A 57,671-nucleotide genomic window follows, 5' to 3' on the forward strand; every position below is an offset into this window, starting at 1 on the left:
GCGTAACACCAACAACCGAGAAGTACTTACCGCTCGAGTGACTATAAGCCGGGCTTAACTCTGACGTTTCCCATAGCCTAACTTCGGAAAGAGGGATCCGAGTTGCCGTTGCAGAAGACCATTTTCTGGCTTCCAGCCGCCAACTCTGCAATTCTAAAAACTCGTCAGCCCCGGAAGCCCGGGCAAAGTGTTGATGAGCTCGTGAATTCATTAACTAGGATCGAGCGAGAACGTGACGTTTGGAACAAATTTTAGCCATGACCCACCCTGAGCACGGAAAGCGGATTCTCGAGAAATGATCTCTTCCTCATGATTCCAAGCGAAGAGCAGGTAAATGTCGGGATAATCTTCAATACTTTGAGGAAACGGCTCAATTGGTATGCCTGTTCCGGGGGTTAATTTCCCTTGTTTCTCGGGAGTCGTGTCGTAAATGACCGGGAGGAGGTTGCAGTCGATTCCGCAGTAGTTTAAAACTGTTGAGCTTTTTGCAGTTGCTGCGTATCCGGCAACAGTCTTACCAGTAGAAGCTAATACACGAAGAACTTTCAGCAATTCGGAGCGGCGAACCTCAACGGCTTCCGCAAATTTCTTCAAATGATCTACGGAATGAAGGCCAGTCTTGCGTTCATTTTCTATAAAGTCCACAACCGATTGTGACTGTGTTCTGTGTAGACGCCCAACCGTAAACCGAAGTTGTCCCCCATGGGTTCCCAGGTGTTCTACGTCGATCAGTTTCATGCCAAACTTTCTGGCAATCAAATCCATACTTGTTGCGCTGAAGTAGTAGATATGCTCGTCATAGATCTGATCAAAGGCACAATTAGTAACGATATCGCCCAGGTATGGGTCCTCGAAAATAAAGCGGCCATCTTCAGCAAGAAGAAGGTCAACTCCTTTGAAGACTGATGCTAGATCAGAAATGTGGCAAAGGGTGTTCGCTGCATATATTACAGTTGCCGGTTTAGCCGATTCCAATATTTCGGCAGCGGTCTCAGCGTTGAACCAACCAGTCTTGGCATTTACTCCACGAGCCACGGCTTCCGCAACGAGATTGGAAGCAGGATCAATGCCGAGCTGCATAAAACCCAACTTGGCAAATGTTTCCAGAAAGGTGCCATCATTACAGCCAAACTCAACAATAAATGGCACTGTGTCAGCGTGCCTTTCTAAGTCGAGAATTTCAAGAGCCGTTTTACGGAAATGCTGCTGCATCCGTTGGGAGGAAGAAGTTCGAAATGGGTAGTCCGAAGTAAACATCAATTCGGGGGGGACTTCGTCAATAAGTTGCACTAGTTGACAAGACTCACATATGCCGACTTTCAACTCAAACATTAACTCAGGCGAATGCTCATCAGGTCGGCGATATGAATCTGCCCGGGGATGCCTACCCAGATCAATAAATTGATGGAGACGCTGACCGCAAATTCTACAATCTGGTTGTCGATTGGAGCAGTTTTTATTTCGTGAGCTGTGCATAATTGTTATTATTGTCTGCTTTGTTTAAATTTTTGAATTTGCTTTGCAACCTGGGTTTCACAGGTTGAGGCTCAACCAGGCTACAAAGCGATTAGTGGAGATCACTCCGTCAGAGGCAACAGCTTGACTATTTTCGTCTCAGTAAGTGTTTTAATGGCAACGATTTCGCCTTGTGCATTTGCCATCGGTACAAGCCCTTTTTGGCTATAAACAGACCCAACTGGAGGAACTTGGTTTACGGCTGCTTGCATGTGAGCTGCATCTGGGTTGTGCAGAACTCCCATAGGAGTTTCAACAGCCAAATGGATGAATTGCTGGCTACGGACAGACTCCGGCCCGAACTCTACTCCAAGAGGAATTTCCAGGCGGCCAATAGAAGGCTCAAGAGTGGCATTAAAAGAAGTGCCCACGCCGAGAGCAACAGTTTGGCCGGGGAAAAGGACTTTGCTGATAGTCTCAGTTCGGTAGTTCTTAATTTCCAGATCCAGCCGAACTGTGCCGTTCATGCTAAAGACCGGGTCATGTACAAGGATTTCGAACTCAGCCTCAGGGAACTCGAACCGCTCGCGCAGGGCATTTGGGTCGTCATGTTTAGTTCCGACAACCACTTCAATAGTTGTCTGCGACGTTGCTTTGTAGCCGCGCGAACCATCTGGGAATGTGCGTCGCGGCTCCATTCTCAGCAATATTTCGCTTGCGCGGTTACGGAGTGCCTTCCAAGGCGTTGCAATTTCATCTGGGAGAGCAGGGCCAACCTCCTCTAACATCATATCTGCAAGTTCTATCATAAGTTTTCCTTTCACGTTGTTGGGTTTCTTGTGGATATAGTTGCGTTATATAACGGATTTATATTAGAGCTCAGAATCGCGCCATGTCTAGGTGCTGAGCCAGCCAATCTTCTGGCATAACTGAGACGGAAAATGGCATGGCTATGCCAATTTGAACATTCGTCTACTTAAACTTGTTCCAGAAAGAAGGGATGGTAAGGAAAACGGAACATCCAAAGTCCAAGATCCGATGAACTGAGGATTAAATTCGTAAGAGAATGGTAAAAGCCTGAGGAAGGATTCATCGATGGCAAATTGCCCAATTCAAGAATAAGGGAAAAGGTAAAAGTCAGCCTTGGTGGCGCCGACGAGCGGAAATTGAAACTGTGCTTGATACTCATCGAGGAAATTGATGCGAAGGTGTCATCTAACTTATGGTCAAAGAGGCTGAGGCTGCTCTGCCGCCGGCGGGGCAAAGCGCTACCCGGGCGAAAAATTTCGAATTTCTATCATCCAGCAGAATGTAGCCCCTCTGATGAGCACGTGGCCTTTGAGATTTTAGTTCGTCTGAGTATTCTGTAATTTTTACTTCAGCTGGACACGCGCGTAATTCCTTCGAACAGGGCCTTCTGGATTTTTTGAAATTTTAAGAATTTGTTGTCGTAATCGGTCGGGCGTTGAAATATAGTGCAGTAAAAAGAGAGTAAAATTGGGCCGGAAAGAAATGAGAAATCCAGTCCTTGCGCTTAATCCAAATTCAGGTCATCGCTTTGCAAGCGTTTCTCCAGGAAGGAGCCGACTAATTGTCTTTAAAGCGGGAGAGCGATGCGAAACGAATCAAAAACGCATAATAACTACAAGGGCTGTTGTGGAACGCATACGACGAACCAAGTTGGTCGATTGCGTGACTCCGCCAAACTCGTAATACTTCTGCCAGTGCGTTTAACAGAAATATGCTTTGTTGTCATAGCCTACGCCCTGAAAATGTTCTTTAGTTGGTCTCTGAGGCGGTTCAGCTCAAGAAGTGCTTATTTTAATTCACAGGGAAATACCCTGCGTGAAGCGCTGCAGGCTCTCGGGCCGACTTTCATCAAGCTTGGCCAAGTCCTCAGTTCCAGACCGGACTTAGTGTCGCCAGAAATCTCATCTCGGCTAGCCGTCCTGCAAGAACAAGTGGAGTCCAGAAAACCCGCGCAAGTAAAGCATCTGATATCACAATTCCTTGGCCGGAAGCTCAACAGCGTCTTCGGACATTTTGAAGAAGAACCAATTGCAGCTGGTAGCGTAGCCCATGTGTATCGGGCGGTACTGTTAGACGGCTCTGTGGTCGCGGTTAAGATCGTGCGACCTGGAGTGCGATGGCGGATGATTTGTGACATGGTACTCTTTTCGGCAACGGCTAAAATACTAAGTTTGGTGCCGCGGATGAGGTTAATCCCAATGGCTCCAATGGTGGAGGAACTTCGGCATGTTCTGATTTGTCAGCTTGATTTGTCTGCCGAGGCTTGCAATTATACAAAATTCAGAGAGAATTTTTGCAGTTCGTCTCACGTTCAGCTGCCCCGGATTCACAGTGAGCTCTCTAACGGCCGAATGCTGACAATGGAGTACCTCGACGGGCTGCAAAGAGTCGAGCAAGTTGCTAAAAAAGTGGGCTGCTCAGATGTACTCGCCAAAACTTGCCTCCGAGCACTTTTCCAAATGATTTTTATCGACGGATTCGTCCACGGCGACCTGCATTCAGGCAACGTCAGGTTTAAGAATGATGAAGAGCTCGTATTACTCGATTGCGGTTTAGTCGTTCTCTTGGATTCCAAGAGACAGTCTGAGTTCACTAGATTTTTCTTGTCTATTGCAACAAATAATGGCTGCGAGTGCGCGAAAATAGCTCTCTCAACATCGACTTGGCGCTCCAAGCTCTTCGACTGGAACCGCTTCGAAAAAGAGATGTGTGAACTTGTCAACGCAAACTCAGGTAAGAGCGCAGAACTGTTCGAGGTAGCTCACTTCGCGAAAGAACTCTTTGAGTTATTTCGGCGCAACGGTCTACGTGGTTCTACCGATTTTGTTACCGTAATTTTGGCACTGGTCGTTTTTGAGGGAATTGTAAAGCAATTATCGCCATCGCTTGATTTTCAAGCAGAGGCTCGCAGCTTTCTGTTTGCAGTTGGGTTGTATTAACACCTGACCAGGATTAATGGTGCGATTCCAGCGTCTTTCTTTTCTTCATGGGTCTGGTTCGGGTTTATTATTTGATTTAGTACAATTGTGAGATCTGAATGGGAAATTTAAGGAATTCAAATGGTGCGCAACGTGGCACTGGGGCAGCAGATTCTGCTCTTCAGGTTGAGTACAGCCAGTCTGGCGGACTCGTGACACTGTTGACCCAACTCAGCGTTTCGCTTGCCGTGTCCTCTTATCAAGCAGGCCTACTTTATTTGATCGGGCGGAATCCAATGGGCGGCTTGAATGTTCATGAAGCTGCGATGCCCAAACCGATGGGGCTAAGTTGGCATGAGAATGGCCAGCTGATCTTAGCTGGCGGCATGGAAATCCTGCGTTTTGAGAACATTCTCGGGCCCCATGAAAGGTTAAACGGCAGCTTTGACGCATGCTTCGTGCCACGCAATGTCCATACGACCGGAAGACTCGACGCCCATGATGTTGGTGTTGCTTCCGATGGCCAGGTAATCTTTGTGAATACTCGTTTCAATTGTCTGGCCACCCTATCGTCGCGGCACAGTTTCACACCTATTTGGCTGCCTCCGTTTATTGACCGAATTGTGGACGAGGATCGCTGCCATCTAAATGGACTTGCGATGCGCGACGGCAAACCAGCCTTTGTGACGGCTGTCTCGCGATCAAACACCGTTGATGGTTGGCGCGATCGGCGCGTTGGTGGTGGTGTTGTTGTTGAGGTTCAAACCGGTCGTATTGTCTGCGATGGATTGTCGATGCCGCATTCGCCCCGGTGGCATGATGGTCGTTTATGGCTTCTGAACTCCGGCACAGGAGAACTTGGTGTGGTCGAGGGGCTGGGTCGTGAGGGGGAACACTCCGGATCCCAGATCGGGCATTTCAGACCTGTTGCGTTTTGCCCGGGTTTTCTGCGTGGTCTTGCATTTTGCGGTAACTACGCAATCGTAGCGTTATCGAAACCTCGCTACAAGCGATTTGAAGGCCTGCCGCTTGAACAGCGTTTAAAAGAGGCCGATAGTTCGCCTTGGTGCGGAGTTCAGATTATAGATCTAAAAACGGGGTCTTGTGTTGAATGGTTCAGGATCGATGGTGATGTGGCTGAACTTTATGACGTGGAGATTCTGCCCGGTTTTCATTCGCCCATGGCATTGTCGCTTGGTTCGCCTGAGCTAGCCAAACTAATCACTTGGAATAGAACCGAAGCATCGTTGGATCTAACAAACTAGCAGTTTGAACCAGCAAACTCGAATTCTTAAAACTCAGCCATTGGCTGGACAAGCTGCATGCGGCCCCCTTTTTTGGCCATCTAAAAAACATTGCTGCATCTGAAAAACACTTATCCAATTGTTAAAATTGATAATTCGATCGACAATTTTGACCAAGGATTGACAGAATTTCTGTCAATCCTTGGTCAAAATGGAACAGTAAAATGTAACCAACAAATCCATCCGTCTCCCCGCAGTCCGGATTTTTGCCATACTCAACTCCCCTATTGCAGGACATTGGCAACGCCTTAAACCAGTCTGAATTAGAGCAGGCTATTTCAAACCTTGCCAGCGGTAAAATTGATACAGCCAAACCCATTCGTTTGATGTGAGGTTTGTAGCTGCTAAAACAGATTAACAATCATAATGTTGCCTAATTTGTAAGAACAGTCACTGTTGAATCCTTATCAGCTAGTGTTTTGCGGGGAAAGCAAAAACGGGCCCTGAAAATATTAAGGACTATTGCTCATGCTGTGTTGAGTGACCTGGAACATTAACTAACGCCGGTGGTGCTTGCGAAGGTAAAAGAAATGTTTGTATTGAATCGTCTGCCGTTTAGCCTTCCCGGTACAGACTATTAGTTTGCGCCCTAAATAGGTCCGACTCGCCGAAATCCTAGATATCCTTCCAACCGCCAGCCCAAGAAATTGTGGCGCACATGGCGATAAAGTAGTAATCAAATAGCGGCTTGATAAACTTGGCTGACAAGCGGTGATCTTAGTTTTGGCAACTTAAGTTTAAACTAGTTGCTCAAAACATGTTCGCGATTTCACCCTGAGTGTCATTTTCCTGAGCATAAGAATTGACCGTCACGAAAGAGGTCAGAAAAGATTTCTTGTTTAAAATTGCTGAGTTGTACGTTATTTTTTTCTAAATTATATTGACACGCTAGCAATAATATTTTTACATACCTAAAATGCAAGCAAATTTGTGACGGTGTCAGGGAGTGACGATGTTCTTAGAAGGGAAGCGGTTATATTCATTTCTGATTATACCATTTGTTCTATTCACTCAAACAACTAAAGCTAAACCGCGTTCAACATTGTCACCAATGGACAGTTTGCTGTCCACCACTACGCGTTCAGTGAAACCGGCAGAAGAGCACCGTTGATTTGAAGCATGCTTCGACCATAGCTAATATCCCAAGCCCGCAAATCATTGCAAGGATTGCAATTGGGGGATTAAAGGAAAAAGTTAGAGGATAAATAAAATGTTACTGAGGAAGCCAAAGAGGGAAGCGAAGTTTTTCAACGTCGGAACATTCAATTTGCCTCTTAAATTAACCAGATGTTTGTCGAGTTGATCATAAAGCAGAGGGAGCAAGCATGACCGGTTCATCCACAATTTGCGGTAATCATCGCAGCACTGTTTTGCGCGGCGAGAGCTCAGCGAAATTGCATTTAATACCACGGCACCCGGTCGCCGTTGCCGTCAATTCAGTTTTGATGGCAAGTGCGATCACACTAGGAACAACAGTTGTTGCTCATGCCGGCTCTTGTGCAGAAACTGGTGGAGTCGGTTCAGGAATTTGGACCTGCTCGGGACCTGGTGTTGCAGATGTGTCACAGTCGCTTTCACCTTCGGTAGAAGGCAACATTATTGTTCAAACTGTAGAAGGTTTTGGCATCACTGTCGCGGATGGAGATGCGATTGAAATCACCAACGCCTCCGGAAACTCCGGTGTCACCTTTTTTGATAATTTTGGCTCTATAATTTCAGGCGAAAACGACGGAATTATCGTCCGCAACTATAGCGATGGCGCTTTGAGCGTGACGTCTTCTGGCACCGTGGTCGGAACGAACGGCCTTGGGATCGGTGCGTATAATTACGGTTCAGACCTAATTATCTCCGCCGCCAACGCTACCGGATCTGAGTATGGGATTGGAGCGGCTAATTTCGGCACGGGTTCCTTAAGCGTGACGGCAACGGGTACCGTTGTGGGAACGAACGGCCCTGGAATCGGTGCTTTTAATGCTGGTACTGATCTAACTATCTCCGCCGTGAATGTTAACGGTGGAGAGTATGGAATTGGCGCGGCCCACTTTGGTACTGGCGCTGTTACAGTGACATCCACCGGCAATGTCTCGGGATCTGGGTTGGACGGAATCTACGCGTATGGCAAAGGGGGTATTGGAACGGATATTACTGTGTCCGCCGTGAACGTTGTGGGAAACAGAAATGGTATTCGCGTTTACAATTCCGGCACTGGCGCGGTCAGTGTGACCTCGACCGGCAGCGTGAAGGGTACAAATTCAGATGGGATTTACGTGTCAAACTCAGCTGCAGGCACCGATCTCATTGTGTCCACTGCGGACGTTAGCGGTAGGACCAATGGGATTTTCGCGATTAACAATGGAGCAGGATTGCAAAGCATTACAGTAAAAGGGATTGTCAAGGGTGGAGCCGATTTTGGTATAAAAACCGAAACGTTAGCGGATAACACGACCGAAATTATCTTGCAGAAGGGAGCCCATGTAAGTTCGACTTCAGGCCTTGCAATTGAAAACAATCAAGGAAACTCCTTCACGACTGTTTACACCGGCGCGTCGGTTTCAGGTGAAATTCGGCTGGGCAGTGGCTCGGACAGTCTGACCTTTGCCGGTGGCGACTTCAGCGGAGTGACCATTTTTGACGGCGGTGATGACGTTGGGACAGCCGACGGCTTTAGCGATGTCTTGACTTTTATAAATTCCAGTGGGGAACTAACTGGTGCTTCTGTACTAAATTGGGAACGCCTGGTGGTAGCCAGTGGATCTAGAATTTCATTTAGCGACAGCATGCTGACAGCAGGTACACTGGAAACGATGAGTGACGGTGTTCTGGATGTGTCCGGCAATCAATTTCAACTGTTCGGCAATTTTAGCAATGGCGGTACGCTTACGATGCTGGATAGCAGCGCCAGCGACAGTTTCACGGTGACGGGAGATTACTCTGGCTCGGGGAGCCTTCAAGTAGATGTTGACTTTGCGGCGAATAAGTCCGACCAATTAATTGTAAACGGAAATGTCACTGGTGGAACAACACTGGTCAGCGTCGCCGACGTAACGGAAGGTAATGCCTCAGGCAAAGATGTTGTTTTGGTGGAAGTTTCTGGCACGACCCGAGCAGGAGATTTTGCGCTTTCAGGAGGACCGATAACCTCGGGGGTTTTTGACTACGATCTTGCGAATACTGACACGCAATGGTTGCTAACTGGTGCCGTGAACGCAACTGGCGCTGTGTATGAGGCTTTGCCGCTAATTCTTGGTGGATTCAACAAGTTGTCTGATTTTAACCAGCGGCGCCATCTGCGGGTATCGACAGAAGCCCAACCCATCTGGCTTCGTTTTAGCGGAGATTTGATGAATGCGGAGCCTGACTCCAGCACGAGCAAATTAAGCTTTGAGAGCAATCAATGGGGCCTGCAGGCCGGGCTGGACTTTTCACTCGTGTCCGGGTCCACAGGCGACTGGATACTTGGTGCGACTCTGCAACATGGCCAAATCAGCGCGGACGTACAGAATTCCAAAGGTACCGGAAGCATTAGAACCACGGGTTCCGGGATTGGTTCTACGGTAACTTTTTTCGGGGATTCAGGGTTTTATGCCGACCTACAGGGTCAGCTGAATTGGCTTGACAGCGACATTGCTTCATCCACAATGGGCAGCCTAGTAAAAAGCCATAATAGCAAGGCCTATTCGTTTGGCGTCGAGTTGGGTCAGCGTTTCAGCCTTACTTCAGCCGGAGCTCTGACCCCTCAAGTCCAACTTACCTGGGGCCTTGTTGATGGTGACAGCTTTACCGACTTTGCAGGTAACGTGATTGTCCCCGGAACCAATGAGAGTACTGTTTTGCGACTTGGCCTTACCTATGATTCAGATCTAACACGGAGTGGGCAGTATTATATATTGGGCAATGTGCTGCGAGATTTTTCGGGTGAACAAAAAACAAATGCGTCAGGTACAACACTGACGTCACAGTCTTCCTATACATTGGGCGAAATCGGAATTGGCGGTGAATTGCGTTTGGGCCGCAATCAAAAACTAGGTGGTGAGGTAAGGTACCAGAGCTCGCTTGACGGCACTGGCAACAATGGCTTTTCTCTTTGGATGAGGTACTTAATAAGATTTTGATCGGGAGCTGAGACTAGAATACCGGAACTTGAGTTCCGGTTTATCTGAATTTCCACAAGAGCACCATCACTTGAGGTATTGGAAAGCAGCAAGGTGTAACCAGAATCCAGTTCGGACGTCGTTTACATCCTCAGCTTAGCAAGTTTATCTCCCCGCCAGAAGTCGAGAGTTAACAAATTGCTGTGCCCGGTGAAATTACTCGCTACGATACCGGCTCACCCAGTTAGCAATACACTATATTTATGTAAACACTCCGTTCTTAGTGGCAGCCTGGATTAGAGTTTTCCGCCTGCCTATTACATTTTTACTTTGTCATTGTTAGCATTTCTATCTGCCTGTGCCACACTTAACGGCCCTGATGCGTACTGCAGGTGTTTGATGAACAGCTTGCGACTTATTGTTCTGCTTACTATTTTGCTGCTTTGCAGCCCCTTAAAAGCACAGACTGACAGCTTGCTGCTGGCCAGCAGCAATTATTACCCGCACTACGCTGCTGATTTGCCGCAGCAGGGCGCGGTAAGTGAAATTATCCGCCAGGCGTTTTTACTGCAGGGTATCGACATCAGCATTGATTTTATGCCGTTTGCCCGCGCTTATCGTGAAAGTCGGCAGGCAAATTATATTGGCCTGGTGGCCGCCTGGTACGATGATAAACGGGCGCAGCACTTTTACTATTCCCAGCCGTTGTATGCCAACCAGATCGTATTTTTTAAACGCAAAGATCAGCCGATAAGCTATCGCGAATATAGCGATTTAGCACAGCAACATTTGCGCCTGGCTGTGGTGCAGGGTTACCTGCATTTGCCGGGCTTGCTGGAGAGTGGTATTGCCACAGAGCAGGTAGCCACAGATGAGCAAGCCTTTCATATGCTGGCGCGCGGCAGAGTAGATTTAGTACCGGCGGATAAGCTCAATGGCTTGTATTTACTTGATGAGAAAATGCCGCAGTTTGCCGGCTCACTGGATTGGATGACGCCGGCGTTGGAGCTGCGGCCTATGTACCTGTTGCTGTCGAAGCAAGACCCGCGCTCAGAAGCGCTGATACAACGCTTTAATACCGGCCTGACTGAGCTGCGCCAATCCGGCCGCTACCAGCAGATTATCGATAACTTACTGCCACAGCATAATCTGCATTAACCGGCAGCTAACTGCGGGCAAATAACACCAGGTGATCTAAATCCAGCCGGATGCCAATTTGCTCGCCAATAGCGTGGTTGTGATGGCTCAGCGCCAGGCATTGCACCAGCTCACCACTGTGTAATTTCAGCTGATACAAAATATGCGAGCCGCGAAAGGCTTTTTCTACCACCTGGGCGGTAATGCCACTGCTGTCGTCGTGCACTATATCGTCCGGACGGATCAATACGTCTACCTTGTCACCCTGTTGCGCCGCACTGGCATAGCGCTGGCGAAACACGCCCAGATTGGTTTGCACCTGCTGCGCATCCAGCATGGTGCCCGGCAGCAGTACGCCGCGGCCGATAAAATCAGCGACAAAACGGTTTAGCGGCTTGTGATACAGCTCATAAGGCGTTGCCCACTGCTGCAAGCGGCCATGCTGCATTACGCCGATCATATCGGCCATGGTAAAGGCTTCGTTTTGATCATGCGTTACCATCACTGCAGTAATATGCAGCTGTTGTAAAATCTGGCGGATTTCACGCGCTAAGCCTTCGCGCAGCTCAGTATCGAGGCTGGAAAAGGGTTCGTCCAGCAGCAGTATTTTCGGTTGCGGCGCCAGCGCCCGGGCTAAGGCGACACGTTGCTGCTGGCCGCCGGACAGCTGATGAATATAGCGCTGGCCCAAATCCGGCAGGCCGACCAGTTGCAGTAACTGCTTTACCTTTTCCGCCTTGCCGGCTTTGCCAAGGTTGAATAAACCAAAACTGATATTGTCTGCCACATTAAGATGCGGGAATAAGGCGAAATCCTGAAACACCATGCCCACCTGGCGCCGCTCCGGTGCCAACATTTGCGTGGCACTGCTTACCGCTTGCTGCTGCAGGCTGATACAACCTTCTGACACCGGTTCAAAACCGGCAATGGCGCGCAATAAGGTGGTTTTACCGCAACCGGACGGCCCGACCAGGCAACCAATCTGGCCCTGTGCTAACGACAAGCTGATATCTTTCACTACAGTATGGCCGCCGTAGGCCACAGCAACCTGTTGTAAATCCAGCATTAATGCGATCCCTTCATACTTGAGTCTACCGAGCGCGCCAGTAATATCACCGGCAATAAGCTTACTATTACAATAGCCAGCGCCGGTAAAGCGGCATCGGCCAGGCGCTCATCAGATGCCAGCTCGTACGTGCGCACCGCCAGAGTATTAAAGTTAAACGGCCGCAGTATCAGCGTTGCCGGCAACTCTTTTAATACATCAACAAACACCAGCAACAGCGCCGTTAACACACTGGCGCGCAGCAGCGGCACATGCACCTTTTGCAATACTTTAAACGGCGCATACCCTAAGGAGCGCGCCGCATTGTCCATGCCGGGTTTAATCCGCTCCAGTCCCGCTTCTACGCTATGCAATGACACCGCCAAAAAGCGCACGCTGTACGCCAGCAGCAGCGCAAATAGGGTACCGGAGAATATCAGCCCGGTGCGCACACCAAACCATTGTTCGGCCAGCAGGTCTATGTGGCTATCCAGCCAGGCCAACGGCAACATTACGCCAATAGCAATAACGGTGCCGGGCACCGCATAACCCAGAGCTGCCACACGCACCGGCGCCTGCACCAGTACGTCACGCCGCAGCCGCTTGCCGTAGGCAAACAACAATGCCAGCAATACCGAAATGACCGCCGCCAGCGCGGCCAGTGAAAAACTGTTCCACACCAGTTGGCCAAACTGGCTGTTCAGCGTAACGCTGTAATTCGACATAGCCCAGCTGATTAACTGTGCCGCAGGGATAACAAAGCCAAACAGTACCGGTAGCAAACACAGCGCCAACAACATCAATTGCCGCAGCGGGCTGACAGTACGCCCGGCCGCGGCCTGAGTGCGCTGGCCCTGGTGGTAGTAACGGATTTTACGCCTGGACCAACGCTCCAGCAGCAGCAACAGCAGTACAAAGCCGGTTAACATCGCCGCCAACTGTGCAGCCGCCGGCTGATTGCCCATGCCAAACCAGGTGCGGAAGATGCCGGTGGTAAAGGTGGTAACACCAAAGTACTGCACGGTGCCGTAATCAGCAAAAGCTTCCATCATCGCCAGCGCGGTGCCGGTTAAAATAGCCGGCCGTGCCAAAGGTAACGCCACCCGCCAAAAATGCCGACGTGATGTTAAGCCCAAAGTCCGGCTGGCTTCCGCTAACGAAGCCGACTGTTCGCGAAATGCACTGCGCGCCAGCATATACACATAGGGATACAGCACCAGCGCCAGCATAATAATGGCGCCGGTTAATGAACGGATTTGCGGAAACCAGTAATCACCGTAGCGCCAGTCAAACTGCGCCCTGAGCGCGCTTTGCACCGGGCCGGCAAAGTCCAGCATGCCGGTATAGGTGTAAGCAATAATATAGGCCGGCATGGCCAGCGGCAGTAACAGCAGCCATTCCAGAATGCGCCGGCCAACAAACTGGTAGCGGGTAATGATCCAGGCAGCAGCCGTGCCAATCAGTAAAGCACCAAGCCCGGTACCAAAGGCCAGTAGCAGCGAATTGACAACATAGTCGGCCAATACGGTTTGGCGTAAATGCCGCCATACCTCAGCTTGCGGCGTTAATACGCTGGCAAAGATCACCACTACCGGCAGCGCCAGCACCAAGGCCGGCAGCAATACCGACCAACGCCAGATATCACGCCAACCCTGCGTCATAAAACGCTTACCACATTACAACAAATTGAATTCAAAGACTATTTCCAGCCAGCGCGATCCATTACACGAATGGCTTCGGCATTTAATTCCCCTAATTTGTCCAATTGTAACTGGTCTGCTTTAAATTCACCAAAGCCTTGTAAAATAGCACTGGCTTTTACGCCCTCACGCACCGGGTATTCGTGGTTTACTTCGGCATACCACTGCTGGGCATCTGCAGTCGTCATATATTCCAGTAACTTAACCGCTTGCGCTTTGTTGGGTGCATATTTAGCCACGCCGGCGCCGGAGATATTAACATGGGCACCGCGGCCGTCCTGATTTGGCCAAAATACTTTAACTTTCTCTGCTGCAGCCTTCTCTTTCGCATCGGCCAGCATGCCGCCTAAGTAATAAGTGTTGGCAATAGCAATATCACACACACCGGCTGCAGCGGCTTTGATTTGGTCACGATCTCCGCCCTTGGGTGGCATAGCAAAGTTGGCTACCAGGCCTTTGGCCCAGCTCTCTGCTTGTGCCGCGCCGTCGTGGGCAATCATGCTGGCGGTCATCGACTGGTTATAAATATTGTCCGACGAGCGGATACAAATACGGCCTTTCCACTGCGGGCTGGCTAAATCTTCATAAGTAGACAGTTGTTCCGGCTTTACTTTACCCGGCACATATAAAATGGGCCTTGCCCGCATGGTCAGGCCATACCATTGCCCGGCAGGGTCGCGCAGCGCTTGCGGAATAGTGGCGGTTAATACTTCAGACTCAACGCTTTGCAGCACATCCTGTTGTTTAGCACGGTATAAACGGCCCACGTCGGTACTGATTAGAATATCCGCCGGGCTATTGCGGCCTTCGCTAACCATCCGGCTGATCAGTTCATCCGGCTTACCGGTGATCAGGTTTACTTTAATGCCGGTGTCGGCAGTAAATTTGTCCAACAGCGGTTTAATAAGCTCTTCCTGGCGGGCTGAATAGATGTTTACTTCTGCGGCCTGTGCGGCGGCAATATTGATAAATGCACCGGCGATACCGGCGCCTAATAAACTTAATGCGTAAGCTGATTTCATACTGCCACTCCTGCAGGGTGTTAAGGTAGAAAAGATAGGCTATATAAGCATAAATACGAATTATTCTCAATGAGATGCAAGCCAGATAAACAAAAAAGGCCGTTAAATATGCTTAACGGCCTTTTCAGCAAGCTTACAGCAGCACAACCTTAGTGGTCATGCGCCTCCGCCGGTTGTGCAATACCTAACCAAACTAACTTATGCGGTACAAAGTTCAGCTGTTGGCTTGCTACGACTTCAGCATCGGCAGTATCAACCGTCAGCAAGCTGCTGTCTATCGGGTTAATTACATACACTTTGTCATCGCTGGCTGATATTGCCAATTCAAAGCGGCTGCCCTCTGGCATAGTCGCTACATCGGCAGTAGTCAGCTGCACTTTGGCAGCAAATTCAAACGCCGGCTCAGCTGTACCCTCATGTTCGTGACCATGATAGTTCAGGATGGTTAAATAGCCCTGGTTATCCAGCAGCACAAATTTACTGCCGTTATCGGCAAAGCCGTAGCCGGTAAGCGCTGCGCCTTCTGCTGCTTGCCAGTCAATCAGTTCCATTTCGCCGTCATGGGCATGAATAGCAAAAGCATTGGCGCCGGCAAAGCCAACAAAATGCTCAGCGTGTTCAGTACCTACCAGGGTGCCGATACGCATAGTGTCGGTAAAATCGGCAGTATTCGCCAGCTTGACGGCAGTAAAGCCGGTGCCGTCTTGCTCAATCAACAACACACCGTCGGTACAGCCAAAGCCGATAAAATGCTCGTTTTGCGCACTGCCGTGTAAACCGGGGCATAACTCGTCAAATACCAGCTCTTCGTGGTAATGGTCGCCATGCTGTTCGTACACCGCTACCTTGTCCGGCAACGTGGTTGCACTGTCAGCATCGCGTATTGTCGAGATTAAGTAATCACCACGTGCCTGAGCAGCACCGTGCATGTTCACACTATAATTCAGCACCGGGTAGCCATTGCTGTCGGTAGTAATATCGGCTTCAGTAATTACCGCTACGGCTGCCGGGGAGGAGCTTGCAGCATCACCGTCAAAAAACACCGCCAGTTGGCTGTCGGTAGCGGTGATATGGGTTGGCCGGCTGTCACTTAACACAAAGCTGGTTAGCGCCGGTGCTTGCTGATAATCGTGCAGGTGATCAACATGATCTTCCTGAAACAGGCCGCCATCGATAAATTCTACACGGTCTGTGGTGCGCTGCACTGCCAGGGCATAGCGTTTGCCCGGTGATGCGGCCAATGCCGAGGGCACATCAGCTACAGCAAAGGTATCCAGCAGGCTGCCATCTTGCAGTTCGTACACCGATACCAGGTTAGAATCTTTCGCCGAAATTGCCAACCGCCCTACCGTGCTAACCTCATCATGATCATGGTCGTGATCATCGTCTCCGGCTATCGGGTCTTTTTCGACAACGTTAGTCGTGCTGTCACCACAGGCGCTGAGTAAAGATACGCTGATCAGCACCGCCGCCAGGCTTAATTTAGTTTGTAACATGGACTGTAACATGAAATCTCCTTGCTAAATAAAAAGTTGCCGCAGGCCAGGAACCACACATACCTGCGACAAAAACGTTAAAAACTACCGCGCACACCCAGTGCCATCGAACGACCCGGCAGTGGTGTTTTATCTTTTAAAAATGAGGTATGTACCCGAACATCTTCATCTGTCAGATTCTGGCCTTTGAGGTAGGCAGTAAGCTGCGAAGAGCCAAGGTTAAAGCGGTAGCTGACGCTGGCATCGAGCAAGCTATAACCGTCAGTGGCCGTTTCCAGCGCGGCGGTTCTGTCCTGCTTCATGTAGCGGGTGGCGCGTAAATCCGCGCTGATGGCATCTTGCTCATAAGCCAGCTCTGCGGAAAAACGCAGTGGCGGCGTACGGGGTAAGTCACCACCACCTTTTAAGCGGGCACGGATATAATCGCCTTGCAAGGTTAGTTTAAACGGCTCATTTAGCTGCCAGACATACTGCGCCTCTAAACCGTGCAGCGTTACATCAGCAGCGGTAAACAGATACACCGGCAACTCACCGCTGTGATCATGCTCATCGCCGTGATCGTGGTCATCGCCATGATCATGGCCGTCTTCGGCAAATAAGCCGGTATTTTGCTGGTAGTAGTAGTTATCCACCTGGTTATAGAAGGCATTTAATACAAAGCCGGTATTACCGCTGAATTTACGCAGCGTAATATCCAGGTTATTCGCCGTTTCCATTTTTATTGGTTGAGCATTTAACACAAACTCATCGTCATCCAGCACAAACAAGGCACCAACTTCATAGGCCGCCGTACCAATGTGAGGGCCAAATGACAGTAACTCAGATGCGGAAGGTGCCCGCTGCGAACGTGATACCGATAAGCCGAGGTTATAGCCTTCCGCAAGATCCCATACCGCACCGGCCGACAGGCTGTAAGGTGTGAATTTTTGGCTGACATCAAATACGCGGATAAGCTCTGCGCCATGGTCATGTTCATCATGATCGTGCTCGTCGCCATCGTGACCATGCGCGCCGATATCGGGCAGCAATACATCAGTAGCGTCAAGCGTTACCCGTTCAATGCGGGCGCCTAATTGCACTAACCAGGGACCGAAGTGGCGCTCTTCCATCCAGCCCAGCGCCAGCATTTGCGTTTCTGACGGCGGGGTAAAGGCTTCTGCACCGATGGCCTCAAAATCGCTGTATTTGTAGTGCAGGCTTAAGCCGCCGCGCCAGTCCTGATAAGGCCGGTGTAAAATTTCAATGCGGGCTTCACGGCTTTGGTTTTTAAAGGTAGTGCCAATTTCGCCATGCTCAATTTCAGCATGCTCATAATCAGTAAATGCCAGTTTGCTGTTAACTGCACGGATTAACCCGGATGAAAAGTTCAGCTCACTTAGCAACTGATAGCGGTTCTGGTTTAAGTCGGCAAACACCTCTTCTTCTGCACTGTGGTCATCCTGGTCGTCATGCTCATCGTGCTCATCATGGCCACCATGCGAGTGGCCGGGAATACCGTACTCGCGGTCCAGCCGGCCGTAAGACACACCAATATAGCCGTTATCCAGCAAATAACTGCCACCGAGGGTAAAACCTTTAGCAGTAGCGGCGGTATTAGCCACCTTGCCTTTTACTGCATCTTCATCCGGCGCTATATCGGCAAAGCCGGGAATACTGTAGTTGCCGTTGTCGCGCCAGAAACCATCGACGTAAACGCCAATGTTATCGACACCGGTAACCAAAGAACCTGCGGCTAATTTTTCATTGTTAACGGACCCACGCTGCAGCATCCATTCGGCACGGCTAGTGTTATCAGTAGGAATACGCTCGTCCACCACGTTTACCACACCACCAATGGCGCCACTGCCGTAAAATAAGGTGGCCGGGCCGCGCAATACTTCAATTTGTGTAGCGGTACTGGCTTCCGCGGCTACACTATGATCCGGGCCAACGCGTGAGGCATCACCGGCATCGAGGCCATTTTGCGTGATCAGCACGCGCGGGCCGTCCAGACCACGGATAATCGGGCTGCTGGCAACACCACCATAAAAATTAGAGTGCACGCCGACTTCGTTTTTCAGTGTATCCCCCAGTGTCGACGCCTGACGCATTTTCAGCGCATCGCCGGCCAGTACGCTAACCGGTAAGGCCGATTCCGTAGCCGAAGCATGAAACGGGCTGGCTTTTACATCTATTACTTCAATGGTGCTGCTAAGCAGCGTAAGGCTTACATCGTTTAAGCCTTGTTGTGGCACAGTGAAATGAAAATTGCGGTGGCCAAAGCGGCGCGCCTCTATATGCAATTCCGCTTCAGCGGCCAACAGCTTGCTTACCACAAAGCGACCATTTTCATCGGTAAATACCCGCTGATTCTCCCCCACCACGCTAATTTCAGCCCCGGCTACCGGCTGACCATTTTCATCAGTAACCACGCCGCTAATAGACTCCGCACTGGCATAACCCGCCAGCAAACAGCTACTCACTACCGTGGCCAATATGGTTTTCTTAAACATCTTATTCCCCATAAATAGCGCCGTTTTGCAGCTGCACGGCACGGCTGCTGCATTTGACGACACAATTGTTATGTTATAACATCCTTTAACTTTTGTGATGTTATAACATTATTTGGTGACAGTGCAACGCCTGCTGCCAAATAACATCACTCCGTCGCAGGCGCCCGCGCCACTAACTTAATAAAGAGACCTTATGAAAGACCTTATTGCAGCTGCCTTATCCGGCCTTTGCGTCGTGCATTGCCTCGCTACGCCGCTGTTGCTGGCACTGGGCAGTTCCGGCCTGCTGCTGGGAGTATTCAGTTCAGAATGGTTTCACTACCTGATGCTGCTGCCCATCAGCGCTATGCTGGCCTGGAGCCTACCGGGTGGTTGGTGTGTACATCAGCGTAAAACGCCTTTTTTGCTGGGTTTAAGCGGCTTCTTAGTGTTGATTGCCGCGCTGTTTTCGCCGCACGAGGCCGAAACCGCGCTATCAATAAGCGGCGGGCTGCTGCTTATCTGCGCCCATTTATATAACCGTAAACTACTGCATAAGCTGCAAGGGCCCCAACATGCTGCCAACTAACATCGCATCAGACAAACGCTTACCGGTAACGGTGTTATCCGGCTTTTTAGGTGCCGGTAAGACTACCTTGCTTAACCATATACTGCATAACCGCGACGGTTTGCGCGTGGCGGTTATTGTTAACGATATGAGTGATGTAAATATCGATGCTAGCCAACTAAATAAGGAAGTTAGCCTGAACCGCGCCGAAGAAAAGCTGGTGGAAATGAGCAACGGCTGTATTTGTTGCACCTTGCGCGAGGATTTACTGCTGGAAGTGGGTAAACTGGCCAAAGCCGGCCGCTTTGATTACTTACTGATTGAATCCACCGGCATTTCCGAGCCGCTACCGATAGCTGAAACCTTTACCTTTGAGCATGAAGACGGCCAGAGCCTGGCCGATATTGCCAGGCTGGACACCTTGGTAACAGTAGTGGATGCGGTTAACTTTTTGCAGGATTTTGAAGCCGCACAAGACTTAAACGAGCGTGGCGAAAGCTTAGGCGAAGACGACGAGCGCAGCGTAGCCGACTTATTAATCGAGCAAGTTGAATTTTGCGATGTATTGGTCGTCAGCAAAGCCGATCTGGTCAGCACACCTCAGTTACAGCGCCTGATAGCCATTTTACGCAGTTTAAACAGCCGCGCCCGTATTATTCATGCTGACAAAGGCAAAGTTGATATAACGCAGATCCTTAATACCGGCTTGTTTAACTTTGAGCAGGCGCAACAAGCGCCCGGCTGGCTGGCTGAACTACGAGGTGAGCATAAGCCGGAAACCGAAGAGTACGGTATCAGCAGCTTTGCCTTTACCTCCCGCAGGCCGTTTCACCCGCAGCGCTTTCATGCCTTTTTACATCAGGACTGGCCCACCGGCCGCCTGCTGCGCTCTAAAGGTTATTTCTGGCTGGCCAGCACGCCCGAACACGCCTGGCTCTGGCATCAGGCAGGTGGCATTGCCCGCTATAATATGGCCGGTTTATTCTGGCAGGCGGTGCCGGCAGAGCAATGGCCGCAAGAGCCGGAATTGCAGGAAGCCATTTTCCAAACCTGGGCAGAGCCCTACGGCGACCGCCGTCAGGAGCTGGTGTTTATTGGCCAGCAACTGGATAAAGCCGCCATGCTGGCTCAGCTGGAGGCCTGCCTGCTAACCGAAGCAGAACTTGAACCGGGTGAGCAGCAATGGCAGCAACTGCCCAGCCCGTTTGCGCAGGAGCAACTGGCGTGAGTGCGCTATCATTCACTGACTTTCGCTTGCCTGGCCGCCAGCTGGTCTCTACCACGGCTGAGATACTGACCGGTATTTTTGCTGACGAGGTTAATTTAGCCTGCTGGCAGCGCCGCAGCAATGCGGCCATCGCAGATTATTGCCGGGCACTTAGCTTGGCTATGCCGCTAAAGCGTATTGTCAGCGCCGACAATGTGCAAAACGATATTGGCTTTGCCCTGCCCGATGCGCCGGGTAAAGACGCCTTTTTGGCTGATATCGCCTTATTGTGCCAGATGTTCAGCTGCTTAATGGACTGCCGGCAACTGGGCCTGCGGCTGGAAACCCTGAGCAAACCCATGTGTCCGAAATTTCATACCGATCATCTGGTATGCCGCCTGGTAGCCACTTACCTTGGCCCCGGCACCGAGTGGCTGGATACGGATGGCAAGCCGGCACAAGCCCGGACATTTTCTGTGACTTTACTCAAAGGCTCCGGCTGGGAGGGCAATGAGCAACAGGCCATAGTGCACCGCTCACCGGCATCTGACACGCCCCGGGTGCTGCTGACGCTGGACCCGATGTAGCCAACAGAGGGGTGTAAGGTTAAACTTGTGAGCAGGTCGTAATCGATTTCATTTATGCCTCCGTTCGGGTTCATAACAGCTTGATAGTTTGGAATATACGCGCTTTTTCTGTGGTGTTATAGCCAAGCACTGACCTTAATCTGGCTTATTGCTGTTCAGCCATCTGCTGCAAAAACTGCAGGCGCTGCAGCTCTTGTTCGTCGGGTTGCCAGGGCTCATCGCTTAGCTGGTTAAGCGAAAAACTGTCTAACGGGTATTCGGCTTTTTCACTGCCGCCGTATTGCGTGAGCTCACCCGGTACCGCCGGGCGTTTTTCCAATACAAAGCTGCCTAAAATATAAGGCCCGCTGTTATTACGCAGCACAGTTTTAAAGGCGCGTAAGGTGATTTCCTGCTTGCCGCTGCCCAGTTTTTCAGTTGCGGTTAACAGTGCCAGTGGCTGACGTTTGTCGGTATATAAATTTGCACGCAGGCGGTAGTAGCCAGCTTGTTTTACCTCAAGCTGCAGCGGGATCTGCATATCACTACCCAAGCCGCGTACCTCACCGACGCCGGTTATGGTGGCGACCGGGTTATGGTATTCAATCCCGGTTTTTAGTACCTGATTCCGGCCATTAGCACTAAAACTAACCTGTACTTCAAAAGCGCCGTTCCAGTTATCTTCCGGCTCCAGCGTGGCACTATAACGCTGTGGCGTGCCGTGCATCTCTGCACTTGCTGCACTATCAGCGCTGCTTTCTTGTACCAGCTGCACACTGACATCAAATACCTGTAAGCCATTTATTTCCAGCGTTACCGGCACGGTTTCGGGGTAACTAAAGCGGTATTTCGGCAGCACTATGGTGGCGCTGGCACCGCCTTGCAGGGGCACGCTTTGTGGGACATAGCGGTTGGGGTTAAGTAAATGCTCATCATCCGCGCTTAGCGGCCGCGAATAGCCCGGCAACTCCAACTCGGCGGCATAGGCGCTGGCCAGCAGTTTAAAGCTCTCGCTGATTGGCTGCGGGACTTTCTCGGTTACGGTAATTTGCTGTGGCGCAGCAGCGGCAGGCTGTGACGGTACTTTAGCCACCGTATCAGGCCGGGCCAATTCCGGCTTTGGCTGTTGTTGCGGCGGTGCCGGTTGTGGCCAGAATAACCCTAAGCCTGCCAGCAAAGCTGACAGGCTTAGTACTAACAACCACTTCTTGTTCATGTTTAATTCGCGGCCTGATACACCAGTGCCGACATACTGGTGTTATTTGAGTTACGCACCACGCGATAACGTGAGCTGAAAATCCACCAGCCACGGTTTTCATCATAGGTATTGAACTGCAAGCGCTCACCGTTTAAGTAATCAGCGCCACTATTGGCGGCGGTAATTTCATCCTCAGCGCGGTTAGCAATCACCTTGCTGTGACTGTAACCTTCACTCATCAGCATCGGGTAGTGGTACGGCATAAAGCCGGATGGGCCGCTGACTGAGGCCAATTTGCCATCAAAGGCCACACTGCGCGAGCAACTGTTAAAGCTGGCCACAACCGAAGCGCCGCAACTGGAGTGGCTGGCCACTACACCGTCGTCCTCACCCGGTAAAAATGCTCCGGTAGCACCTAAAAAATCTGACCCGGCGCCCACAAAGCGTAAACGCGGTACGCGGCTATCCGGAAACGGGGCTAGCTGGCGGGCGGTGTTTACGCGTAAATCATTTAACACCCCTACTGTTGCGGGGGTAGGAATTTCACCGAGCCACAATGACAAGGCTAAACGCAGCGCGCCATCAATCAGACCGGAGCCGCCCGCCACGTTTACCGCTAAATCGGCCAATTCCACCCCGCCACCGGCTCCGGCGAAATCGAAGCTGGCGACAATATTCAGCGGTTGCAGACCGGCGTTTTGCAGCCACAGCGCCTGGTTGTCAATAATGTAGCGGGTAACTAAATCACCGGTAGAGTGCGATACAAAAATACAGCCGCTGGCGCAGGTGCCATTTTGGGCCATTTGCTGCAGCTTTGGCCAAACATAATCACTGGCAATTTTACCGGCCACCCGCTCTTGTGACGGCCAGTCAATGCGCACATCGGCGCGGTCGCGCCAATATTCGGCCCAGTACTCTGCGCCATTGTTGCTTACCTGGCTGCCGGTAGGCCGGCTGGCTAAATTATCCGGCTGAAAGCCGTGTACTAATACAACAGGGTAGCCGCCAACAGCCGCCTGCGCCGAAGCGCTAAGCAGGCCTGCTAATAGCAGCAGGGTAGATTTTTTCATTGGGTTGTCCTCGCCTTTTCTCTGCTGAAACAGGGTTCTTGCTGAGATTATCGTTATTATTTTTGCGTCTCGTCCATGTGACTGGTTACAACTCCACCAACAAGATAGACCAGTTCAATTTGAATGCAATACACGGTTTTACTGCTTTGGCGCGGCAAAGCGCTGAAAAAAGCAGCAGCCTGTTTTAATTACCCAATAGTGAGATAAATGTGAATGTCGCAGCTGGTTTAACCACCTGCCTTATTCGTTATAAAGCGGCAGCCAGCGGTTTAAACTGCTGTTTAAAGTGATTACTCAAATTATTTTTCTGTTTGCCAATACTATCTTGCTGCCGGAATACATGACGCCCTGCAGACAAATAAATAAAAAACGCAGCCGAAGCTGCGTTTTTCTGTATCAGCGCCGGCTACTGCTTTGTCATCAACTGATGAAAGGCGGCAATGTCGGTCACTTTTTTCTGGCCGGGTAAATCGGCAAACGGCTGATCGCGGAATTTAGTGCCGCGCATCTGCACCGAAACCCGCGGTGCTTTGGCGTTTAACATGGTTTCGCGGTAAAAGGCTTTAACATCTGCCAGGGTTACCTGCTCTACTGCAGCGATTAACTGCTGCTTACTGTCAAAGCTGAATTTCTCGCGGTACCAGTCAGTAATTAACGGCCCCACTTCATCCTGCAGGTTCTTTGGTGGCTCTTTTAACGTGACCAGGCTGCTGGCTTTTAACTGCGCAAACGCCTCTTCGCTCAAACCATCCAGCTCTTTGGCATACTGCTGCTTAAACAAGTCAAATCTGGCCTGAATAGCCGCGACACCTTTTACCGGGGTCTGAATATACATGGCAAAGCCGACATAATCTTCCAACTGCATGGCAGTACCGCCTACGGCGTACGCCAGTTGCTCTTCGGTGCGCAGTTTATCAAAGGCAACATTGCTGAAGTGGCTTTTCAGCACCGTCGCACGTGCCAGCTGGGCATAAGATGGCTCGGGATGCACATGCACATCCACCAGGGCAACGTCGGCCACATCGATATCTTTTTGCAGTACCAGAGTCTCGCCCACAGCCGGTTGCCAATAGGCGGTGCGGCTGTATGGCAGCTCAGTGCGCTGTGCCGGTAAGGCTTGTTTTACCGTGGTTACTACTTGCTCTACCGCCGCTTTGTCGTAGTTACCAAAGGCAAAAATACGCAGTTGGTTTTGCGCCAGTGTAGTGGCAATAAAGGCCTGCAGCTCATCTGCAGCTAACGCATTTGCGGTTGCTATTAATTGCTCTGTTTCATAATTACCGTTACGAACCAGGCTGTTGTAAGCATTAAACGCCTGATAAAACGGGAACTGTTTAGCCTGGTTTTGCAAACCACGCACATAGCGATCTTTGGCCTGAGCAAAGCTTTGCGCGTCGCTGTTCAGCGTTAAACCGGCCAGCGCCTGTTGTAATAGCTGTGGTTGTTTGTCAGTAAAACCGGCCACCGTCAGCGCCATACCACTGCCGGCTGTCAGGCGTAACTGCATACCGGCAATATCGGCCTCAGTGGCCAGGGCACTTTGCTGCAGGTTGTATAAGTCGTGCCACAGTGCCAGCAATACTTTGGCTTTAATGTCTTGCAGCGGCGCCTTAGTGTTAAAGAAAATTTCCAACACACCACGCGGCTGATCGGCAAACTGTTGGCTGGGGTACAACCAGGCACTGATACCATCTTGCTGCAGCACTAATTCCGGCTTTTGCTGAGCCTGTGGCGCTTTAACGGCAAAGTTTTCCGGCAGTAAGCGGTTTACCGCCGGTAAATTCAGCGCCAGCTGCGGGCTTTGTTGCCAGCTTTGCTGCTCTTCCGCGCTGATATCGGCAATTTTGTATTTGCCATCATAAAAATGCAGGCTGCTGTTATGCGGCTCCTGCTTGCTGATATACCACACCCGTAAACGCTGCGGCGTTAACTGCGCCAGCACATCACGGATCGCATCAGCGTCAAAACGCTGGTAGTAAAACGGCGCATTAACAGCATTGCGCGCCGGCACCTTTTGCATTGCATCGGCCAGGTTGGACACATAACCAAACTCATCGCCTTTTTCTAAAAAGCGGAATTGGTTGTTCAGGCTGGTTTGAATTTCGCTGAAGTATTTGCTGTCCACGCCCCGGCGTTTCACCAGTTCGATGTACTGCATAATGGTGGCTACTATGCCTTCACGTGCTTGCATACCGGCATCGGTTAGCTCAACATCAATACTTAACGAGCCGTAGTTGCCGTATAAGTCCGGCGTGGCACTGGCGTTAAGTTTAGAAATCAATCCCATGGCTTTTAACTGCTCTGCCGGGGTACCGGGCATCTCTGAACCCAGCAGGTAGCTGATAAATTCGTTTGGTTTAACCGCGAAGCGGTCGCTGTTATTGCTGATGGTAAAGTCCAACCGCAGCTGTTTAACATCCTGGTTCGGTACATAGTGAATGCGCTTGGCGCCCAATTGGCTAAAGTCTAACTGCGCCGTAACGGCCGGCTTCGCAATGTTTTTATTTTCAATGCTGCTGAAATGCTTCGCTGCCAGTTGCTCCATATCCTGCAACGGCAAATTACTCAGCAGCGCCACTTTCATAATATTGGCCGAATAGTATTTTTGGTAGAACGCCACGGTTTCCGGGTGCAACTTGCTGTCGTCTTTATCGCCAAGGGTTTCCAGGTTGCCAATTAAAAAACGGTTCGCCGGATGGCTGCCCATCATACCGCGCGATAAATTGTATTGGCCGAAAAAGTCCATCTCACGGCGCATTGACCACTCTGCATTTACCGCATTTTTTTCTTTATCGGTATATTCCGGATATAACTTGGGCGCTTTGAAAAAATCGGAAAAACGGTCCAGCGCTTCGTCATAGGCGGCATTGTTCACTTTGAACATATAGTTGGTAATATCAAGCCAGGTGTAGGCATTTTGCGCACCGCCATTGGCGGTCATAAACTCGCTATAGCCCTTGGTATCCGGGTAACGTTCGGTGCCCAGAAACAGCATGTGTTCTAAATAATGCGCCATACCCTGCTGGCTCATCGGGTCTTGCAATAAGCCCACACCAACACTTAAGGCCGCAGCAGATTTCTCTGCCGTGGGATCAGACACCAGCAGCACTTCCAGTTTATTCGGCAGCAGCAGCGTTTTATAAGCGCGGTTGTCATTCGGGCTTACCAACACCTGGCCCTGCAGCTGTTGCTGCGCCGCTTGTGCATCGGCAGATAAGCTACGTTCACCGGCACAACCGGTCAACACGGCCAGCGCTACTGCGCTGATCACGAATAGTTTTTTCATCTTAATACCTGTGTATAAACAAAAGGTGAGTGTCTGTTTGCTTTAATGTAATGAATTGGCCGACAGGCTACCAGCAAAGGCTGAAACGGGATTGTAATAAAATGTGTCGGCAGTCTGAGGATTAGTCAGACTGCCTTAGTTACTGAGTAAAATTATGCTGAAACTAGTTGCAGGCTACCCAAGACTGGCCGTTATCAGTACTGCAGGTTTTGCTGTAGGTGCCATCGGCCTGATAAACCAATTTTTCCCACGGCTGATCGGAATATTTATCCACCTGGACACGGTTAGTTGTGCGATCGTCGGTAGATCTTTTATGCCAGCTACTAACATCAAGCAATACCGTATCGTCGAACTCATAACCGCTATTGTTCAGGTGCGTAGTTAAATCTGCCAGATTTAATGTAGCAGCTTTAGCCTGCAGGTCATACCATTGCACAAAGGTTTGATACTCAGCTGTATCTGCCGCGATAACAAATCTGGTGTGATAACCAACCGCGTTTTCAGCATAATCGACGCTGTAATATTTGTAAGGGCCATTACTAAAGCTAGTATTTACACATTGTGCCACAGAGGCAGCAGTAGCCGAACTGCCATCGTTTGACAGGCCATAGCTGATGCCATTTACTATTACTGATACGGCTTCGCTGTTAGTGCAGCTATATTCCGCATCATCACCACCGTAGCTGTATATATCTTTGGTTTGGCTCAGTACACCGTCACCCCAGGTGGTTTTAGTATTTTCACGCAGGTAAATTTCCCGCACCACTTCCGTAAGCTCGTTATTCATCTTTACCAGCTCGGTACTGTAGCCTGTATCAAATGACAACATAGTGTCGCGATACCACGCCTGTGGGTAGGCATTATTGTTATCTATGTCGCTGCCCTGATAAAACTGGCTGCGGATATAGTTTGCGGTAGGGTGCTGTTGCTTCAATTGCTGCTTGTAGGCATAACTGGCTTTTAAGCCTTTAACGATGCTTTGTGCCAACTGGTAACTTGCCTCATCGTCAGCGGCAATAAAGTCTGCAAAGATTTTATCTGCGGCGATATTATACTTACCTACCGTAGTCAGGATGATGTCTTTAATCTCATTACTGATTTGCACACCCAGTTCAACGTTATCTTTCAGAGCAGCGCACGACAAATGCTGCTGACCGCTGTTGGATAACTGCCCTTGCACCTGCTGCCATAACACCGACGTTAACGGCGAGATATGCAACAATGCCGCTTCATCTAACGGCTGAAACTGCGCCGGCCGCGCCATTTGATACGCTGCTGTTACTTCACCGCTGTCTTCATCTATCGCACCTACCGGTACATCAACATACAAGGTGGCATAAGGTACGCAGGCGCGCTGCTCTTCGGTTAATTCCAATGCATAGTCACCAGCCGCAATTGATACTGTAGAAGGCTCATCTTCATCCTGTAAGCCATTACCGTTAATATCCAGCCATACCGTGGCACCGCTAACATAGCCATCAATAACCTTGCCATTCAACAACGACGTTGCCACAGGCAGCAGTTCAAAGCCGGCAGTTACCGTACAAGCAGCGCTGATTGACGCGGTAGTAAAAGTAGCGCCATTTAATGTTCCGCCGCAGCCGGTCACTGACGCTATAGCATAACCATCATTAGCGTTAACCGTAAAGCTGGTACTTTGACCGGCAGTAACAGCACGATCGCCGGGCGAAATAGTACCGCCGGCACCCGCTGTGGCCGTTACAGTAAAACTTACCGGTGCCGTCTCAGAGCTACTGCCACCACCGCAAGCTGCCATACCACAGGCCGCTGATAATACCGCCGCCACTTGTAACATCTTGTACTTAACTTCCATGCTAACTCCATCAACTTATGTAAATAATGTAAAATTCAACGCGAAATACTCTGGTTAAACAATAAAATAAGCAAGAGTTTTATTTATTCAACGTGAATTAATTACATAAAAGCTGTGAATGATAGCAATGTCTTATATTCGTCACGTCAGGGCTGTATCCAATAACATCATCAAAACAAAGCCCAACATTAAACCATTAGTAGCAGCCAGTTCGTGGCCCTGGCGATGTGACTCCGGGATCATTTCATGGCTTATGACAAACAACATAGCACCGGCGGCCAATGCCAGGCCCCAGGGCAGCAACAAGCTGGACTCGCCCAGCACCGCCGCACCAATAATCGCCATTACCGGCTCGGTTAAACCAGACAACACCGCTATACCCACTGCCAGTGCGCGGCTATACCCCACCGCCAACAAGGCCATGGCTACTACCAGGCCCTCGGGAATGTCCTGCACAGCTATGCCGGTAGCCAGAGCCGTAGCAGCGGCAGTGTCACCGCCGGCAAAAGAAGCGCCGATGGCCAGGCCTTCGGGAATATTATGCAGCGCTATGGCAAAGACAAATAACCAGCTGCGGCGCAAGGTTTGGCCGCGCAGCCTATCTTCGTCTTTAATAAAATGCTGATGCGGCACCAGCCGTTCCAGCAGTAGCATAAAGGCACCGCCAAGTAGAATAGCTAACGCCACACTGCCGGAGCTGCGCCATGGCGAAGCGCCGCTGTCAGTTAACAAAGCCAGCGCCGGTACGATCAGCGAAAACATACAAGCTGCCAGCATTACCCCGGCACCAAAGCCCAGCATCAGATCCAGCAGCTTTTGTGATAACCGGCGCATAAACAAGGCCGGCACAGCACCGGCAGCCGTTGCTGTGGCCGCCACCATACCGGCATAAAAGGCATAGCGCACATTGGCTTGCTGCTGCATCAACATTACCAGTTGTTGCAAGCCATAGCCGGTCCCCAACAACACTATAGCCGCCCCCGACAGCTTGCGGCCACTGCGCCAGGGCGACTGCAACAACGATAACTTCATGCCTGCTCCGAATACCACTGTGCTACCTGTGGCCAGTTAATTACGTTGAAAAAGGCCGCGACATAGTCCGGCCGCTTGTTCTGGTACTGTAAATAATACGCATGCTCCCACACATCCAATCCCAGTATCGGTGTTAAGCCGTCCATCAGAGGGCTGTCCTGATTCGCACTGCTACTCACCGCTAACTGTCCTTGCGGGTCTGTTACCAGCCAGGCCCAGCCGCTGCCGAACCGGCTTAGTGCCGCCTGAATAAACTGCTGTTTAAACTCAGCGAAGCTGCCAAAGCGCTGTTGTATTGCCTGCGCCAATTGCCCGGCCGGCTCGCCGCCGCCGTCCGGTGCCATCACCTGCCAAAACAGACTATGGTTAGCGTGGCCACCCCCATGGTTACGTACTGCTTGCTGTAACGCTTGCGGCAGGCTGTGTATTTCGCGCAGCAAACGCGGCAAAGACCAGTCAGTATAGGTGCTGCCTTGCAGCGCTGCATTTAAGCCGTTGACATAAGCTTGATGATGCCGGCTGTGGTGAATTTGCATGGTTAACGCATCAAGGTGCGGTTCCAGCGCCGTATAGGCATAGGGTAAATCCGGCAAAGTAAATGGCATGCTGCACTCCAATTTATTTAATGATAACCATTATCATTTGCATTTAAGCGAAAAACAAGCCATATTTTTAACCGAACTTCCGACAAGGTGAGTGATATGGATGCAATAGAACACTGGAAACACATTATCCGCCAGGCAAACAGCGCCTTTGCCCATGACCATTACGCCCTGGCCGCCGACTTGTATCAACAAGCCACACTGTTGTTGGCACAAAGCTGGCCACAACATGAAGCCTTGCTGGCCGTCCCGGCCTTAGCGCCTAACCAGGACGGCACCGCCTTGCTGATTATCTGTTTATCAATCAGCGTGCAAAATCTGGCAGAAACTTATGCCAGGCAACAGCGCTGGCGCCGCTGCCTCAGCACCTTAAACCGCGCCTTACACCAGGTAATACAGCTGCAGCAACAAATACCGCCGGCGCATCCGGCCAATATCGCCCTGCTGCGGGAAAGCTGCAACCTGCGCCGCGAGCTGTACCGCTTTAGTCAGTTGGCTGCGCCGACGGCGCCTTGCGCTGTATTGGCACATACGCTGCCAGCATCACGCGCCTTGCATTAACTGCTGAACATTGAAACCGGAGGTGAACTTTATGCTGATCGATACCGCGCTGTGGCAGGATTTCAGCCGTCTGAGCCGGCTGTTAAAGCAAAGTGATGTGCAACCAGGCGACTACTACCGGCTGGTGTCTGATTATTGCGGCTGCTGTTGCCGGCTGGCCACGCAGTTGGCATTGCAACGTAACAGCCTGTTGCAGGAGTGGTGTTTGCGTTATGCCCTGTTTACTCTGGCCGACGCGGCGGTAGATGCCAGCCATAGCGACGAACAAAAACACCTTTGTTTGGATATGCTGTATATGCCGCTGATAGCCCTTACCAGACTGTACCGCTGTCAACCAGAGGGCCAGGCAGAGCTGGCGGCACTGCATGCAAAACTAAAACATTGTTTTGCATGCCATTAACCACAGTAATTAGATTTGCGATTGCAGGTAGCAGTTACATCTGCGATTGCAGATAGTTGGGCAGGCCCAGCAGTTTAATCAGGTTAAGCTGTTGCTCCAGCCAGTGGGCGTGGTCTACCTCGGTATCATCCAATAACTGCTGCAGCATAGCGCGGGTAACATAGTCCCGCTCTTGCTCACACAGTGCCATGGTTTGCTTTAACAGCTTTTGCACCGTGTATTCCACATTTAAGTCGTTTTGCAGCATGGCCGGTACATCTTTGCCAACGTGAATAGCATCACGCTTGCTCATATCCGGCACACCTTCTAAGAAGATAATGCGTTCAATCAGTTTCGACGCATGGCCTTTTTCATCATCAAACTCGTGGTCGATACGCTCAAACAGCTTATGCAAACCCCAATCGTGGTACATGCGAGAGTGAATAAAATACTGATCCATTGCCGCCAGCTCATTGGCCAGCAGTACGTTCAGTGCGTCAATAATCTTGCTGTTGCCTTTCATTTACTCGCCTCCCAGCTGCGCCTGCAGGTAATTCGCCAGCCCCATAATACCAATTTGATGCTGCTGCGTTTCCAGCCAGTCCAGGTGCTCTTCTTCGTATTCCAGTATTTCGGTCAGCATATCGCGGCTGACATAATCCTGCTCAGCTTCGCACAACGCTATGGTAGCGCGCAGCAACGGCAATTGCTCAAGCTGAAAATCCATATCGCACTGCAGCATTTCTTCGCTGTCTTCACCAATACGTAATTTGCCCAGTGCCTGTAAATTCGGCAGACCTTCGAGCATTAAGATGCGCTCAATCAGCTCATCGGCCTGCTTCATATCTTTAATCGACTTTTTATAGCAGGCGTCGTTCAGGGCTTTTAAGCCGCGATTCTTATAAATGCGGGCATGCAAAAAATATTGATTAATCGAAGTTAATTCGGCTGTCAGCACTTCGTTCAGTTTTGACAGCACCTGTGGATTACCTTTCATTGCGCTAACCTTGTTTATCTAAGCAGAAAATATGTTGACAAGTGTAGAGCAAAAAGCCTCCATAAGCAAAATTATGTTTAATTTCAACAACATACTACTGATAACAATTCGCGTTATTAACTTGTTTCGCTTCCCGCTTTCGCCACAGTACATGGCAGCGTTTTTTCGTCGGCTGGTCTCAAGTGCTTTGAATTGTGGGCGCTTTTACGTTAAACAGAACAGGCAGAAATTATAATAACCAGCAAAATCCGAGGATCCTATGCAACGATTCAAACCTTTTGCCCTGCTGTTGTTGCTGTGCAGCACAGTGGTGCTGGCCAGCGAGCGGCAGATAGAAATTGACAGCACTGTGGTAAGCGAGCATAAAACTGAAGTTAACGGTAAACGCTTCAGCTATACCGCCACCACCGGCACTCAGCCCGTGTGGGATGAAGACGGTATGCCTGCTGCCACGCTGTTTTATACCTATTATCAGCGCAGCGATATTAAAGATCGTAGCAAACGCCCGCTGCTGATCTCCTTTAACGGCGGCCCGGGCTCAGCCTCGGTATGGATGCATGTCGCCTACACCGGGCCAAAATCGTTGGTAATTGACGACGAAGGCTACCCGGTACAGCCATACGGTGTAAAAACCAACCCCTATTCCGTGCTCGACGTGGCCGACATTGTGTTTGTTAACCCGGTAAATACCGGCTACTCGCGCGTGTTGCCGGGCAAAGACGGTAAAATGCCGTCAAAAGAGCAGCAACAAAAAATGTTCTTTGGTGTAAATGCCGATGTGAAATACCTGGCCGAATGGGTCAATACCTTTGTAACCCGTAATGAGCGCTGGCAGTCACCGAAGTTTTTAATCGGTGAAAGCTACGGCACCACCCGGGTGTCCGGCCTGGCGCTGGCACTGCAAAACCAACAGTGGATGTACTTAAACGGCGTGGTGCTGGTATCACCTACCGACTTAGGCATAGAACGCGCCGGCCCGGTAAAAGCCGCTAACCGTCTGCCATACTTTGCCGCCACTGCCTGGTATCATAAAAAGCTCAGCAACGAGCTGCAGCAACAAGACTTATATGACATTCTGCCGCTGGTAGAAGAGTTCACCTTAAATCAGTACTTGCCGGCGCTGGCCAAAGGCAATGCGATAAGTGCGGAAGAAAAACAGCGCGTAGCGCAACAGGTGGCCACTTATGCCGGCCTGTCAGTTGAGGCCGTGCTGCAAAATAACCTGGATATCCCCACCAACTATTTTTGGAAAGAACTGCTGCGTGACCGCGGCCAAACGGTTGGCCGGCTGGACTCACGCTACTTAGGCATTGATAAACGTGATGCCGGTGACAAGCCGGATTATAACGCTGAGCTGACATCCTGGCTGCACTCGTTTACCCCGGCCATTAACTACTACCTGCGTAACGAGCTGAATTACAAAACCGACATTAAATACAATATGTTTGGCCCGGTACATCCGTGGGACAGAAGTGACGACAGCACCGGCGAAAACCTGCGCCAGGCAATGGCACAAAACCCCTATCTTAAAGTAATGACACAGTCTGGCTACTTTGATGGCGCCACCAACTACTTCGACGGCAAATACAATATGTGGCAGTTAGACCCGGGCGGTAAAATGAAACATCGCCTGAGCTTTAAAGGCTACCGCAGCGGTCACATGATGTACCTGCGCCGTGAAGATCTGAAAAAATCCAACGACGACCTGCGCGAGTTTATCCTCGGCGCCTTACCGGCCGAAGGTGTTGCGGCCAAATACTGATAGCGTAATAAAACAGTTTTGTATCACAAAAGCCCCTGCACTGCAGGGGCTTTTCATTTCAGCGCTGAGCCGGTGGTGCTACGGTATGCCGCTACGGAATACGCGCAATAACCTTGATTTCAAAATCAAACCCCGCCAACCAGGTAACACCAACCGCAGTCCAGTTTGGATAAGGCTGAGCAGGAAACACTTTTTGTTTTAGCTGCATAATGGTATCAAACTGGTTTTGCGGGTCGGTGTGAAAGGTCGTGACATCCACAATGTCATCCAATGTACAACCGGCAGCTGCCAATGTAGCCTGCAGGTTGTCAAATGCCAGCTCAACCTGGCGGGTAAAATCCGGTTCCGGGCTGCCATCTGCACGGCTGCCAACCTGACCGGAAACAAACAGCAGATCACCGGAGCGGATAGCTGCAGAGTAGCCGTGCTCTTCATACAGTGCATGCCGGTTGGCCGGGAAAATAGCTTCGCGCTTGGACATAGTTTTCACCTCAGGTTAGATAATTACGCCAGACAGCTACAACAATGCACTGCGGCTCTTCACAAGCGGCTGTTGTTTCTGGTATACGATACACAGAGAAAAACACATATACGCCGCGTATATAAATTACAATTATACGCGACGTATGTCAAATTAATATACGAACCGTATGTGACATTGAGGATAAACCATTGAACCGACGCGCTGTAACAATGGCGGATAACCGTGCCAAGCTAATCTCCGCGGCGAGAAAAGCCTTTGCCGAAAAAGGCTACGCCGCCGCATCTATGGATGAGCTAACGGCAGAAGCAGGTTTAACCAGGGGTGCGCTGTACCACAATTTCGGCGACAAACGCGGGTTGCTGGCTGCGGTGGTCGATCAAATAGATTCTGATATGGCACAGCGCGCCCAACAGATTGGCGCGCAGGAAAAAGACGACTGGCAAGCGCTACTGGCCGAAGGCGCTGCCTATATCCGCATGGCACTGGAGCCCGAAGTGCAGCGCATTGTATTACTGGATGGCCCGGCAGTACTGGGTGACCCGTCACAATGGCCCAGCCAAAGTAGTTGCCTGCAGGCCACCAGACAGAAGCTGGAGCAGCTGATGGCACAAGGTGTATTAAAAACGGTGGATGCCGAAGCCGCTGCCAGGCTGCTCAGTGGTGCGGCACTGAATGCCGCGCTATGGATTGCTGCCAGTGCCACGCCGGCAGAGGTTACAGCCAAGGCCGTTGAGGCGTTCCGGATGTTAGCATCCGGCCTGCTGAAAGCCCCTGCCGGCCATTAGTTCCGCGCTTGTTGTTGCTATTGGATTAGGCGAAATGCTGCCACAGATAAGCCAACAAGGTGCCGACGGCAATAACACCAACCACTCCAAACAGCGGCAGCCAGGAGCGTGTATGGCCATCCGCTTGCTTTGCACCAATCAAGTGGTATGAAACCGTGCCAAGCACTGCAGTTACCACAACAAAGCCGGCAATAGCAGCATACAAAGATCCGGTCTGCCACCAGATCACCGCAGCAGAAATTAAGCCGGCATACAGAAAAATCTCAAAAGACAGGTCCGCCAGAAAACGACGCACCCCCATTACAAAGCGAGAGGTTCCACTCATTTACAGATGCCCTTTAAATTTATATTTTCTGGCTTAGCACAAAACTCTTTAATTGGTAGTGGCGCAGGCTCAACTTGTGACAGGGTCATTATTTCTGACATCCCCAACTCTAAGCCGTGCACCAGTTCCAGCTCTTGGGGTGTTACAGAATTATCCGCCAACTTGTTATATCCCGGTGGCAAACCATCGGGTCTACCGGTTAAAACTGATTGAATAACTGCATCGAGCGATTTGTGCCCCTCAGCGATAGCCTTTATACCTGCTCCGTAAGACGCTATGCCAAAATTAGTAATTGCCACAGCAACTTTGGCACTGCCCGGCAGATTTTTATTGCCTAACTTTCCACCCGTACTGGCATAGTTGGTAAATTTTCCGCCCAAAAGACGACCGGCAATATCGGCTTTACGGTATTTAAAATTATAACGAACAATGTCTGAAAGTATCGGCGTTTTACCACCCGTTACTTTACCGGTAATTTCATCACGCAATGGCTGAGTAATTTTCCAGAGTTCATTAGCTCTGATGCTTGCAGCACCTTTGTGTCCGTGCCCCCACATTCCCATTTGCATCTGTAGCTGAAATATTCCAATCCACCATGTAATGGGATGGTTGTACCCACCTTTAATAAACCTACGCCAGGCTGCTTCGTTACTACCGGCAAAATTCGCAAGGAAACGATCTTTCTCTGTTTGTTCAACTTTCTGCAAAGATTCAACAAAGTGTTGGATATCCTGTTTTTCGGATGCGTTTAAGCTAAGTGCAGACATAAATTCCTTTTTTCGATCACATAGAGACATTTAATTGAGCCGAATATTAAACATTTTGATAATTAATTGGAACAAATATAAGTCTGAAAGCGAAAGCCAGCTTTCTGTCGATTCCACAGAAGGCCTTGAACAGGAGCTTGCTGCCCGAGACGATGTTGTTATGCAGCCTCCGGCTTGGCAAATTGCCAGCCTGGCTATACTGTATTTACCTGCTTATCCCGGGCATCTGTGTGAAACCATCTGTGCTTGCTTTGCTATTACTGGCCTGTAGTTGTGCTTTGGCGCAACCGGTGCGTATTGGTATGCCGCTGGGTGACTCCGCGTTGCGGCAAAAGCTGCAACTGCAGCTAACTGCGGTTTATACCGCCCTGGGTTATCAGCCGCAGTTTATTGCCCTGCCGTCGCAACGGCGCTTCCGGCTGCTAAAAGACGGGTTGATTGATGCCGATTTATTCCGCATTTGCCAGCTGGATGAAACACACCCGGAGCTGCTTGTGGTGCCGGTCCCTTTGGATACCTTACGGCTGAATGCTTACAGCCTGTCGGCAGATAAGCTGGTTAACTGGCGACAGCGCAGCGATTTGCTGATAAGCCATATTCGTGGTTTTAAGATGGCAGAGCAGCAGGAATTTGCCGGAGTAAGGGTACTGGTTAACAGTGACGAACAAGCTTTTGGCCTGATGTTGCAAGGCCGGGTAGAAATAGTGCTGGAAGACGGCCGCACCGCAGAGCGGTTTTTAACACAGCAGCCTGAATTGGCCGGTATTGCCATGCTGCAGGTGGCTGATTTTGATGTCTGCCATATCCTTAACCACAATTGGCAGTCGCTGTTACCAGCGCTGACGCGGCAACTGCGACAGTAAGCATTAATGTATCGGCTCAGTGACAAACCCCAATTGCGTAATACCCAACTGCTGCGCCAGCGCCATAACATTAAGTACATGCCGGTACTCCACCGCTTTATCGGCCATCAGCTGCAACGGTAGTTGTTGTGGTAACTCTGCTACTTGTATCAGCTTTTGTTGCAGTTGTGCTGCCGTTACCGCTTCGCTGTTCCACTGCACTGTGCCATCGCGCAATACGCTGATGGCGATGCTGTCGGGCTGTATCGTAGTGGGCTCTGCTCTGGCTTGCGGCAACTCCACCAGCACTGATTGGGTTAATACCGGCATAGTGATCATAAAAATAATCAACAATACCAGCATTACATCCACCAGCGGCGTCATATTAATCTCACTGATGATTTCATCATCCTGCGAATCAGCAGAAAAAGCCATTTACGCACTCTCCTGCTTAGCGTTTAACACGCTGACATTGGCTTTAGGCGCTGCACCGGTTAGAAAGTACGCATGTAACTGATGGGCAAAACGGTTAAGCCGCGTAATTACGCCTTTATTGGCCCGCTGCAACGCGTTATAACCCAGCACGGCCGGTATCGCTACCGCCAGGCCTACTGCCGTCATAATCAGTGCTTCACCTACCGGGCCTGCTACCTTATCAATACCGGCCTGGCCGGATACGCCTATGCTAACCAGGGCATGATAAATACCCCACACAGTGCCAAACAAACCGATAAAGGGCGCGGTTGAGCCCACCGACGCCAACACCGGCAGGCCACGCTGCAGCTGCTGCACATTGTCGTCAATGGCGTTACGCAAACAAGCGCTTAACCAGTCGTTTAAACTAAGCTGGCCGTGTAAATCGGCTTTATGCAGCCGGTGGTGATCTACTGCCGCCTGACCTTCTTCCGCCAACATACGATACGGGCTGGTACTGTTGCCGGGTTGCAATAACTGCAGGCCTTCGGCAAAACTTTGCGCATGCCAGAAATCGCGTGAGGCAGTATTGGCCGGGCGCAGGCGCCACAGCATCAGGCTACGCCAGATAATCACGCTCCAGCTGGCCACTGACATTAACAGCAGCAAGATTGCCACACCTTTAATTACCCAATCGCCCTGCGCCCACAGCGCCGCCAGGCCATAGGGGTTATTTGTAAGTTGCGTCATTAGTTAACTCCTTCGGTTAAGGAAAATTCCACCCGCTGGCGGTAGCGGTGATCTATTGCTTCGCCGCCACGCTGTGCCGGTTGATAACGCCAGTGCTGCACCGCCAACAACGCCGCCTGGTCTAATCTGGCGTAACCGCTGCTTTGCTGCACGGTTACGTCGGCCACCTTGCCGCTGGCCAGCACAGTAAGCTGCAGCACAACCGTACCCTGCTCACGTAATTTGCGTGATAAGCGCGGATAGTGCGGTGGTGCGTTATAGTGCGCCGTGGCATTTAACACCGGTGCCGATACCGGCACGGCGCTGGCAGCGGCACTGTCTTTTGCTGCGGCGCCCGGGGCTGCAGCGCCGGGCGGTTGAGGTGCCGGTTCAGCTTGAATAACACGCTCATGCTGGCGTGTGGTTGGCTCTGCCGGCAAAATCGTTTTGGTTACCGCACTATCAGGCTCAGCTGACTTAACGCTGACTGGTTTAACCGCAGTTGGCGTTGGCGGCGGCCGGTCTGGTTCCGGCTCTGCTGGCGTTGGCTGTGATGGCGCTGGCTTAGCTGGCGACTGCGCTGCCGCGACTGCGGCTTTTGACGCCGGCTGCTGTACAAACACCCCGGTTAACAGCGGCGGCGTTAGGGTTACAACACTGCTGTTGCCTGCCGTCAGATACCACAGCAACGGTAATAAATGTGCTGTTAAAACACTGCCCAGCGTAAGCAAAAAGCCCCCTGCTTTAACAGCAGGGGGAAGGCTGTGCGCCAGCGGTTGCATAGCGGCGGGAGAGAACATTAAAAGCTGTAGCTGATAGCCAGTTTGGCGTAGCGGCCGGGTTCGCTGTAACGTTGCAAACCTTCACCGCCGGGCAGTACACCGCCACGCACCCCGCTGCCTACCCAGTTGGTGACGAAACGCACGCGTTGCCATTGATAGTATTCTTCGTCAAACAGGTTGTAGATGCCGGCACTTAAGCGCCACTGCGGGCTGATATCATAGTTGGCCATTAAGTCCACTACAGTGTAACTGTCGGTCAGATACGGATAGGTTGCCGCATCACTGCCATCGGCGTTATAAGCATCTTTGGCTTTTTTCGCCGCACTATGGCTAACATTCGCCGTCAAGTCCCAATTGGCGCCATCATAACGCAGGCCCAATACGGCAGAGGCCGGGTTAACACTACGCAGCGGCTCGCCAGCGGCGGTTTCACCTTCGTTATATGATACCGCCAAACGCGAGCTGACAGCACGGCTGATGCGCCAACCGGCTTCCAGTTCTATCCCCTTTACGTCGGCTTCGCCGGTATTGGCCATAGTGGTATATTGATTACCCTGAGATTCCGTACAAACGCCGCGAAAGCAGCTCTCGTATACTGTGTCCGGGTTTTGCAGCAGCACCACAGTATCTATCATGTCGCTGTACTGATCGTTGAATACCGACACTGCTAGCAACAAGCTGTCGGTTTGGTAGCGATAGCCTGCTTCCAGATTCAGGCTGCGCTCGGCTTTTAAATCGGGGTTGGCTATGCTACCCAGTAAGCCTTCTACCAATAAACCTGAGGCTTTTTCTGTACGGCTGACCAGAGATGTCGGCGCATACATTTCTGCCACTGTCGGCGCCCGAAAACCACGGCCGGCTTGTAACCACAGCTGCTGCGTAGTGGCCAGCTGATAAGTCAGATTGCTTTGCCAGGTAAAGGACGAAAAATCAACATCGGCAACAGTTTGCGTATTGTCGCTGAACTGTTCATCTAACTGCGGGCGGTATTTTAATGAGTCAAAACGTCCGCCCAGGCTTAATGTCCAGCGCGGGGCCAGCTTAATAACGTCGCGGGCATACAAGCTTATTGCCGTTACGTCAGTTTGTGGCACCTGGTCCGGGTCGATCACCGGTGGGCTGGCCAGCTCGCCGGTTTGGCCGATATAACGCCGGTCTATCGCAGAGTATTCCACACTGCGCTGCTCAACTGAGCCGCCATACAGCCATTGCTGCTGCACGCTGTCACCAAACAGTTCTTTATCCAGCGCTACAGCCAGTTTTAATTGCTGTTGCTTAAAGTCACGGTCTTCACTGCGCAGGCAAGGCGATACTTCGCCATTGGTTGCGCCGCTGCAGCCGGTGGTCAGCATGGTGGTAACACCATTAGTGTAATTGGACTGGTAATCCAGGGTGGCATTTACGCTGTCAGCAAAAGCTTTCGCGGCCAGCCACTCATACTGCAGGCCAAAGCGCTTGCGCTCAATTTCATCATCGCCATGGCGTGACAGGTATACGTTGTCTAACCGCGACTGATTGTCCAACTCACTGCTTTGGTTAAAGTATTCACCAATCCAGCCCAGCCGTTGGCTGTCACTAAGCTGGTACTGCAGTTTGGCCAGCACATTGTTGCTGCGGTAATCCAGCGGATCTGCGATAGTGCGGCCGGCGCCACTGATATTTTCGCCGGAGCGGGCGGTGTTGTTTTCACTGCCATCACGGCGCGTATACACCAGTAAAGATTCCAGCTTGCCGCTGCGGTTCGCCACTGTCGTACTGAACGAGGTTTCATCATTTAAACCGCTGAAGCCGGCTTTTAACCCCAGATGGTTGTCGTCGCCCTGTGGTGCAAGATAGTCAGCCGGATCTTTGGTGACGAACAATACGGCACCGGCCAAAGCACCGCTACCGGCAGCAATAGCATCAGCACCTTTGATAATTTCTACCTGCTTTAACGCATCAATATCCACGCCGCCGCGGGCAGAGCGGAAAAACTCATAGGCGACAAAGGTAGGCGGGTCCAGAGTTTCCCCCAGCGATAAACCGTCGACGGTAATGGCAACCCGGTCGCCATCCAGGCCACGGATATTAAAGCCGTTACTGCCAAAACGGCCCATATCAGTGGTGGTGACGCCAGGTACAAAGCGCACCACATCAGCAATATTTTGTGCCTGTTGCTGTTGCAACTCAGTGGCATTAAGCTGTTGCGCTTGCTTACTATTGGCCTGCGTTTGTACCGCCTGCGCGGTTACCGATACGGTATCCAGCTCCGGAGTTGCGGTTTCTGCCAACAGCGGTAAGGCGATGGCATGACTGATAGCCAGCGCCAATAAGGTGTACTGCATAGTAATACTCTCCTTTGGCGTTTTATTTAGTGACCGCAATATGATCAATGACGGTACGGGCAATCTGCTGGTCCAGCCGGGTAGCAAACTCCAGCACATATTCGTCATAGCTCAGTACGCCGTTGCGGTTGCTGTCAACGCCGGCAAACTGGGCGGCGCGGCCTTGCTCATATTCCGCCCGGCTAACCACGCCATCGTTATTGCTGTCGTACATCGCCAGCATGCCGGCAACGGAATGAGTCGTTGGCATTTGCAGCAGGCGTTCACGCCGCAGTTGCTGAGTTTGCCCCTGTTGTTGCCGGGCTTGCTCTGTGCGGATCTGCTCTGTCCTGGTTTGCTCAGAGCGGGTGTCTTCACCACGCGGCGCCGGTTTAGGGTCGGCGGCGGATAACACGCCGTCTTTATTGGTGTCCATGCGGCTGAAAGCGCTGTCACCGGAGCGGTCAAACTCAGCACGGCTGATATAACCGTCTTCATCTTTATCCAGCGCATTAAAACGCACATGGGTTTGGCGTAAATGGCCGGCGCGCTCGGCGGCCAGTTGCTGTTGCTGAGCTTCGTCTAAACGCGGTTTGTCTGCGGCTACAGAGCTGCTGCAGGCGCTAAGGTAAGCACTGCTCAGGGCCAAAAACAACGTGGTATATAAATGCTGTTTATTCATCAGTAAAACTCCTGCGGTAACGGGTGAGCGCTATTGGGTAACTTCCAGCACAACGCTGTAGCTGTAACTGTATTGCGGTACTTTGGCACCGGCCGGTGCGTCGGCACGGTAGCGGCTTAGCAGCAAATAAGTACCGGCTTTTTCCGGCACAAAGCTGATAATACCGGCGGCATCGGTAGTGAGCTGATGCGTTACTTTTTCGTCGTTAGCGCCGGCTTCAACAAAATAGGCATTCACCGGCTGCTGTGGCAGCGGCTTGCCGTTAAACAGCACGCGTGCCCGCAGGGTGCTGTCGCTGTACAGATCATTCGGGTGACTGAGAAACTCCAGTTCCAGTGCTTCGCCGCCGGGTTTTAACGCCTTATGGTTTGGTGCACCTTTGCTAACGTAGGTTTCGGCACGAGTTACCGCCTGAAAGTGCGCAATAGATTTTGCCCCGGCCGGTAACACAAAGTTTTCATCGCGGCTGTTTTTGCGCTCACCGTTTTGCTCATAAGTATGAAAGGTCGCGCCGTAACGCAGGCCGGTGCTAAAACGGTAAGTGCCGTCGTCGGTTAACTGATGCTCTGCTGTGGTACGGGTGTGGCTGTATTGCAGCAGAGTTGGCGTAACCGCTGTGCCGGCCGGTGTCAGCACACTGAAACGGCTGTTATCAAATGCCACTTCGGGGATGAAAAAACGGTCGGCAAAGGCGGCATCCAGGCTTACCCAACCACCACGGATAGGTTCAAAACTGGCAGGCTGCAAATACGGCACATGGGCTTCTGCCGCAAAATGGGCGGCAAAGCTGCCCCCCAGCATAACAGCAACTAACATGGCACGGTTAAGCGGCAACGACATAACGGCTCCTTAATGATAATAGTTCTTATTAACTTTCGAGCCGCACTTTAATCTAATTGAGAATCAGTTGCAAATGATAATTGATCTTATTTGAATAACTTAAGACAAGAAAAAACCGGGCACAGGCCCGGTTCAATTTTTGCCGCAACAGCAAACTAGTCGGTGATGCCAAGCAGGTTCAGAATAAAAGCGTATTCTTCGCCGGTTTGTGCCTGCCGGGCAAAACGGCCGGATTTACCACCGTGGCCGGCTTCCATCGTGGTTTTAAACAACAACGGGTTAGCATCAGTTTTGTGGGTACGTAATTTGGCTACCCATTTTGCCGGTTCAAAATACTGCACCTGAGAGTCATGCAGGCCTGTGGTCACCAGCATGGCCGGATAATCCTGCTTGCTGATTTGATCATAAGGTGAGTACGACAGCATATAGTCATAATAAGCCTTTTGCTTTGGGTTGCCCCACTCGTCAAACTCGTTGGTGGTGAGCGGAATGCTTTCGTCCAGCATAGTGGTAACCACATCGACAAAAGGCACATGCGCCACTAAGCCGCGGTATTTCTGCGGTGCCATATTAGCCACCGCGCCCATCAGCAAGCCGCCTGCGCTGCCGCCCATACCAAATACTTTGTCTTTGGCCACATAGTTGTTGGCTACCAGATAGTCGGTTACATCGATATAGTCGGTAAAGGTATTAATTTTGTGCAGCAGTTTGCCGTCTTCATACCAATGCCGGCCCATTTCCTGGCCGCCGCGGATATGGGCAATGGCATAAACAAAGCCGCGGTCTACCAGCGACAATACACCGGAGCGGAATGACGGGTCCATTGAGGCACCGTAAGAGCCATAAGCATACTGATACAGCGGCGCTGTACCATCGCGTTTAACGCCTTTTTTATACAACAAGGATACCGGCACTTTTACGCCATCGCGAGCCGTGGCCCATACCCGCTCGGTGGCATAGTTGTTTTTATCAAAGCCACCTGGCACTTCGGTTTGCTTTAGCAGCTGCTTCTCGCCGGTTTGCATATTAAGCCGGTACACACTGGCCGGGGTAGTCAACGAGGTATAGGTATAACGCAGCCAGTCGGTGTTTTGCTGTGGGTTAACTTCAAAACCGGTAACGTAAGCGGCTTCATCTGAGGCAATATAAACCGACTTAGCCGGCGCTGCCCAGGGCATTATTTTCATCCGGCGCAAGCCATCGCTACGCTCGTTAATGGCCAGATAATTGTCAAAGGCAGTAAAGCCCTGAATAAACACGTCGTCGCGGTGCGCAATTACCGGCTGCCAGCGCGCACGATCGCCAATTTTATCGGCAGCAACCGCCATAATGCGGTAGTTAGGTGCTTGCCAGTCGGTTTGGATAATCCAGCGCCCGTTCAAATGATCAGCACGATATTTTACATCACGCTCACGCGGTGCCAGGGTGCGAAAGCCGCTACCGGGTTTAGCGGCGTCCATAACCTGCATTTCGCTTGATACTGTGCTGCTGGAGTAAATCACCACATAGTTATCATCTGTGGTGTTACCCACGCCCATATAAAAACTGTTATCTTTTTCTTCGTATACCAGCTGCGCCTGCGCCGGGTCATTGCCCAAGCTATGCTGCAGCACTTGGGTACTGAGCAAGGTTACCGGATCATTTTTTACCAGGTACAGGGTTTTGCTGTCTTTGGCCCAAGCCAGGCTGGACGACAAGCCGCTCAGTTGGTCGGGTAAATCTTTACCGCTGCGTAAATCGCGTACTTTCAACGTGTACTGGCGCCGGCCACTGTCATCTTCCATATAAGCAATAAAGTTTTGATCCGGGCTAACCTGCCAGTTAGATACCGCATAATAACTTTTGCCTTTGGCCAGCTCGTTTACATCCAGCATTATTTGCTCGGTGCCATCGGCTAAGGCTTTGCGGGCATAAATCGGGTACTCTTTGCCGCTTTCAACCCGGCTGTAATAGCTGTAATCACCCTTGGTATAAGGTACTGAACTGTCGTCCTGCTTAATGCGGCTGATAATTTCTGCCGTCAATTTGTCACTCAGCGGCTGATAGGCACTGGCGTAACTGTTAGCGTAATCATTTTCGCGATGTAAATAATCCAGCACCGTGGGCGAAGTGCGGCTGTCGTCACGCAGCCAGTAGTACGGGTCTTGCCGATCACCATGTGGCGAGGCTACGGTGTAAGGTTGCTGCACTGCCAGCGGTGCGCTTAGCTCAGCGGCATTAAGCCAGTAACTGTTCAGACAACCGGCGCCCAATAGCAGGGCAAGATAACTTTTATACATTTTGCTGCTCTCCTGATCTTAGTAGCTGAAAATTAACATAATTAAAACATCCAACCTAGCCTAACCCGGCAAAAAAGTGTAACGGAGTATGTTAGGCCGGAAATATCCGCCCAGCTTGCGCTATAGCTATTCACAAATGGCTGATTTTAGGCTATTACTTCTAAGTTTATTAGAGATAAGGAAAATAACATGGCGTTAATGACCGTCGACCAGGTAGCTGAGTTTCTGGGCGTGCAAACGATAAGAGTGGAACGATTAGCCCGGGAAAACTTGTTGGTGCCGGCAGACAAGGATGCCAACGGCAAACCAATGTTCAGTGAAGAAGACGTAAAACGCTACAAAACTCTGGCCGAGCGCTTAGGCGGCTTATAACGCCGTTAATTGCTCAATTCTGTGCTGCCAGTAAGCGGCCTGCGCCTGCGCACCGGGTAAACTTAAATACCACAGCCAGCAAAAGCCGCTGTATAACTGTTTTGCCGGCAGTATCTTTTGCTGTAACTGCGGCATTAATTCTGTAGCACCACGACAAGCCGCATATTGGCTTAACAACCGCTGCTCTGCTGTTGCATCCAGGTCAAAGTGTAAACTCAGCGCCGCCAGATCCAGGCTGCTGTCGGCCTGTTGGCTGTATTCAAAATCCAGCAACCACAGCCGCTGCTGTGCCCAAAGTAGATTACCGGCATGCAAGTCCAGGTGACACAACACTATATCTGCAGTTTGCTGTGCCAGCTTTGTTGCCGCCAGGTACAACCGGGCTAACAGCGCTGGCGTTGCGGTTACCGCTGCGGGCAGCGCCGCCAGTTGTTGCTGTAAATAGCCGTACGGCTCCAGCACCGCCGTTTGCACACTGAGTTGATGAAAGGCTGCCAAAGTCGATAATAACGCAGCACTGCCATGGTGCTGATAATCAAACGGCTGGCCAGCACTGATATAGTCGCTCAGCATAACCTGATAATGATTATTTAAACACAAAGGCGCCGGTGCCAGGCCCAGGGCGGCGGCGGCATGTTGGCAGCGCAGTTCCTGTTGGCGGCAAACGGCAGAATCAGCCGGATAGCAGCGCAGCACATATTCGCCCTGCGCCGTTTTGACATAATAGCTCTGGTTACTTTCGCCGTGTGATAACGGCTTTACTTGTAGCGGTGGCCTGGCAACAAAAAACTCCAGCCGCCGGCATAACCGCGTTACACGCTCAATCTCACTGCCGGTTGTTGCTGATAATGACTGCGCCAAATAAAGTACCCTGCAATAGCGATAACCGTATACAGCATAAACAAGCCGGTGAGGAAATACAGATGTTTTTGCGCATAAACATAAATGGATACCGCATCTATCACCACCCAGTACAGCCAGTTAGACACCAGTTTCCGCGCCACCAGCCAGGTGGCCATGATACTGAATACCGTGGTTTGCGCATCCAGATAAGCAAATTCAGCATGGGTGTAGTTAGCCATCACCGCGCCCAGCACCAACCCCGTCACAGCGGTAACGGCGATTAACCAGGTATGACGCTGCCAGGGCCACTCGTATACCGGGCCACGTGCGCCGGCGCTGCCCTGCTTCAACTGTTGCCAGCGCCACCAGCCATACAGCGCCATACCGGCATAATACAGCTGTAATAAGGCGTCAGATAATAACGCCGACTGCCACATAACATGGGTAAATAATATGGTGCTTAACAGCGCGGCCGGCCAGCACCACAGGCTTTGTTTCAGCGCTAACACCACATAAGCCAGCGCCAGCAGGGTCGCAGCCAGCTCAATGCTGTGCATCAGCTGCCACTGCGCTATCGCCTGGCTTAACAGCTCGTTCATGGCCGCAAATCACCATGAATAAACTTACAAACAAACACCACCTTACCGTATTGCTCAAACGACCATTTGATACAGGCCTGCAGCGCTTGCATTACGGCGTCGTAGTCACCAAACAGCTGAGTACTCATGGTATTGGTCAGTACTGTTACGTCCGGGTATTTGTTCAGCTCGGCAATAAAGCCTTTAATCGGGCCGATATAATCTTCTGCTAACGGGTATTTACTGATCTCAACTGATAATTGCATAGCTCTCTCCTTTCGCATGACCAATGACGTTAACAATGGTCATTATTGTCAGAACTGATAGCTGGCGCTGGCACCAAAACGGCGCGGCTCAGCAAATTGCTCGTATACATGGCTCTGGTAGCCATCCCTCGGGTCGTTACCAAAGTAAAAGCCGCGCACGCCGATATCCTGATCCAGTGCGTTGCGCGTCCATAGCGCCAGCTCCCAATTGGCCAGCTGATAACTTAACCGTGCACCCAACAGCTCATAGCGTGATGAACGGGCATTGTGGCCGTCGGAGTAAAAGAACGCGTCTTTGCCTTGCAGGCTCAGGTTAAAGGTCAGCGCTTCCGTGATATACCAATCGGTGGCGACACTGTACGAAAAACGCGGCGCCTGCGCCTGCTCACGCCCACTGAAGTTTTCTTCATCCAGCGTAATATAGTTACCCAGTTTGGTTTTCAGCCAGCTGGCAGATAAAAACAGCGCCAGCTGCGGATGTAACTGCAGGCGGTTTTCCATTTCAATACCGTAGTTGCGGCCACTGCCGGCATTGTCGATAAAGCCGGCAAATTGCGGGCCGCTATCCGGGTTCAGCCAGCCTTTTACCTGCATATCGTCGCGCCACATATAAAATGCCGCCACCCGTGCGGTAATGCTTTGGTCCAGCGCACTGCCCTTCACGCCAAATTCGGCGTTATACAAAGTTTCCGGTTTAAAACTGGCTTTGCTGTTTAACTCACTTAAATTGTCATCGGCAGCTTTGGCCAGGGCATCGCCGTTTACACCACCGGCTTTATAGCCACGGGATGCCAGCAGATACACCAATGCCTGTGGGTTTACCTGATAATTCAGGCTTAATTTGGCACCCCACATAGTATCGTGGTTTTTAATGGCGTTGCCGCTGCTGTCGCTGTAGTCATCGTCATAACGCTCTAAGCGCAGGCCCGACACCAAACTCCAACCGGCACTAAAGGGCGTGGTCAGCTCGCCGTACAGCGCAGCATTACTACGGCTTAAGCTGCTGACAAAGCTGTCGGCCTGCCATAAATCCCAGTTCCAAAACTGCCGGGTTAAATCAAAGCTTTTATTGGCTGCATACAGGCCAAATACCCAGTCGCTGTTGCCCAGCTTGCCTTCAGGCGTGGAGATAAAACGGTAGTCCAGCGTTAGTTGATCGCGCGTGCGCAAGTAACGGTCGGTGGTGGAATATTCATCCGGGTGAATACCAACATAGCTCCAGTCTTCATCAAAGCCGTAATCACTGTCGGCGGTTAACCAGCTAAGCTGCGCCTGCAACGTAGCAAAGCGCAACGCGCTGTAATCCGCCTGCAATGCTATTGCTTTACTGCGGATCTGATCTTGGCCGGGCTGATCAGATAAGGTGGTGCGGTTACGGTCCAGTGAGAAGGCGTCATAGCCGTTATCCTGGTCGACAAAATGTGTAACCAGCTGCAGTGCCAGCGTATCCATTGGCTGATAACGCAGCTTAAACCGGCCGGTAAATTCATCGATATTGTTGGTGTCGTCACGGTTTAAAAAGGCATTGTCGATAAAGCCATCAGAGTTTTGCTGCTCCAGCGACAGGCTGTAGCCCAGTTGCTGATTAATGCTGTTACTAAACTGCGCGGCCAACTGGCGGCTGTCATAGTTAGCCAGGGTGGCACTGAGTTTGCCTTCCGGCGTGGCTGTAGGGCCTTTGCTGGTCAGGTTTAACATACCGGCTAACGCATTGGCGCCAAAGCGGCTGGCTTCCGGGCCACGAAACACTTCCAGTTGCGCTAAATCACTGATACCGCTGATGCCCAAGCCGGAGTAATCAATACCATCAATTAAAATACCGACCGACGGGTTAATGGTATCAACAAACTCGCTGCGCTCACCAATGCCGCGCATCTGAATATAGCGGCCGCGCGAGGCGCCGGCACTGAAATTCACATTGGCAAACTGGCTGAGCAAATCATCCAGATGCTGCGCTGAGGTACGTTTAACATCCTGCTCGCCAACAATAGCAATACTGCCGGCAACCTGTTGTACCGATTGCTGCCGGAAATCGCCCTGCACGCGAATACGCTCAATAAAAGCTTCAGCTTCATTGGCCTGAATAGAAAAACTGCTGCACACAGCCAGAGTAAGTAACGAGGGTATAAAACGCATTGTTGTATGAATCTCCAAAACTTCAGAGATCACACCAGCTTGAGGAGTTAGCACCATCCCTCCGCCGGTATAATCCGGATCAGGTTCTAAGGGTTCGCCTTACGGCATCTCAGCTATTGCACCCCTTGGTTGCGCGGCAAGTGTAAAGCCTTTTATTTGCGCATGCAATGTGCAAAGGACGGCTAAACGCCTATAGTTGTTACGGAGTCATGCTGTATCCGCGTATCAGCCGCTGACAAGGACAAACTATGAAAAGCTATATCGAGCGCGTTATTGCTGAAATCCCGCTGTTTTTTACCCACTTCAGCCAGTGTTTATTCCGTCCCAAGCGCTTTATTCAACAGCAACTGGCTATTGCTGAGCAGCCCGATGAGATCAGCAAAGGCGTCGAATTTTTAATACTGTCGTTTCTTATTGCGTTGTTTATCAGTCAGTTATTGCCTGAAGCGGTAAATCCGGTAACCTTACCCGGCGACGATGCGGCTTTTACGCATCTGGCCAGCAGTGCGCTATTTGATTTATTTCTGTTGTTTTTTGCCGCCGCTATCGCCTTTGGTTGTTTGAGAATAGTCGGCGTTACCAGTAGCTTCTTTGCCTTTTTCCGCCTGTTTGCTTTTTTTTGCGGTGCTACGCTGGTACTGCTGGTATTTGCCAATGCGCTGACCAATATCGGCATGATAGATCCGGTTGTTGCCAAAAGCTGGATCCAACTGGAGCAAAGCGCTCAGGCCTTGCAGCCTATGACAGCGCAGTTGTTGTGTAATACCGGTGCTACCGGTGAGTTAGTCGCCGACGAGGCAGCAAGCGACGCGCTGCAGCAACAACTGCAGCAGGCACAGACGATATATCAACAGGCGACAGAACGGCCATTGTTTTTGTTGGGGCTGGGTTTACAAGCTATGGTACTGCTGGTGCTGATCTGTTGGTTGTTTGTTGCCTGGTTTGCCTATGGCAAACAGCAGCAGCTGAGCAGCAGCAAAATTGTGTTTTCTGCGCTGCTAAGCCTGGGGTTAATTTATCTTGCCAGCGTGTTGCTAAGCCTGATGCAAACCGGCAGCCAAATGATGGCGCTTTACCGTGCTTGTGGTGCGACTTAAACCCGGCCACCTGCAGTATTAAACACCTGCCAGTCATCGGTTAGTTGCATCGCCAGTTGGTTTAATTGCTCACTGGCGCCGGCAGCACGGGCTGCGCCGTCACTAAGTTGCACAATATCACCATTTAGCAGGTGAATATTATGCGCGATATTGGTTGAAACTACCTGCTGCTGCTCTGTGGCAGTGCAAATGGTTAAATTGGCATCTGCGATGCTTTCCACCGCACCGGCAAGCTCGGTAAAACGCGCCCCGGCATCTTGCGCCAGTTGCATGTTACTGTCGGCATCCTTATGCGCCTGTTGCATAGCCTCTACAGCACTGGCAGCTTGCTGTTGCAACTGGCTTATCATCTTGTTAATCGACTCTGTCGCATGTTGGGTATTGGCCGATAAGGTGCGTACTTCATCTGCCACTACCGAAAACCCGCGCCCGGCTTCACCGGCACGTGCAGCTTCGATGGCAGCGTTCAAGGCCAGTAAATTAGTTTGTTCTGAAATTTTACGGATCACATCCAGTACTCCGGAAATCTGACCGGACTCTTGCTGCAGCTGTCGCACTACCTGAGCACTATGCTCAAGCTGTTGCGCCAGCGCAGTTATCCCTGCAGCACTTGCAGTGGCAACACCACGTCCTGAAGCACACAGCGACTTTGCTTGTTGCGCAGCATCAGCAGCGCCTTTCGCATTATCGGCAACATCTTGCACACTCACACTCAGTTGCTCAACGGCAGTGGCCAATTGATTGGCCTGACCGGCCTGACGCACCGCACTCTGGCTAACATCATCACTGCTTTGAAATACTAATGCCGCCTGCTCACCCAGTACCGTCGAGCTATTACCCAGCTTCGCCACCAACTGCTCAAAATGGCTAATCATTTGATTTAATGCCTGTGCTGCTTCGGCAACCTCATCGGTTCCCGAATCACTGGCTCTTAAACTTAAGTCTGAGCTTTGCTGAACCTGTTTGAGTATATCGCGCAGTGCCCACAACGGCCGGCATACAGAGCGCTGTACCGCCCATATTAAACTGCAGATCAGCAACAGCAACAGGCTGCCACCGATGATATAAGCCCGGATTAACTGTGCGGTAAAGCGCTCCGCCGAGTCTCTTACGTTAGCCGCAGCTGCAATTTGCTGCTGAATAAAAGCTTCAGTCAGCGCGGTTAACCCGGTTATACGTAGCTCAATTTCACTGTTAACAGTAGATTCATTGAGGATACGCACCAGCAGCGCATCACTGCCGGCATAGCTAATCCATTCTTGATAATGTTTAATAGCCGCTGCAAATGCCTGATCCAGGCCGGCATAAAACTCAGGGTCAGTCTGCAGCGGCCGGCTTTGCACAAAACCTTGCCAATGCTGTTCTGCCAAAGCCAGATGTTGCTTAATCACCTGCTCGGTCGCTTCAGCAGAGGCCCAGCCGGTGCGGTATTTACGGATGTCCTGCAGTGCTGTTTGTTGCAGAATTTGCTGCACCGCCATAACGTCAGACAAAATCGCCAGATGATTGTCGTACAACTGATTAAACAGCTTGTCTTTTTGTTGCGCCGACCAAAACGCGGCGATAATTACCAACAACAGCATCACCAAAGGTAATACACCCAATAACATTACCCTGCCGGAAATTTTCAACTTAGACAACATCACTGCCCCCTGGCATACGGCTTAAAGTCGGGCGCAGTGTAAAATGGTCTTATGACACTTACATGACATCGTACCAGTCAATATTGACATAACTTAATATGTATATATGATATTTCACATATCTAGAATTAAGGATATGCAAAATGCAGAAAAAATCACTGCTGTTTATCTGTACCGGTAACTCTGCCCGCTCACAGTTGGCAGAAGCACTGTTCCGCCAAATGGCCGGAGCAGAGTTTGACGTTTACAGTGCCGGCACTGCACCCGAGCCGGTAGACCCACGGGTATTTACAGTATTGGCTGCACGAAATATTTCCGCAGAAAACCTGCATAGCAAAGACCTGTCCGGCTTAAATGAGCATAACTTCGACTATGCCATTACGCTCTGTGACAAAGCCCATCAAAGTTGTGTAACCCGGGTAAAAGCAGCGCAAATTCTGGCGTGGGATTTTGCCGACCCTAAACCGAAGGCGGGCACTAAAGCCTTTGACGTGGTGCTAAACGAGCTGAGCGAGCGGATTAAATACTTCTTACTGTTTAGCCAAAAATACCGCGCTAAAGCAGAGCGCCTAAGCGATGCATTAAGCTTTTATAAAGCCCTGGCCGATGATACGCGGTTAAAAACCCTGTTGCTTATTCAGCAGCAACAGGAGCTGTGTGTTTGCGAGCTAACCGCAGCGCTGGATGAAACCCAGCCGAAGATTTCACGCCATTTGGCGCAATTGCGCAAAGCGGCCATCTTACAGGACCGCCGCCACGGCCAGTGGGTATTTTACCGCCTGGCCGATAACCTACCGGCCTGGGCATTAGAAGTGCTTCGGCTTACCGCAAGCAATAACAGCGACCTTATTGCCACTAACCTGGACAAACTTGAACAAATGGGCGACCGGCCGCAACGCGCCGCGCTGTGTAACTGAGACTAAGGAATAGCTAAATGACAATTAAAGTAGGCATCAATGGTTTTGGCCGTATTGGCCGGTTGGCACTGCGCGCGGCGTTTGACTGGCCGGAATTTGAGTTTGTGCAGATTAACGACCCGGCCGCCGATGCCGCCACCTTCGCCCATCTGCTGAACTTTGACTCGGTACACGGTATCTGGCGCCACAATGCCGCAGCCAATGGCAATAACATCGTCATTAACGGCAAAACCATCGCCGTAAGCCAAAACAAAGCCATTAGTGATACTGACTGGTCACACTGCGATGTGGTCATTGAAGCCTCCGGCAAGATGAAAAGCACAGAAGTGTTAAATGCGTACTTAGCACAGGGTGTAAAACGGGTGGTGGTTAGTGCGCCGGTAAAAGAGCCTGGCGTATTAAACGTGGTGATGGGTGTAAACCAGCAGTTGTATAACAAAGAGCTGCACCGCATTGTTACCGCCGCCAGTTGCACCACTAACTGCCTGGCACCGGTGGTAAAAGTCATCCACGAACAACTGGGCATTAAGCATGGCAGCATTACCACTATCCATGATTTAACCAATACCCAGAGCATTCTGGACACACCGCACAAAGACTTACGCCGCGCCCGTGCTTGCGGCAGCAGTTTAATTCCCACTACCACCGGTTCGGCTACCGCCATTACCGAAATTTTCCCCGAGTTAAAAGGCCGCTTAAACGGTCATGCTGTGCGGGTACCGCTGGCCAATGCCTCCTTAACCGACTGCGTATTTGAAGTAGAACGTGCCACCACCGCAGAAGAAGTCAATGCCTTGCTTAAAGCTGCCGCAGAGGGGGAGTTAAAAGATATTCTTGGCTATGAAACACGGCCTTTGGTGTCGGTAGATTATAAAACCGATCCGCGCTCAAGCATTATTGATGCCTTATCCACCATGGTGATTAACGCCACCCAGGTAAAAATTTATGCCTGGTATGATAACGAATGGGGTTACGCCAACCGCACGGTGGAACTGGCTAAACTGGTTGGCCTGCGGGATAAACCCTAAACAGTGCAAATCGGATAATGTCTATGCTAAGCACACTAAGCCCGCAGCTGCGCCAGTATATGCTGGTAACGGCGAATTACTGGGCCTTTACCTTAACCGACGGCGCGCTGCGCATGCTGGTGGTGCTGCACTTTTACAGCTTGGGTTACAGCGGTCTGGCGATTGCCATGCTGTTTTTGTTTTACGAAATTTTTGGCGTTATTACTAACCTGGTCGGCGGCTGGCTGGGTGCGCGCATCGGCCTGAACAACACTATGAATATCGGCCTGTTGCTGCAAATACTGGCGCTGGGTATGCTGTTACTGCCGGCGCAGTATTTAATTGTGCCCTGGGTAATGGCCGCCCAAGCGTTATCGGGCATCGCCAAAGACCTGAACAAAATGAGCGCTAAAAGCAGCATTAAGTTGCTGGTAGCCGATGATGCGCAAAGCACCTTGTTTAAATGGGTTGCCATTCTTACCGGCTCGAAAAACGCACTGAAAGGCATCGGTTTTTTCCTCGGCGGCATACTGCTGAGCCTGTATGGCTTTAGCATGGCCATATTGCTGATGCTGCTGATGTTGGCCGCGGTGTGGTTGTTCAGCTTATGGCGCTTAAAGGCTGATTTGGGCAAAAGCAAAACCAAGCCGAAATTTACCGAGTTGTTATCGAAAAGCCGCGCCATTAATGTGTTATCCGCCGCGCGCATGTTGCTGTTTGGCGCCCGCGATGTGTGGTTTGTTATTGCACTGCCGTTAACCCTGGCCAGCCAGTTTGGCTGGAACCACTGGGCAGTGGGCAGTTTTCTGGCACTGTGGGTTATTGGTTATGGCGCAGTGCAAAGCGTGGCACCGCTGTTAAGTGGCAGTAAAGCAAGCGGTACTACAACAGCTGACAGCCGCCTGCCTGATGGCAGTACCTTAACACTGTGGGCACTGCTGCTGTGCGCCATACCGGCAGCTATTGCCGTGGCGCTTGATCAGCAATGGCACAGCGAATATGCGCTGCTGGCTGGCTTGCTGCTGTTTGGCGCGGTGTTTGCGGTTAACTCCTCTTTGCACAGCTATATGATTGTCCGCTATGCCAACAGCGATGGAGTGTCACTGGATGTCGGTTTTTACTATATGGCCAATGCCATGGGCCGCCTTATCGGCACTGTGCTGTCGGGCTGGGTGTATCAAGTGGCGGGCTTAACGGCATGTTTGTGGATTTCGTCTGGCATGCTGGTGACTACCGTGCTGGTATCACTGTTTTTACCCAAACGCAGCGCATGACATTCCCCGGTAGCTGCTCTACACTGCAGCAAGCCGCTGATACCGATTGGAATACTGCATGCTAAACCTGCGCCCGCGCCAATTACTGCTGCTGTCGTTGCTGGCCGCTTTTGCCACTATGGCGCTGAAAACTCTGGCCTGGTATCTAACCGGCTCGGTCGGTTTTTTATCTGATGCAATAGAATCTCTGGTCAATGTTGCCGGTGCCGGCTTTGCGCTGATAATGGTTAGTATCGCCCGCCGCCCCGCCGATGACAGCCACCCCTATGGCCACAGCAAAGCCGAATATTTATCGGCCGCCTTTGAAGGTGGCATGATTTTCCTTGCTGCGCTGGCCATTTTTATCACTGCCGGCGCGCGCTTAATTAATCCGCAGCCGTTGGCCAGTCTGGGCTTAGGCACCGCCCTTACGGTGCTGGCCAGTTTAATTAACCTCGGTATTGCCCTGCTGTTGTTACGTGGTGGCAAACAACATAATTCGCCGGCGCTGGAAGGTGATGGCAAACATTTAATGACCGATGTCTGGACCACCGCCGGGGTTGTAGCAGGCGTGAGTCTGGCGGCAGTAAGCGGCCAATATTGGCTGGACCCGCTGGTGGCCATCGCCGTAGCGCTGCACATACTGCATGAAGGCGGCGGCATCTTATATCGCGCCGTTAATGGCTTAATGGACAAAGCACTGCCACCGCAACGCATCAATGATATTGAACAGGCCTTAGCCCAGTTTGCCGGCAGCAAAGTGCAGTTTAGTAATTTACGCACCCGCGCGGCGGCCACCTTACAATTTGCCCAGGTAGATATGCAGGTGCCACCGCATTGGACCGTGCAGCAAGCGCATCAGCTGGCCGATGATGCCGAACTGGCGATACAGCAACTGGGGGTGGAACTGGTGGTACATATCGAACCAAAAACCACTGATTAACTGGTGTTTTTAACATTCAGCGCTACAGTTAATCAGACCCAGCTAAACTAATATGGCGCCAGCGCAGTATGCCGGAACAGTACCTTGCCGCGAATACCACTGCCGATTTCCAACAGCAAATCAGCCATTTCCGCATCCGCCGTTTGCTGCAAATTACCGGCTTTACCTTATTTGGCTTAATTTTGGCTATGGCCGTCGCCGGGGGCACCACTAAGCTGCTTATTTTGGCCGGCTGCATTGCGCTGTTGGTTGCCGGCGGCTTTGCTCTGAAGCAGCAAGCGCTGATCTCTGCCTATATCCTGCTGTGGTCGATGGCGCTGATGTTATCGGCTCTGGCCTATGTCTCCGGCGGCCTGCGCGATCTGGCTCTGCTGGGCTTCCCGGGCTTATTGGTCTATGCCGCTATTTTAGGCAGTGTCGGGCTGTTCTATTCACTGCTGTGCTTTGTGATGGCATTTTGCAGCCTGGTTACCGCGTTAACCCTTAGCGGCCGGCTACACCCGGTGCTCCCGGCGCTGGGTTGGCAGCATTTGTTGTTTGTGGCCGTTATTTTGGCCGCAACCGGTTTTAGCGTGTATTTAATGGTGCGCGATATGCGCCGGTTAATGCTGTCGCTGCAACAGGAGAACGAGAAAGTACGCCACAGCCGCAAAGAGATTGAACGGCTGGCACATCATGATCCGTTAACCACCTTACCCAACCGTATTTTGGGCGAGCAGTTGTATAACCAGTTACTGCAACACTGTCGCGAGCAACAGCAGCAACTGGCGGTATTGTTTCTTGATCTGGATAACTTTAAGCCGGTAAATGATTCCTTAGGCCACTCAGCCGGCGACATTTTGCTGCGCCAATTAGCGCAGCGGCTGCAGCAGGTACTACATGCAGAACAAAAAGTTATCCGCTTTGGCGGCGATGAGTTCCTGTTTCTAATTCCCACCGACGCCGACAAACAGCAGCTCAGTCAGTTGGCAACGCAGCTGATTACGGAAGTCACCAAGCCGTTTAGCATTATGCAAACTGATGTCAGCGTGTCCGGCTCGGTGGGTATTGCCATAGCGCCGGGTGACGGCAGCGAATTTAACGTCTTGTGCCGCAAAGCCGATTTAGCCATGTATAAAGCCAAGGAAGATGGCCGCAATACCTTTCGTTTCTACGACGACAAATTGGATCAGGACAATGTCGACAAGTTTAATTTATTGCAGCGTCTGCGCCTGGCCATTAAAGCGCACGGCTTTGAGCTGTATTATCAACCGAAAATAGATTTGCGTAGCGGTCGTATCAGCTCGGTTGAAGCCTTGCTGCGCTGGCCGCAGAGTGACGGCAGCATGATAAGCCCGGCCGAATTTATTCCGCTGGCCGAACACAGCGGCCTGATCAGCGAACTGGGTAGCTGGGTAATTCATGAAGCCTGCCGGGCCGCCGCACGGTTAAGAGCGCAAGGCTTTAGTGAGCTGCGCATAGCGGTAAACCTGTCTTACGTACAATTTAAAAACACCGGGCTGGAGCAGGTAGTGCAACAAGCACTGCGCAGTGCCGGTCTGCCTGCAGCAGCGCTGGAGCTGGAGCTGACCGAATCGCTGTTAATCGGTGACACTGACTTTATTCAGCACCAACTTAATGCGCTAAGCCAACTGGGCGTAACCTTTGCTATTG

At 51.1% G+C, this 57,671-nt stretch carries 50 protein-coding genes and 1 riboswitch (2 of these 51 running past the window's edge); of the genes, 19 read left to right on the top strand and 31 right to left on the bottom strand.

From position 1 onward, the window contains the following. The 3 genes from ACTZWV_RS14095 to ACTZWV_RS14105 all read right to left on the bottom strand — a co-directional run. Window positions 1-211: the 5' portion of an NDP-hexose 2,3-dehydratase family protein gene (locus ACTZWV_RS14095; RefSeq protein ID WP_444787159.1), read on the bottom strand. The gene continues 1,112 nt to the left of window position 1, outside the view; only the first 211 of its 1,323 coding nucleotides appear in the window; it begins with the start codon at window positions 209-211; its stop codon lies beyond the left edge, outside the window. Beyond that, window positions 211-1,476, bottom strand: a complete 1,266-nt coding sequence (locus ACTZWV_RS14100) for a class I SAM-dependent methyltransferase (RefSeq protein ID WP_444787160.1) — start codon at window positions 1,474-1,476, stop codon at window positions 211-213. Before ACTZWV_RS14100 ends, ACTZWV_RS14095 begins: the two co-directional genes overlap by 1 nt. 101 nt (window positions 1,477-1,577) lie before the next feature. Further along, the gene (locus ACTZWV_RS14105; RefSeq protein WP_444787161.1) at window positions 1,578-2,264 is read right to left on the bottom strand and encodes a hypothetical protein; all 687 of its coding nucleotides are present in this window, start codon (window positions 2,262-2,264) and stop codon (window positions 1,578-1,580) included. A gap of 804 nt (window positions 2,265-3,068) precedes the next feature. Between ACTZWV_RS14105 and ACTZWV_RS14110 the strand changes: the two genes are divergently transcribed. The 4 genes from ACTZWV_RS14110 to ACTZWV_RS14125 all read left to right on the top strand — a co-directional run bounded on the left by ACTZWV_RS14110 (window position 3,069) and on the right by ACTZWV_RS14125 (window position 10,956). Continuing rightward, a complete protein-coding gene (locus ACTZWV_RS14110) occupies window positions 3,069-4,424 on the top strand; it encodes an ABC1 kinase family protein (protein WP_444787162.1) in 1,356 nt (451 codons plus the stop codon). A 98-nt stretch (window positions 4,425-4,522) separates the two neighbouring features. Further along, window positions 4,523-5,668, top strand: a complete 1,146-nt coding sequence (locus ACTZWV_RS14115; protein ID WP_444787163.1) for a TIGR03032 family protein — start codon at window positions 4,523-4,525, stop codon at window positions 5,666-5,668. A 1,364-nt stretch (window positions 5,669-7,032) separates the two neighbouring features. Beyond that, complete coding sequence (locus ACTZWV_RS14120; RefSeq protein WP_444787164.1) at window positions 7,033-9,819, top strand: autotransporter family protein; 2,787 nt, start codon at window positions 7,033-7,035, stop codon at window positions 9,817-9,819. Window positions 9,820-10,197: 378 nt separating this feature from the next. Continuing rightward, window positions 10,198-10,956 carry a substrate-binding periplasmic protein gene (locus tag ACTZWV_RS14125; RefSeq protein WP_444787165.1) on the top strand — a complete coding sequence of 253 codons (759 nt, stop codon included), beginning with the start codon at window positions 10,198-10,200 and terminating at the stop codon, window positions 10,954-10,956. Between the two features lie 7 nt (window positions 10,957-10,963). Here the strand turns inward: ACTZWV_RS14125 and ACTZWV_RS14130 are convergent, their stop codons facing one another. The 5 genes from ACTZWV_RS14130 to ACTZWV_RS14150 form a co-directional block, all read right to left on the bottom strand. Beyond that, complete coding sequence (locus tag ACTZWV_RS14130) at window positions 10,964-12,001, bottom strand: ABC transporter ATP-binding protein (protein ID WP_444787166.1); 1,038 nt, start codon at window positions 11,999-12,001, stop codon at window positions 10,964-10,966. Then, entirely contained in the window at window positions 12,001-13,641 is a 1,641-nt protein-coding gene (locus ACTZWV_RS14135; protein ID WP_444787167.1) for an ABC transporter permease, read from the bottom strand. The genes ACTZWV_RS14130 and ACTZWV_RS14135 overlap by 1 nt, the downstream gene beginning before the upstream one ends. Window positions 13,642-13,679: 38 nt before the next feature. Continuing rightward, window positions 13,680-14,702: a Fe(3+) ABC transporter substrate-binding protein gene (locus ACTZWV_RS14140; RefSeq protein WP_444787168.1), complete on the bottom strand. Its 1,023-nt coding sequence runs from the start codon at window positions 14,700-14,702 to the stop codon at window positions 13,680-13,682. A gap of 149 nt (window positions 14,703-14,851) precedes the next feature. After that, window positions 14,852-16,210 carry a 5-methyltetrahydrofolate--homocysteine methyltransferase gene (locus tag ACTZWV_RS14145; protein ID WP_444787169.1) on the bottom strand — a complete coding sequence of 453 codons (1,359 nt, stop codon included), beginning with the start codon at window positions 16,208-16,210 and terminating at the stop codon, window positions 14,852-14,854. A gap of 65 nt (window positions 16,211-16,275) precedes the next feature. Further along, window positions 16,276-18,690: a TonB-dependent receptor gene (locus ACTZWV_RS14150; protein ID WP_444787170.1), complete on the bottom strand. Its 2,415-nt coding sequence runs from the start codon at window positions 18,688-18,690 to the stop codon at window positions 16,276-16,278. A 193-nt stretch (window positions 18,691-18,883) separates the two neighbouring features. Here ACTZWV_RS14150 and ACTZWV_RS14155 point away from each other — a divergent pair, with 193 nt between their 5' ends. From ACTZWV_RS14155 to ACTZWV_RS14165, 3 genes are read left to right on the top strand one after another with little or no spacing between them, the layout of a single operon-like run. Continuing rightward, window positions 18,884-19,258 (top strand): MerC domain-containing protein, encoded by a 375-nt coding sequence (locus ACTZWV_RS14155; RefSeq protein WP_444787171.1) that lies wholly within the window; start codon window positions 18,884-18,886, stop codon window positions 19,256-19,258. Then, window positions 19,245-20,465, top strand: a complete 1,221-nt coding sequence (zigA, locus tag ACTZWV_RS14160) for a zinc metallochaperone GTPase ZigA (protein WP_444787172.1) — start codon at window positions 19,245-19,247, stop codon at window positions 20,463-20,465. The genes ACTZWV_RS14155 and zigA overlap by 14 nt, the downstream gene beginning before the upstream one ends. Continuing rightward, window positions 20,462-21,031, top strand: coding sequence for a DUF1826 domain-containing protein (locus tag ACTZWV_RS14165; RefSeq protein ID WP_444787173.1), 570 nt, complete (start codon window positions 20,462-20,464; stop codon window positions 21,029-21,031). Before zigA ends, ACTZWV_RS14165 begins: the two co-directional genes overlap by 4 nt. A 145-nt stretch (window positions 21,032-21,176) precedes the next feature. Here the strand turns inward: ACTZWV_RS14165 and ACTZWV_RS14170 are convergent, their stop codons facing one another. The 6 genes from ACTZWV_RS14170 to ACTZWV_RS14195 all read right to left on the bottom strand — a co-directional run bounded on the left by ACTZWV_RS14170 (window position 21,177) and on the right by ACTZWV_RS14195 (window position 30,035). After that, the gene (locus ACTZWV_RS14170) at window positions 21,177-22,226 is read right to left on the bottom strand and encodes a DUF4785 family immunoglobulin-like domain-containing protein (protein WP_444787174.1); all 1,050 of its coding nucleotides are present in this window, start codon (window positions 22,224-22,226) and stop codon (window positions 21,177-21,179) included. A 2-nt stretch (window positions 22,227-22,228) separates the two neighbouring features. After that, window positions 22,229-23,278, bottom strand: a complete 1,050-nt coding sequence (locus ACTZWV_RS14175; protein ID WP_444787175.1) for a hypothetical protein — start codon at window positions 23,276-23,278, stop codon at window positions 22,229-22,231. A 406-nt stretch (window positions 23,279-23,684) separates the two neighbouring features. Then, a complete protein-coding gene (locus ACTZWV_RS14180) occupies window positions 23,685-26,564 on the bottom strand; it encodes an insulinase family protein (protein ID WP_444787176.1) in 2,880 nt (959 codons plus the stop codon). A gap of 163 nt (window positions 26,565-26,727) precedes the next feature. After that, window positions 26,728-28,398, bottom strand: a complete 1,671-nt coding sequence (locus tag ACTZWV_RS14185) for a hypothetical protein (RefSeq protein WP_444787177.1) — start codon at window positions 28,396-28,398, stop codon at window positions 26,728-26,730. Between the two features lie 141 nt (window positions 28,399-28,539). After that, the gene (locus tag ACTZWV_RS14190; RefSeq protein WP_444787178.1) at window positions 28,540-29,430 is read right to left on the bottom strand and encodes a ZIP family metal transporter; all 891 of its coding nucleotides are present in this window, start codon (window positions 29,428-29,430) and stop codon (window positions 28,540-28,542) included. Further along, complete coding sequence (locus ACTZWV_RS14195; RefSeq protein ID WP_444787179.1) at window positions 29,427-30,035, bottom strand: superoxide dismutase; 609 nt, start codon at window positions 30,033-30,035, stop codon at window positions 29,427-29,429. The genes ACTZWV_RS14190 and ACTZWV_RS14195 overlap by 4 nt, the downstream gene beginning before the upstream one ends. 96 nt (window positions 30,036-30,131) lie before the next feature. On the opposite strand from ACTZWV_RS14195, the gene ACTZWV_RS14200 reads away from it, so the two are divergent. Together ACTZWV_RS14200 and ACTZWV_RS14205 are read left to right on the top strand one after the other, a co-directional pair. Further along, window positions 30,132-30,593, top strand: coding sequence for a hypothetical protein (locus ACTZWV_RS14200; protein WP_444787180.1), 462 nt, complete (start codon window positions 30,132-30,134; stop codon window positions 30,591-30,593). A 31-nt stretch (window positions 30,594-30,624) separates the two neighbouring features. Continuing rightward, window positions 30,625-30,993: a hypothetical protein gene (locus ACTZWV_RS14205; RefSeq protein ID WP_444787181.1), complete on the top strand. Its 369-nt coding sequence runs from the start codon at window positions 30,625-30,627 to the stop codon at window positions 30,991-30,993. Between the two features lie 34 nt (window positions 30,994-31,027). On the opposite strand, the gene bfr (ACTZWV_RS14210) is transcribed toward ACTZWV_RS14205, so the two are convergent. Both bfr (ACTZWV_RS14210) and bfr (ACTZWV_RS14215) read right to left on the bottom strand, forming a co-directional pair. Further along, on the bottom strand, window positions 31,028-31,495 hold the full coding sequence (gene bfr, locus ACTZWV_RS14210; protein WP_444787182.1) for a bacterioferritin: 468 nt from the start codon (window positions 31,493-31,495) through the stop codon (window positions 31,028-31,030). Further along, window positions 31,496-31,969 carry a bacterioferritin gene (bfr, locus tag ACTZWV_RS14215; RefSeq protein WP_305556103.1) on the bottom strand — a complete coding sequence of 158 codons (474 nt, stop codon included), beginning with the start codon at window positions 31,967-31,969 and terminating at the stop codon, window positions 31,496-31,498. 259 nt (window positions 31,970-32,228) lie between these two features. Here bfr (ACTZWV_RS14215) and ACTZWV_RS14220 point away from each other — a divergent pair, with 259 nt between their 5' ends. Beyond that, a complete protein-coding gene (locus ACTZWV_RS14220; protein WP_444787183.1) occupies window positions 32,229-33,731 on the top strand; it encodes a S10 family peptidase in 1,503 nt (500 codons plus the stop codon). 91 nt (window positions 33,732-33,822) lie between these two features. Here the strand turns inward: ACTZWV_RS14220 and ACTZWV_RS14225 are convergent, their stop codons facing one another. Continuing rightward, window positions 33,823-34,212 (bottom strand): RidA family protein, encoded by a 390-nt coding sequence (locus ACTZWV_RS14225; protein ID WP_444787184.1) that lies wholly within the window; start codon window positions 34,210-34,212, stop codon window positions 33,823-33,825. Between the two features lie 191 nt (window positions 34,213-34,403). Between ACTZWV_RS14225 and ACTZWV_RS14230 the strand changes: the two genes are divergently transcribed. After that, window positions 34,404-35,000: a TetR/AcrR family transcriptional regulator gene (locus ACTZWV_RS14230; protein WP_444787185.1), complete on the top strand. Its 597-nt coding sequence runs from the start codon at window positions 34,404-34,406 to the stop codon at window positions 34,998-35,000. A gap of 25 nt (window positions 35,001-35,025) precedes the next feature. Here the strand turns inward: ACTZWV_RS14230 and ACTZWV_RS14235 are convergent, their stop codons facing one another. After that, entirely contained in the window at window positions 35,026-35,325 is a 300-nt protein-coding gene (locus ACTZWV_RS14235; RefSeq protein ID WP_444787186.1) for a hypothetical protein, read from the bottom strand. Next, window positions 35,322-36,092: a hypothetical protein gene (locus ACTZWV_RS14240; RefSeq protein ID WP_444787187.1), complete on the bottom strand. Its 771-nt coding sequence runs from the start codon at window positions 36,090-36,092 to the stop codon at window positions 35,322-35,324. The genes ACTZWV_RS14235 and ACTZWV_RS14240 overlap by 4 nt, the downstream gene beginning before the upstream one ends. 230 nt (window positions 36,093-36,322) lie before the next feature. On the opposite strand from ACTZWV_RS14240, the gene ACTZWV_RS14245 reads away from it, so the two are divergent. Next, a complete protein-coding gene (locus tag ACTZWV_RS14245) occupies window positions 36,323-36,955 on the top strand; it encodes a hypothetical protein (RefSeq protein WP_444787188.1) in 633 nt (210 codons plus the stop codon). A 3-nt stretch (window positions 36,956-36,958) separates the two neighbouring features. Here ACTZWV_RS14245 and ACTZWV_RS14250 read toward each other — a convergent pair whose 3' ends face one another. The 7 genes from ACTZWV_RS14250 to ACTZWV_RS14280 all read right to left on the bottom strand — a co-directional run bounded on the left by ACTZWV_RS14250 (window position 36,959) and on the right by ACTZWV_RS14280 (window position 44,963). Beyond that, complete coding sequence (locus ACTZWV_RS14250) at window positions 36,959-37,369, bottom strand: ExbD/TolR family protein (RefSeq protein ID WP_444787189.1); 411 nt, start codon at window positions 37,367-37,369, stop codon at window positions 36,959-36,961. Then, window positions 37,370-38,098: a MotA/TolQ/ExbB proton channel family protein gene (locus ACTZWV_RS14255; RefSeq protein ID WP_444787190.1), complete on the bottom strand. Its 729-nt coding sequence runs from the start codon at window positions 38,096-38,098 to the stop codon at window positions 37,370-37,372. Next, complete coding sequence (locus tag ACTZWV_RS14260) at window positions 38,098-38,808, bottom strand: energy transducer TonB (protein WP_444787191.1); 711 nt, start codon at window positions 38,806-38,808, stop codon at window positions 38,098-38,100. The genes ACTZWV_RS14255 and ACTZWV_RS14260 overlap by 1 nt, the downstream gene beginning before the upstream one ends. A gap of 68 nt (window positions 38,809-38,876) precedes the next feature. Then, complete coding sequence (locus ACTZWV_RS14265; protein WP_444787192.1) at window positions 38,877-41,183, bottom strand: TonB-dependent hemoglobin/transferrin/lactoferrin family receptor; 2,307 nt, start codon at window positions 41,181-41,183, stop codon at window positions 38,877-38,879. Between the two features lie 22 nt (window positions 41,184-41,205). Next, window positions 41,206-41,844 (bottom strand): hypothetical protein, encoded by a 639-nt coding sequence (locus ACTZWV_RS14270; protein WP_444787193.1) that lies wholly within the window; start codon window positions 41,842-41,844, stop codon window positions 41,206-41,208. 30 nt (window positions 41,845-41,874) lie between these two features. Further along, window positions 41,875-42,684 (bottom strand): DUF4198 domain-containing protein, encoded by an 810-nt coding sequence (locus ACTZWV_RS14275; RefSeq protein ID WP_444787194.1) that lies wholly within the window; start codon window positions 42,682-42,684, stop codon window positions 41,875-41,877. A 155-nt stretch (window positions 42,685-42,839) separates the two neighbouring features. Further along, the gene (locus ACTZWV_RS14280) at window positions 42,840-44,963 is read right to left on the bottom strand and encodes a S9 family peptidase (protein WP_444787195.1); all 2,124 of its coding nucleotides are present in this window, start codon (window positions 44,961-44,963) and stop codon (window positions 42,840-42,842) included. A 189-nt stretch (window positions 44,964-45,152) separates the two neighbouring features. On the opposite strand from ACTZWV_RS14280, the gene ACTZWV_RS14285 reads away from it, so the two are divergent. Continuing rightward, complete coding sequence (locus ACTZWV_RS14285) at window positions 45,153-45,335, top strand: MerR family transcriptional regulator (RefSeq protein WP_173501805.1); 183 nt, start codon at window positions 45,153-45,155, stop codon at window positions 45,333-45,335. On the opposite strand, the gene ACTZWV_RS14290 is transcribed toward ACTZWV_RS14285, so the two are convergent. Genes ACTZWV_RS14290 through ACTZWV_RS14305 form a run of 4 tightly spaced genes read right to left on the bottom strand, consistent with a single transcriptional unit; the run spans window position 45,330 to window position 49,158 of the window. Then, complete coding sequence (locus ACTZWV_RS14290) at window positions 45,330-46,196, bottom strand: phosphotransferase (protein WP_444787196.1); 867 nt, start codon at window positions 46,194-46,196, stop codon at window positions 45,330-45,332. The genes ACTZWV_RS14285 and ACTZWV_RS14290 overlap by 6 nt on opposite strands. After that, entirely contained in the window at window positions 46,148-46,777 is a 630-nt protein-coding gene (gene pnuC, locus ACTZWV_RS14295) for a nicotinamide riboside transporter PnuC (RefSeq protein ID WP_444787197.1), read from the bottom strand. Before pnuC ends, ACTZWV_RS14290 begins: the two co-directional genes overlap by 49 nt. After that, the gene (locus ACTZWV_RS14300; protein ID WP_444787198.1) at window positions 46,774-47,022 is read right to left on the bottom strand and encodes a YkoF family thiamine/hydroxymethylpyrimidine-binding protein; all 249 of its coding nucleotides are present in this window, start codon (window positions 47,020-47,022) and stop codon (window positions 46,774-46,776) included. Before ACTZWV_RS14300 ends, pnuC begins: the two co-directional genes overlap by 4 nt. A gap of 48 nt (window positions 47,023-47,070) precedes the next feature. Next, window positions 47,071-49,158, bottom strand: coding sequence for a TonB-dependent receptor (locus tag ACTZWV_RS14305; protein WP_444787199.1), 2,088 nt, complete (start codon window positions 49,156-49,158; stop codon window positions 47,071-47,073). Window positions 49,159-49,197: 39 nt separating this feature from the next. Beyond that, a riboswitch (TPP riboswitch) is annotated at window positions 49,198-49,294 on the bottom strand. A gap of 112 nt (window positions 49,295-49,406) precedes the next feature. Here ACTZWV_RS14305 and ACTZWV_RS14310 point away from each other — a divergent pair. After that, a complete protein-coding gene (locus ACTZWV_RS14310; RefSeq protein WP_444787200.1) occupies window positions 49,407-50,255 on the top strand; it encodes a hypothetical protein in 849 nt (282 codons plus the stop codon). Here the strand turns inward: ACTZWV_RS14310 and ACTZWV_RS14315 are convergent. Further along, window positions 50,252-51,898: a methyl-accepting chemotaxis protein gene (locus tag ACTZWV_RS14315; protein ID WP_444787201.1), complete on the bottom strand. Its 1,647-nt coding sequence runs from the start codon at window positions 51,896-51,898 to the stop codon at window positions 50,252-50,254. The two genes, ACTZWV_RS14310 and ACTZWV_RS14315, sit on opposite strands and share 4 nt — an antisense overlap. A gap of 143 nt (window positions 51,899-52,041) precedes the next feature. Between ACTZWV_RS14315 and ACTZWV_RS14320 the strand changes: the two genes are divergently transcribed. The 5 genes from ACTZWV_RS14320 to ACTZWV_RS14340 all read left to right on the top strand — a co-directional run. Then, a complete protein-coding gene (locus ACTZWV_RS14320) occupies window positions 52,042-52,815 on the top strand; it encodes a metalloregulator ArsR/SmtB family transcription factor (RefSeq protein ID WP_444787202.1) in 774 nt (257 codons plus the stop codon). Between the two features lie 17 nt (window positions 52,816-52,832). Continuing rightward, window positions 52,833-53,843 (top strand): ArsJ-associated glyceraldehyde-3-phosphate dehydrogenase, encoded by a 1,011-nt coding sequence (locus tag ACTZWV_RS14325; RefSeq protein ID WP_444787203.1) that lies wholly within the window; start codon window positions 52,833-52,835, stop codon window positions 53,841-53,843. Window positions 53,844-53,866: 23 nt separating this feature from the next. Next, entirely contained in the window at window positions 53,867-55,096 is a 1,230-nt protein-coding gene (arsJ, locus tag ACTZWV_RS14330) for an organoarsenical effux MFS transporter ArsJ (protein ID WP_444787204.1), read from the top strand. Between the two features lie 58 nt (window positions 55,097-55,154). After that, window positions 55,155-56,018 (top strand): cation diffusion facilitator family transporter, encoded by an 864-nt coding sequence (locus ACTZWV_RS14335; protein WP_444787205.1) that lies wholly within the window; start codon window positions 55,155-55,157, stop codon window positions 56,016-56,018. A 68-nt stretch (window positions 56,019-56,086) separates the two neighbouring features. Then, window positions 56,087-57,671 carry the 5' portion of a putative bifunctional diguanylate cyclase/phosphodiesterase gene (locus ACTZWV_RS14340; protein ID WP_444787206.1) on the top strand. 329 nt of this gene lie beyond the right edge of the window, so 1,585 of the gene's 1,914 nt are visible here — the first part of the coding sequence; its start codon is at window positions 56,087-56,089; the stop codon falls past the right edge of the window.

The organism is Rheinheimera sp. NSM, assembly GCF_052380015.1.
Taxonomy (GTDB): Bacteria; Pseudomonadota; Gammaproteobacteria; order Enterobacterales; family Alteromonadaceae; genus Alishewanella.

Coding starts and splice junctions, on each gene's coding strand:
- ACTZWV_RS14220 (WP_444787183.1), top strand. CDS start 32,229: ATGCAACGATTCAAACCTTTTGCCCTGCTGTTGTTGCTGTGCAGCACA.
- ACTZWV_RS14265 (WP_444787192.1), bottom strand. CDS start 41,183: ATGCAGTACACCTTATTGGCGCTGGCTATCAGTCATGCCATCGCCTTA.
- ACTZWV_RS14105 (WP_444787161.1), bottom strand. CDS start 2,264: ATGATAGAACTTGCAGATATGATGTTAGAGGAGGTTGGCCCTGCTCTC.
- ACTZWV_RS14180 (WP_444787176.1), bottom strand. CDS start 26,564: ATGAAAAAACTATTCGTGATCAGCGCAGTAGCGCTGGCCGTGTTGACC.
- ACTZWV_RS14250 (WP_444787189.1), bottom strand. CDS start 37,369: ATGGCTTTTTCTGCTGATTCGCAGGATGATGAAATCATCAGTGAGATT.
- bfr (WP_444787182.1), bottom strand. CDS start 31,495: ATGAAAGGCAACAGCAAGATTATTGACGCACTGAACGTACTGCTGGCC.
- ACTZWV_RS14100 (WP_444787160.1), bottom strand. CDS start 1,476: ATGCACAGCTCACGAAATAAAAACTGCTCCAATCGACAACCAGATTGT.
- ACTZWV_RS14120 (WP_444787164.1), top strand. CDS start 7,033: ATGACCGGTTCATCCACAATTTGCGGTAATCATCGCAGCACTGTTTTG.
- ACTZWV_RS14115 (WP_444787163.1), top strand. CDS start 4,523: ATGGGAAATTTAAGGAATTCAAATGGTGCGCAACGTGGCACTGGGGCA.
- ACTZWV_RS14155 (WP_444787171.1), top strand. CDS start 18,884: ATGAAAGACCTTATTGCAGCTGCCTTATCCGGCCTTTGCGTCGTGCAT.
- pnuC (WP_444787197.1), bottom strand. CDS start 46,777: ATGAACGAGCTGTTAAGCCAGGCGATAGCGCAGTGGCAGCTGATGCAC.
- ACTZWV_RS14270 (WP_444787193.1), bottom strand. CDS start 41,844: ATGAATAAACAGCATTTATATACCACGTTGTTTTTGGCCCTGAGCAGT.
- ACTZWV_RS14225 (WP_444787184.1), bottom strand. CDS start 34,212: ATGTCCAAGCGCGAAGCTATTTTCCCGGCCAACCGGCATGCACTGTAT.
- ACTZWV_RS14200 (WP_444787180.1), top strand. CDS start 30,132: ATGGATGCAATAGAACACTGGAAACACATTATCCGCCAGGCAAACAGC.
- ACTZWV_RS14255 (WP_444787190.1), bottom strand. CDS start 38,098: ATGACGCAACTTACAAATAACCCCTATGGCCTGGCGGCGCTGTGGGCG.
- ACTZWV_RS14175 (WP_444787175.1), bottom strand. CDS start 23,278: ATGAAAAAATCTACCCTGCTGCTATTAGCAGGCCTGCTTAGCGCTTCG.
- arsJ (WP_444787204.1), top strand. CDS start 53,867: ATGCTAAGCACACTAAGCCCGCAGCTGCGCCAGTATATGCTGGTAACG.
- ACTZWV_RS14130 (WP_444787166.1), bottom strand. CDS start 12,001: ATGCTGGATTTACAACAGGTTGCTGTGGCCTACGGCGGCCATACTGTA.
- ACTZWV_RS14145 (WP_444787169.1), bottom strand. CDS start 16,210: ATGTTACAGTCCATGTTACAAACTAAATTAAGCCTGGCGGCGGTGCTG.
- ACTZWV_RS14205 (WP_444787181.1), top strand. CDS start 30,625: ATGCTGATCGATACCGCGCTGTGGCAGGATTTCAGCCGTCTGAGCCGG.
- ACTZWV_RS14190 (WP_444787178.1), bottom strand. CDS start 29,430: ATGAAGTTATCGTTGTTGCAGTCGCCCTGGCGCAGTGGCCGCAAGCTG.
- ACTZWV_RS14305 (WP_444787199.1), bottom strand. CDS start 49,158: ATGCGTTTTATACCCTCGTTACTTACTCTGGCTGTGTGCAGCAGTTTT.
- ACTZWV_RS14235 (WP_444787186.1), bottom strand. CDS start 35,325: ATGAGTGGAACCTCTCGCTTTGTAATGGGGGTGCGTCGTTTTCTGGCG.
- ACTZWV_RS14280 (WP_444787195.1), bottom strand. CDS start 44,963: ATGTATAAAAGTTATCTTGCCCTGCTATTGGGCGCCGGTTGTCTGAAC.
- ACTZWV_RS14185 (WP_444787177.1), bottom strand. CDS start 28,398: ATGGAAGTTAAGTACAAGATGTTACAAGTGGCGGCGGTATTATCAGCG.
- ACTZWV_RS14140 (WP_444787168.1), bottom strand. CDS start 14,702: ATGAAATCAGCTTACGCATTAAGTTTATTAGGCGCCGGTATCGCCGGT.
- ACTZWV_RS14170 (WP_444787174.1), bottom strand. CDS start 22,226: ATGAACAAGAAGTGGTTGTTAGTACTAAGCCTGTCAGCTTTGCTGGCA.
- ACTZWV_RS14275 (WP_444787194.1), bottom strand. CDS start 42,684: ATGTCGTTGCCGCTTAACCGTGCCATGTTAGTTGCTGTTATGCTGGGG.
- ACTZWV_RS14150 (WP_444787170.1), bottom strand. CDS start 18,690: ATGTTTAAGAAAACCATATTGGCCACGGTAGTGAGTAGCTGTTTGCTG.
- ACTZWV_RS14240 (WP_444787187.1), bottom strand. CDS start 36,092: ATGTCTGCACTTAGCTTAAACGCATCCGAAAAACAGGATATCCAACAC.
- ACTZWV_RS14335 (WP_444787205.1), top strand. CDS start 55,155: ATGCTAAACCTGCGCCCGCGCCAATTACTGCTGCTGTCGTTGCTGGCC.
- ACTZWV_RS14300 (WP_444787198.1), bottom strand. CDS start 47,022: ATGCAATTATCAGTTGAGATCAGTAAATACCCGTTAGCAGAAGATTAT.
- ACTZWV_RS14310 (WP_444787200.1), top strand. CDS start 49,407: ATGAAAAGCTATATCGAGCGCGTTATTGCTGAAATCCCGCTGTTTTTT.
- ACTZWV_RS14110 (WP_444787162.1), top strand. CDS start 3,069: ATGCGAAACGAATCAAAAACGCATAATAACTACAAGGGCTGTTGTGGA.
- ACTZWV_RS14320 (WP_444787202.1), top strand. CDS start 52,042: ATGCAGAAAAAATCACTGCTGTTTATCTGTACCGGTAACTCTGCCCGC.
- ACTZWV_RS14195 (WP_444787179.1), bottom strand. CDS start 30,035: ATGCCATTTACTTTGCCGGATTTACCCTATGCCTATACGGCGCTGGAA.
- ACTZWV_RS14285 (WP_173501805.1), top strand. CDS start 45,153: ATGGCGTTAATGACCGTCGACCAGGTAGCTGAGTTTCTGGGCGTGCAA.
- ACTZWV_RS14135 (WP_444787167.1), bottom strand. CDS start 13,641: ATGACGCAGGGTTGGCGTGATATCTGGCGTTGGTCGGTATTGCTGCCG.
- ACTZWV_RS14315 (WP_444787201.1), bottom strand. CDS start 51,898: ATGTTGTCTAAGTTGAAAATTTCCGGCAGGGTAATGTTATTGGGTGTA.
- bfr (WP_305556103.1), bottom strand. CDS start 31,969: ATGAAAGGTAATCCACAGGTGCTGTCAAAACTGAACGAAGTGCTGACA.
- ACTZWV_RS14325 (WP_444787203.1), top strand. CDS start 52,833: ATGACAATTAAAGTAGGCATCAATGGTTTTGGCCGTATTGGCCGGTTG.
- ACTZWV_RS14125 (WP_444787165.1), top strand. CDS start 10,198: ATGAACAGCTTGCGACTTATTGTTCTGCTTACTATTTTGCTGCTTTGC.
- zigA (WP_444787172.1), top strand. CDS start 19,245: ATGCTGCCAACTAACATCGCATCAGACAAACGCTTACCGGTAACGGTG.